Genomic DNA, 54,590 nt, shown 5'->3' with positions numbered 1-54,590 from the left:
GCCGCAGCACCGGCACCCAGTGCGTCGGGGAAGTCGGCTCCCGATGCGATGTACAGCGTGTGCGCTTCGGTGAAGGACGCTGCGACGAGCTGATTGGCCGTCTCGAACCGGTCGCCTCCCGACCGGCGCTGGACCACGACACCGGGGAGCAGGCTCTTCACCTCGCGCTCGACCGCGGGGGCGATGGAGGCCGGACCACCCACCAGCACCACCCGCGTCGGCTTCAGGGCCGAGAGCTCCTCCGCGGTGGCGCTCGGCAGTTCGCCGGGTGTCGTGAGCAGCAGTGCCGCCCCGTCGGCCGCCGCGGCCGGCCCCGCGGCAAGCGCGTCCGGGAAGTTCATGCCCGAGGCGAGGTAGACCACATCCGCGCCGTCGGGGAACGCCTTCTTCGTCACTTCGACGGCGGTCTGGAACCGGTCGCCGCCCGCCAGCCGTGTCGAGGTGGCCGGTCGCACGAACGATAGGGCACGATCGCCGTCCGGCACGATGAACTGCACCCAGGTGCGATCGCCGACGACACCCCACGCGTAGATACCGATCAGGCGATCACTGAACGTCAGGCGCGACAGCAGCGTCCCGTCCGCGGCGACATGCACGTTGGCCCCCAGCCACACCGAGCCGTCCGCAGCGAGCTTGGGCGGCCGGGTACCGGACGGGAGCTCCGTCACCGTGCCGTCCTCGGCCACAGCGACCGCCACTGCCGGGCTGGTCTTCGTCCGTCCACCCAGCCAGAGCGAACGCGTGGAGGGCACCCAGACCCCCTGAATCGCCGTCAGTCGCGGGATGACGGCCTTCCAATCCGGCGCTCCGACACGGCGCAGGACATACTCGCCCGCCACCATGGCGGCGTAATACGCCTGCCCGTCGGCGAGAACGAATTCCGGGGCGCCGGCGACGACGGTCGTGAGCGACCCGTCCGGCCCGATCTCCCGGATGGAGCCGCCCGCCAGCTTGATGTACGTCGCACCGTCGACCTGGAAGACCGCGTGCCGGCGCCCCGCGTCCTTCGCGTCCAGCGAGACGGGGACGGACCGGCCGTCCGGGTACAGCCCGAGGAGGATCCTGCCGTTCTCTCCGGCGGAGAACCAGACGCTCCCCTCCGGTCCGGCGATCGGCGTCCCGCTGCTCGTGTCCCCGTCGGCGGGCACGGTGACGCCGGCCTGAGGGAACGTCGTCACGGTGCCGTCGACCGCACGCCGAAGCGCGTTCCAGGTCCCAGCTCCCGGCTCGCCGACCTGCTGGACGAACCAGGTGCTCCCATCCTCGGCCGGGGCGGCGCCGCCGATCAGGCCGGGGCCGTCGAACCGGAAGCGGTCGATCGAACCGTCGGCCAGGACGTGGTTGACGTCGCGTCCATCCGCGCCGCCGCCGGAGATCCAGAGCGAGCGGTCGGGCGCGACGACCGGTGCGACGGAGGTCCAGTCGGTCCCCGGCTGCAGGTGGTGGGAGAGCACAGTGCCCTCCCCGGACAGGGACTTCAGGCCGCCTTCATACTGCCACCACGGCAGGCCGTCCGGCCCCTCGATCACCGGCGTCCGCGCATCCTCGTCGGTCCCCGGGATCTCAGAGAGGAAGCCGATCTCCCCGGGCCGCTCCGGTTCGGCGGCGACCGCCTGCGGTGCCGGCGTCGGCGCAAGCACCGCGGCTGCCCCGAGGGACACGGTCAGAAGGACGGACGTCAGGCATCGACGCAACATCGCACACGCTCTTTCTCTTCACGGCTCACGTCGTGAACCCCCTGAGAGAACATACAGGAAAGGGCCCGGCGGACCGAAGTCCGCCGGGCCCTTCCCGGTGCGCGTGGAGGCTAGGCGCCCATGCGCGTCTTGAGGTTCTCGCTGATGGACTCGAGGAACTCCTCGGTGGTCTGGAACGCCTGCTCCGGGCCGACGAGGAGCGCGAGGTCCTTGGTCATCTTGCCCTCTTCGACCGTCTTCACGACCACGTCCTCGAGGGTGTGGGTGAAGTCGATGAGCTCCTGGTTGCCGTCGAGCTTGCCGCGGTGCGCGAGGCCGCGCGTCCAGGCGAAGATCGAGGCGATCGGGTTGGTCGAGGTCGCCTTGCCCTGTTGGTACTGGCGGTAGTGGCGCGTGACGGTGCCGTGCGCGGCCTCCGCCTCGACGACCTTGCCGTCCGGCGTGGTCAGGACCGACGTCATCAGGCCGAGCGAGCCGAAGCCCTGCGCGACGGTGTCGGACTGCACGTCGCCGTCGTAGTTCTTGCAGGCCCAGACGTAGCCGCCCTCCCACTTGAGGCTGGAGGCGACCATGTCGTCGATCAGGCGGTGCTCGTAGGTGAGGCCGGCCGCGTCGAACTTCTCCTTGTACTCGGTGTCGAAGACCTCCTGGAACAGGTCCTTGAACCGGCCGTCGTAGGCCTTGAGGATCGTGTTCTTGGTGGAGAGGTACACCGGGTAGTTGCGGTCGAGGCCGTAGTTGAACGACGCGCGGGCGAAGTCGCGGATCGACTCGTCCTGGTTGTACATCGCGAGCGCGACGCCGGCGCCGGGGGCCTGGTAGACCTCGAAGCTCTTGGCCTCGCCGCCGTCGGTCGGCTGGAAGCTGAGGGTCAGCGTGCCGGGGCCGTCGAAGGTGAAGTCGGTGGCGCGGTACTGGTCGCCGAACGCGTGGCGGCCGATGATGATCGGCTTGTTCCAGCCCGGGACCAGGCGGGGGATGTTCGAGATGATGATCGGCTCGCGGAAGACCACGCCGCCGAGGATGTTGCGGATGGTCCCGTTCGGGCTCCGCCACATCTTCTTGAGGCCGAACTCCTCGACACGGGCCTCGTCGGGGGTGATCGTGGCGCACTTGACGCCGACGCCGTGCTTCTGGATGGCGTGGGCCGCGTCGATCGTGATCTGGTCGTCGGTCTCGTCGCGCTTCTGGATGCCGAGGTCGTAGTACTCGAGGTCCACGTCGAGGTACGGGTGGATGAGCGAGTCCTTGATCGCCTGCCAGATGATGCGGGTCATCTCGTCGCCGTCGAGTTCGACGACCGTTCCTTCAACCTTGATCTTGTCCACTGGTTCTCCTGCTTCTCTGCCGTTTTCAGCCGGATACAGCTTACCTGAGCCGGATAACTATCTTGACATCGAGACACTTTGCCTCCGCCGACGCCCCGGGAGGAGGCGACTATGCCAGTGTCCCCCGCGCAGGTTACCCTTTCGTCATGGCTGAGTTGAGACTGGAAGAGTTGAGCGCGCGGACCGTCGTCGCGGCGAACGCGCTCACGTTGAAGCCGGGGCAGGAGCAGTTCATCGCTCCGGTCTCCTACTCGGCCGCGGCCGCCGTCGCCGACCCCACCACCTCGTGGCAGCGCGTCGTGCTCGACGGCGACGAGGTCGTCGGCTTCATCATGGGCGACTTCAATCCCGAGGCCGAGCACGACGAGTTCAAGGCGATCCTCTGGCGCATCAACGTCGACGCCGACGACCAGGGCCGCGGCATCGGCACGTTCGCCGTGCGCAGCCTGGCCGACGAGGCGCGCCGGCGCGGCCACGAGCAGCTCTTCGTGATCTGGGAGTCGGGCGAGCTCGGTCCCGAGCAGTTCTTCCTGCGCAGCGGCTTCCAGCCCGTCGGCGAGACGCAGTACGGCGAGACGATCGGTGCCCTCGCGCTCTGAGCCCGGTCCGGCGCGGCACGACGCGGCGAACGGGGCCGACTCGTTCGTCGAGCGGGTGCTCGCCGTCGTCGACGACATCCCGCCCGGCCGGGTGATGACCTACGGAGACGTCGCAGCCGTGCTCGGCTCGCGCGCGGCCAGGATGGTCGGGCAGATCATGGCGTACTACGGCTCGACGGTGCCGTGGTGGCGCGTCGTGCGCGCCAGCGGGCATCCTCCCGTTGACCACGAGCAGATCGCGCTGGAGCACTATCGCACGGAGGGCACTCCCCTGCTCGGCGGTCCGCGCGCGGACGGCGCCACGACGACGTACCGCGTCGACCTGCGCGCCGCACGCCACGAGCCGCGCTAACATCATCCTTCCGGCCGATGAAGCGCCCAGCTTGATGGTGTTGACTGGCCAGGATCGCATTCGCCACATCCACAGGAGCTACCCGTGCCTCGTCCCCGAACCGTCGGTCTGATCGCTGCGGCATCCGTCGCGGCCCTCGCCCTGTCCGGATGCTCGGTCGTCGAAGCCTTCACCCCCCACGTCGACGCGCAGATCTTCGACTCGGCGAAAGAGTTCAAGGCCGCGAAGGTCTCCACGTTCGGGTCGCCCACGTTCGTCCCCGACGACGCGACCGTCATCCGCGTCGACTACGACACGCAGACCGGCGCCGCGATCCTGACCTACACGTCCCCCACGCTCCTCGCGAAGGACGTCTGCACCGCGCAGACCACGGCTCCCAAGCCGGCCATCCAGGACAGCTGGTGGCCGATCGACGGCGTGCCCGCGACCGCCTCCAAGTGCCCCGGCGGCTGGTCGGCGTTCGCGATCGGCCAGCAGGTCTACGCCGCGCTCCCCGCGAAGACCAAGTAGCCGGGCACTCAGGCCGGTTCGGCCTCCGCCGCCACCGCTTCGGCGCGCGGCACCGGGATGGTCAGCTCCAGGATCGTCCCCAGCCCCTCCACCGACCGGAGTTCGGCGCGCCCGTTGACGGCCTCGACGCGGTCGCGGATGCCCTCCAGCCCGCCGCCGGGCTCGAAGCGCGCGCCGCCCTTGCCGTCGTCCTTGACCACGACCGAGACGGTGTCGTCGCGGCGGGTCACCAGGACGGCGCAGTTGCGCGCCCCGGCGTGCTTGGCCGCGTTGGCGAGGCACTCGGAGACGCAATAGTAGATCGTCTCCTCGATGACGTTGGCGAACCGGTCCTCGGTCTCGACGCGGACCTCCACCGGCAGGTGACTGCGCTGGCCCAGCTCCTCCAGCGCCGACGTCAGGTCGCCGTCGGTGAGGACGGTCGGGTGGATGCCGCGCGCCAGCTCCCGCAGCTCGCGCAGCGCGTCCGCCAGCTGCGCCGATGCCCGCTCGAGGTCGCCGGCGACCTCCGCGTTTCCCGCCGTCTCCGCCTTGGCCGTGGCGATGCGCAGGCTGATCGCGAGCGAGACGAGCTGCTGCTGCGAGCCGTCGTGCAGGTCACGCTCCAGGCGCCGCCGCGCGAGGTACCCCTCCTCGACGATGCGCAGACGCGACTGCCGGAGCTCCTGGATGGTGCGCTCCAGCCGGCCGCGCAGGCGATCGTTGTCGACCGAGAGCAGCAACGCCGAGGAGACGGCGTCGAGCAGCCGGTCGTCCTGACTGAGGGCGATGTCGTGCTCGATGAGCGCGATGGGGCCCTGATCGGAGTCGATCGCGAGCGTCGAACGGCCCGGACGCTCGCTCTCCCCGTCGGGGACGCGTTCACCGTCGCTGGTGAGGAACGCCCTGCCCTGCTCGTCCCACCAATAGACGCGGACCGAGCTGTCGTGCAGGGTCCGGGCCAGGCTCGTCTCCCACAGCGCCCGGTCGACCTTGTCGCGCGCGACGATCACCAGGTCGGCGACGCGAGAGCGCAGGCCGCGCGCATAGAAGACGCCGCCGATGAACGCCGGCGGGATGAGGGCGATCGCGAACGGCGGGATGAACTGCAGCCAGCCGCCGTCCCAGCCGAGCGTGAAGCTCAGCGAGTCCTGCACGGTGCCGTAGCACCACAGCACGATCGCCAGCGGCATGACGAAGGAGACGCGGCGGGCGGGGAGGGAGCTGGTGAACCAGCGCACGGCCAGCCGCACAGCGATCGTGAGCATCAGCGCGAGCCCCACCGCGCGCCAGGCGACGCCGAACCAGAAGTCGGCGTCGTCGCTCGGGAGCACGGCGTAGGCGTTCTGCACGCAGCCGCACGCGGCAGGCGCGGGCGACGTGAACAGCAGCGTGCTGATGAAGCGGACCGCGATCGCGCCGGTGCCGACCAGCAGCACGACCCGGTCGAACCGCGAGAACCTCCCGGTCGGGTAGCACAGCACGACCGCGCCGACGAAGATCGCCCAGAGGTCGGTGACCCCCATCAGCACCGGCCAGAGCCAGCCGATCCCGCGCGCCAGCGGGTACCACGCGCCGGCCGACCAGAAGAGGGCTGCGCCGACCATCAGCCAGCCGGGCACGGGGCTGCGCACCACGCGCCAGGCGACGACGGCGCAGACCACGTACACCACGGCCACCGCGACGAACACGATCGCCCAGCCCAGACCCTCCGGGCGCGGCCCGTAGTTGCCGGTCAGGCCGCTGACGACCTGGGCCAGCACGTTCGACGCGATCGTGGCGGTCACCGCGAGCGCGCGGAGCCACGTGCGCGCGGCCGTCATCGGGCTCAGCCGTCCTTGCCGAGGAAGCGCAGCACGGCGAGCACCCGGCGGTGCCCCTCTGCGGAGTCCTCGACGCCGAGCTTCGCCATGATGTGCCCGATGTGCGACTCGACCGTGCGCAGGCTGAGGTGCAGCTCGGCGGCGATGCCGGCGTTCGACTTGCCCTCCGCCATGCGGCTGAGCACGTCGAGCTCCCGGGTCGAGAGCGTCTCCACCGTGCGCTCGGAGGAGCGGGCCGACACCAGCAGCTGCACGACCTCCGGGTCGACGACGGACCCGCCGGCGGCCACGGTGCGGACGGCGTTGACGAGCGATTCGCCGTCGGCGACGCGCTCCTTGAGGAGGTAGCCCGTGCCGCTGCCCGCCGTCATCGCGCGGATGGCATAGGCGGCGGTGGTGTACATCGACAGCAGCAGGACACCGACCGTCGATCCGTCGGCGCGGAGGGTCTCCAGCGCGCGCAGACCCTCGTCGGTGTGGGTGGGCGGCATCTTGATGTCGAGAACGATGGCGTCGATCGCGTCGCCCGCCACCACGTCGAGCACTTCCTCGGCCGTGTCGACGGAGGCGACCACATCCACCCCGCCCGCGCGCAGGATCTGACCGATGCCTTCGCGGAGCAGAACCGCGTCGTCGGCGATCGCGACCCGAAGCGGGCGGGATCCAGAACTCTCTCCCGCTGCCACGGGGATTACCGTAGCAGACTGCGGATCGCCGGGCCGGTCAGGTCGCCTTTCGTGATGAATCCCTCTGCGCCGCTGTCGGCCACCCGGCGGCCGTAATCGCGGAAGGAGCGGCTGGAGGTGAGGACCACCGCGGCGCCGGTCGCGTGCATGTCCGCGACGAGGTCGAAGCCGCTGGCGTCGGGGAGGCCGACGTCGAGCAGCACGACGTCGGGAGCGAGGCGGCGGCTGAGCTCCACCCCGCGGGCCCCGGTATCGGCGTCGCCGACGACGGCGAAGTGCTCCAGCTGCAGCAGCTCGGCCGCCTGGGCACGGAAGCGCGCGTGGTCGTCGACGATCACAACGCGCAGGTACATGCATCAATCCTCGCCGGTCGCCGACCGATCATCATCCGTGGACGCACGCAATCGGTTCGGGTGGCCCCCCGGATGCGGGGCAATCCGGCGCACGAGGATGATCTGAGGCAAGCTCAACAATCCCGAGGAGAACCCGATGCCCGCCGTCACCCGAACCGCCGACCCGACCGGTGCCCCTGTGGCGCCGGCGGCGGGGACGGCGGGCGACTCCGGCGATCTCCCCCTCGTCGTGATCGACGTGGAGCGGGCGGCCGAGCGCTACCTCGACCTCCGCGCCGCCTTCCCGTGGGTGGATGTGCACTACGACGTGAGCGCCCTCTCGCATCCCGCACTGCTCGACGCCATCGCGGCCGCGCAGGGCGCGTTCGAAGTGGCGCAGCCGGCCGCGCTCGACACGCTCATGCTCTGCGAGGCTCGCCCCCGGCTGCTCCACACGGCGCCGATCACGAGCCCGCGCGACGTCGCGGCGGCCTATCGGGCGGGTGTGCGGCGCTTCGTCGTGGACGACGCGGCCGAGTTGGCCGCGTTCGCCGGAGCTCCCGACGACATCCGCCTACTGCTCCGGCTCCGGCCGTGCGCAGACTCCTCCTCCGCGCACCGTGCAGGGCGCGGCTTCCGGCCCGACGAGATCGTCCGCGCCGTGCGCGCGGCGGCCGGACAGGGGGTGTGCGTCGGCGGCTTGTCCCTCCAGCCGCCGACGCACTCCTCCCCCGCCGACTACGTCGCCGAGATCGTCCATGCCGCGGCCGTCACCGCCGACGTGCGCGTCGCCACCGGAGCGCGTTTCGACGTGCTGGACCTCGGCGCCGGGTTCCCCGGACGCGCGGCATCCCGCCCCGTCGAGCAGGCCGAACTCGCACGGGCGATCCGCGCCATCGTGGCTCCGGCCACGTCGCACGTCACGATCATCGCGTCGGCCTCCCGCGCGGTGACCGCCGGATGCCTCAGCGTCGTCACCGGAGGCGACGAGCGCGACGCCGACCCGGCCTCCGCCAGCGCGTGCATCGACGCCGGCGCCGACGTGCTCGTGCTGGCGCACGACCCGCGCTCCGGGATCCTCGGGCGCTTCTCCTTCTTCCGCGGCGGCGCGGAGCGGGGACATCGCGTCCTCCGTCCGCGCCGGTCGCGCACGACCTGGTCGCCCGCGGGCTGACAACCCCTACCGCGGGTGATCATGGCGGAGGGGCGACGCGTACCGATTACGCGCCGCCCCTCCGGAACCACGGCAGAACCTAGACCAGCGAGTCCCGCCAGGCTGCATGCAGCTGGGCGAACCGGCCGGTCCCGGCGATCAGATCGTCCGGTGTGCCGTCCTCGACCACCCGACCGTGCTCCATCACGAGCACGCGGTCCGCGATGGCGACCGTCGAGAGCCGGTGGGCGATGATCACCGCGGTGCGGTCGGCGAGCAGCGTCTGCAGCGCCTCCTGCACCAGGCGCTCGCTCGGGATGTCGAGCGAGCTGGTGGCCTCGTCCAGGATCAGCACCGCCGGGTCGGCGAGGAACGCCCGGGCGAACGAGATCAGCTGGCGCTGACCCGCGGACACCCGGCCGCCGCGCTTGTTCACGTCGGTGTCGTACCCGTTGGGCAGCCCCTCGATGAACTCGTGCGCCCCCACGGCCTTCGCCGCCCGGACGATCTCGTCGCGCGACGCGTCGGGCTTACCGAGCGCGATGTTGTCGGCGACGGAACCGCTGAACAGGTACGCCTCCTGCGTGACCATCACGATGGCGCGGCGCAGGTCCTTCGGGTGCAGATCGCGCAGGTCGACGCCGTCGATCGAGACCTCGCCGTCACTCGGGTCGTAGAACCGCGAGATCAGCTTGGCCAGGGTCGACTTGCCCGCTCCGGTCGAGCCCACGAGGGCGATCGTCTGCCCCGCCGGGATGTCCAGGCTGAACTCCGGCAGGATGACACGGTCCTCCTTGTAGGCGAAGGTGACGTCGTCGAACCGCACGTGCCCCTCCGCCGTCCACAGGTCGACCGGCTTCACCGGGTCGGGGACGCTCGGCTCCTCCTCCAGGACGCCCGAGATCTTCTCGAGCGCGGCCGCGGCCGACTGGTAGGAGTTGTAGAACATCGCCATCTCCTCCATCGGGTCGAAGAAGCGCCGCGTGTAGAGCAGAGCCGCCAGCAGCACACCGATGGCGAGCTGCCCCTCCGCGACGCGGAACCCGCCGACCAGGAGGACGACGCCGACCGTGAGGTTGCCGATCATCACGAGGCCCGGGTCGAAGATCCCGAACAGCTGGATGACCCGCGCGTTGACGTCGCGGTAGTCCTCGACGAGGCCGCCGAACTCCTTCTCGTTGCGCTTCTCCTTGCGGAACGCCTTGACCGCGCGGATGCCGGTCATCGTCTCCACGAACTGCACGATCAGCTTCGCCGACGCCACCCGCGAGATGCGGAACAGCACCTGCGAGCGCTTCTGGAACCAGCGCGTAAGCAGGTAGAGCGGCACCAGCGAGACCAGCAGGACGACGCCGCTCACCCAGTCCAGCGCGAACAGGGCGATCGCGATGAACAGCATGTACAGGAAGCCCTGCACGAGCTGGTTGATGCCGGAGTCCAGGAGCTCGCGGATCGAGTCCAGGTCGCTCGTCTGGCGCGAGATGATGCGTCCGGACGTGTACGACTCGTGGAACTCGAGCGAGAGCTTCTGCGTGTGCAGGAACACCCGCTTGCGCAGGTCGATCAGGATCGCCTGGCTGATCCGCGCGCTCAGGATGGTGTACCAGGCGATCAGGACCGCGCCGATGATGCCGGTCACGAGGTACGCGACGCCCGCGGCGGCGACGGGCAGCCAGTTCTGCGACTGCAGGGCCGAGATGCCGTTGTCGATGCCGAAGGCGATGATCGCGGGGCCTGCGACCTGCCCGGCCGTGCTGATCACGACGACGACCGCCGTCAGGATCAGCCGGAGCCGGAGGGGTCGCATGAGCGAGCCCAGCAGACGCAGCGAGCGTCTGCGGACCTGCCTGCTCTCCTCCTTGGTGAGGTCGTTGCGCTCTTCGCCTTCGACGCCCAGGACGGTTGCGGTGCTCACAGGTTCACCTCCTGCAGGATCTCTTCGTTCTCGTCGTCCTCCAGGCTGGAGATGACGAATCGGTAGTGCTCGCTCGTGGCGAGCAGGTCGTGGTGCGTTCCGACGGCCGTGATGCGGCCGTCCTCCAGAAGCGCCACCCGGTCGGCGAGCGTCACCGTGGAGGGGCGATGCGCGACGATCAGGGCGGTGGTGGAGGCGAGGACGCGCCGCAGCGCGGCCTCGACGAGCGCCTCGGTGTCGACGTCGAGCGCCGACAGCGGGTCGTCCAGCACGAGCACGCTGGGTGCGGCGGCGACCGCACGCGCGAGCGCGAGTCGCTGACGCTGTCCGCCGGAGAGGCTGAGCCCCTCCTCGCCGACCTTCGTCTCGACCCCCTCGGGGAGGTCGTACACGAAGCCCGCCTGCGCGATCTCGAGCGCCTCGGTGAGCACGCGCTCGGCCTCCGGGGAGGCCGGGTCGAGTTCGTCGCGGCCCAGCAGCACGTTGTCCCGCACGGATGCCGAGAACAGTGTCGCGTCCTCGAAGGCCATCGCGATGGCCTTGCGCAGGTCGTACCGGGTCAGGTCGCGCACGTCCACGCCGTCGATGCGCACGGCACCGCCGGTCACGTCGTACAGGCGGGTGGTGAGCGCGGTCAGGGTCGACTTGCCGCAGCCGGTCAGGCCGACCAGCGCCATCGTCTCCCCCGGCTCCACCGTCAGGCGGATGCCGTCCAGCAGGTCGGGGAACCGCTCGGGCGAGTCCTGGTAGCGGAAGTGCACGTCGTCGAAGACGAGCTCGCCCTTCGGGTCGACGATCCGCTTCGGCTCGGCCGGGTCGGTGATCGTGTTGACCTCGTCCAGGACCTCGAAGAAGCGGTCGGCCGCGGTGCGCGTGTCGAACGTCATCGAGAGCAGGAAGCCGATCGACTCGATCGGGAACCGCAGCACCGTCGCGGTCGCGAAGAACGCGACGAGCTCGCCGACCGACAGCTGCCCCTGCGCCGAGAGCCACACGCCCACGACGAGGCTGATGCCGAACGCCACGTCCGGGATGAGCAGGAGCCACAGCCAGATGCCGGCGATGGCCTTCGCCTTCTCGATCTCCGTGCCGCGCAGCTGCTCGGCCTGCGACGCGAAGTTCTTGAGGGCGTGCTTGCCCCGGCCGAACGCCTTGAGGACGCGGATGCCGTGCACCGACTCCTCCACCGCGGTGGCGAGGTCGCCGGCCTGGTCCTGGCTGCGGCGGGCGATGATCGAGTACTTGGCCTCGAACACGAACCCGTAGATCCACAGCGGGATGGAGCAGACCAGGAAGATCAGCCCGAGGATCCAGTTCCAGCTGATCAGGATCGCGAATCCGACGATGATCGTGACGACGTTGACGACGAGCAGCACGATGCCGAACGACAGCCAGCGGCGGATCAGCCCGAGGTCGCTCACCGCGCGCGAGAGCAACTGCCCACTGGGCCACCGGTCGTGGAAGGCGACCGGGAGGTCCTGCAGCTTGGCGTACAGACCGTTGCGCATCCGCGCCTCGACGTGCGTGCCCGGGGTGAGCACGAACCAGCGTCGCAGCGAGATGAACACGGCCTCCGCCGCGCCCAGCCCGACCACGAGCAGTGCCGCCGGCCAGACCGCGGAGGCGTCGCCAGTGGACAGCGGACCGTCGACCAGCCAGCCCAGCACCTGGGGGATGCTGAGCGCGACGAGGCTCGCCAGCAGCGCGGCGACCATGCCGAGCACGATGCGCGGCGCGGCCGACTTCGCGAACGGCAGGATGCGCAGCAGCGTGCGGATGGTGCCCGCGCGCTTGATGTTCTGTTCTCTTTGAGGTGGATGCTGATGTGTTTCAGCCATGAGACTTCCGTTTTCTTGTGATTTTCCGACTTCTGCGGCGGGTCACCGAGGACCCGCGGGAACAGTGCTGAGAGGTCGCCGCCGAGGGTCGCCGAAGGCACACCGAAGTATGCTCGACCCTCGAGAACAGTGCTGTCAGAGCGGCGACAGTCAGCCGGAGACGCAGACCTTCCTGGGACCTACCAGGTGGGGGCCGGCTCCGAGGACGCGCGCGCGACAAGTCCGAACACCGTCACGATTCGTGCGTATCCAGTCTTTTTCATTGCGTCCTCCCGGCCTCGATGCGTTCACGTAGTGCCGCGACAAGGCAGCCCTACAGCTTATTGCCAGGTTCGTCTGGATCGCAAGGACTTTTTCGGACGCGATCAGCCGGAGTGCGCGTTCGGCCGCCACAGGGTCGCCGACGGGCGGCGGCGTACCCTGGCGGCCATGCGTCGCGGATCCGTGCCCGTCCTGTGCCTCGTCCAGTTCGTCGATGTGCTCGGGGTGACCAGCGCGACGACCGCGATTCCCTCGATCCTGCGAGGCGTGCACGCCGACGCCGCGTTCGCCGGTCCCCTCGCCACCGTCTACGCGATGTTCTTCGGCGGCCTGCTCGTCCTGGGCGCCCGCCTCGGGGACCGCTTCGGCCACCGGCGCATCCTGCTGACGGGGATCGCGCTGTTCGGCGCCGTCTCCGTGCTCGGTGCGGCAGCGGGTGCGCTCGGCGACGCGGCGATCGGCGCCGTGCTGCTGTCGCGCGCTCTGCAGGGAGCCGCCGCCGCGATCTCGGTCCCGTCCGCGCTGCGGCTGCTGCTCGAGGCCGCGCCTGCCGGCGACGCCCGCCGTCGCGCCGTCGCGGCCTGGAGCGCGACGGGAGCGGCCGCCGGCGCCTCCGGGTTCCTGGTCGGCGGCCTGCTGGTGCAGGCGCTCGGCTGGCCGGCCGTCTTCTGGATCAACCTCCCGCTCGCGGCAGCGCTGTTCGCCGGTGTCCTCCTCGCCGTGGCTCGCTCGTCGCACCCCCGCGACGAATCGCCGCTGGACGTGGCCGGCGCTGTCCTGCTGATCGCCGCCGTGATGGCGGTCATCGCCGGCGCCGCGCTGATGGAGTCGCCGCCGACGCTGCCCGCCGGCATTCTGCTCGTCGCCGTCGGAGCGGGACTCGCCGCCCTACTCGTGGTGCGGCTGCGCACCGCACGCTACCCGCTCATCCCTCGCGCAGCGTTCGCGTCACGGCCGCTGCGCCAAGGCACGGCGATCTCGTTCGTGAACACGGCCACGACCAGTTCCTCCGCCGTGCTCGCCACCCTCTTCCTGCAGCAGACGCTGAAGATCGGCCCCGTCGCCGCCGGACTGACCCTCATGGCGTTCAGCGTCGCGGTCATCCTCACGTCGTCGACCACCGGCACGATCTTCCGCAACTGGGGAGCGCACGCCCTCGCGGCCACCGGTCTGGCGACGATCGCGATCGGACAGCTGGTGCTCGCCACGACGACGGGACCCTGGTGGGGAGTGCTGGTCGGCGTCGCGCTCGCGGGCGCGGGCCTCGGGCTCTCGTCCGTCGCGGGAACCTCCATCGGCACCTCCGTGCCCGGCTCGCTGGAGGGCAGCGCCAGCGGAATCCTGAACACCGGCGCCCAGCTCGGAACGGCGCTGGGGACCTCCGTGATCGTGTTGATCGCGGCGTTCGGCGGCGTGACGGCCGGCTGGCTGACGGCTGCGGTGGCTGCCGCCGTCACGGCGGCGTGGTGCGCGCTTCCCCGGACGCGTGCGCATGGATCCGGATCCACAAGCACGTGAAACCCGCGAGAACTACCGCACGCTACCTGGTAGCGTACCGACCGTGTTGGGGGATGCGGACGAGGCGATCGCCGGGGTCCAGGCCTGTCCAAGTTCCTTCGGCCGAAGAGATAGCTCGGACGGACGAGATTACGGCCGACTATCTGAGGGCGTACCTCGATGGAAGAATCGACGCCCCTCCCCGACACGCAAGCTGAGCGCCTGATCTCAGCCTGGCGCGGTCCGGCCCGTCTCGCCTGGAGCACGTCCGCGGGATTTCGATCGGCGTCGCCAACAGGGGTTGGCTGTCTCGTCAGCCACGGCTGCCACTACGACCCGGCGACGATGATCGCTTCCCTGCTCCGTCAGTTATCTGATCAAGATGGGTTTGATTCGTGAACTATAGAAGGGCGACAACGTAGTGACGCGACAAGAAGCCTTGGACATCATGCAGAACGAAGATCTCGAGCAATTCGCCTTCTTCGGCCTTCCGTATCACCCCAACCGTGTGCTGATTTACAAACGCGGCGCACAGTGGATCGTCGAGAACACCGATGAGCGCGCGGCACCCGGCGCCACCCGCACTTTCGTCAGCGAGGAAGGCGCTCTCGACCTCTTCGTCGAACGGCTTCGACTCTCAGCGGTCGAATAGATCGAACCGGAGCAGACGATGACGCGGACCGAAGCACTAGCCACGATCGAGGCCGAATCGCTCGGCACCCACGCCTGGTTCGGTTTCCCCGAGAACGTCACCGATCGAGTGGCGATCTATCAGACGCCCGACGGATGGGTCGTCGTGAACACCGACGAGCGCGCGGTTCAGGGAGCAATTCAAACGTTCACCGACGAGGACTCTGCGCTCGACCTTTTCGTCCGTCGGCTCCGGCTCTACAAATGACCTTCAGCGTTGCCGTCATCCTCGCGTCCTCGACCACCGGCACGGTTTTCGGGAGGTGGGGAGTGCACGCCCTCGCAGCCACCGGCCTGGCGACGCGTCGGGATGGGGAGGACGCGAGCCGGGGCCCAGCGCGATCCCACGCTGGCCAGACGGCAGACCGACCGAAGGAGGTCTCCTCATGGCACGGCTGATCTACGGGAAACTCGTGGAGCTCACTGACCAGGCAGTGAGGTACCGCTTCGCCGAGAATCAGGACGAGCAGTGGGATGGCACCCTGGTGATCCCGCGCGCCGATCCCGAGGCTTGGTATGTCGACGGCGCAGAGGAGCGCTCAAGCTCCGCTGCGGCGATCGTGGCCAAAGCGCGCCGCGCATTTGACCGGACGGGCGAATGGCCCGAGGGAGTCGCATTCCAGTCGTAGGTCACGGCACCAGAAAGCACCGAGGGGCACGTCGTGGCGCTCATTCCCTGCGGAATGGCGACCACGACGTGCCCCTCGGCAACGGTCAGGTCGGGCGGATGCGGCTCAGCGGATCCGGATGGACAGGCAGGTGACGCAGCCCTCGAGCTTCTCGAACTCGGAGATGTCGACGGCGATGGTCGTGTAGCCGAGGTCTTCGAGGAGCGCCGCGGTCTGGGGCGCGGCGGACGAGATGAGGAGCGTCTCGTCGTCGAGCACGACGACCGCGGTGCCGTGGGCCTCGGGGACGGGCAGGAAGCGCTCGAAGATGCGCGGCTCGTCGACGAGGGGCTCGTAGCCGATGACGGTGCCGTCGGGCAGGGCGGTGACGGCGGTCTTGAGGTGGAGCGCCTTGGTGACCGGGACGCCGACGACCGTGTAGCCGAGCGGTGCCACGAGGGCGCGCAGCTGACGGATGCCCTCGCCATTGGTGCGGCCGCCGCGGCCGACGTAGACGGTCGAGCCGACCTTGAGGACGTCGCCGCCCTCCAGGGTTCCCGGCTCCTCGATGCGCTCGAGGCGGAGGCCCTGCGCGCGCAGGGCGGCCTCGGTGCCGGCGACCTCGGGCTTGCGGGAGTCCGCGCCCGGGCGGGTGATGACGGCGGTGTCGCCGAAGACGACGGCGGTGTCCTCGACGAAGACCGAGTCGGCCAGGGAGTCGGCGGAGGCGACCTCGACCGTCTGCCAGCCCGCCTGCGAGAGGGCGCTCACGTAGCCGTCCCACTGGGTGTCGGCGAGCTCGGCGTCGACGGCGGTGCGGTCGATGTGGGTGACGAGGCCGTCCTGCAGGTTCTTGGCCGGGATGCGGACGAGTGCGACCTTGCGCTCCGTCTCGAAACGGCTGCGCACGCCCTCGATGATGCGGAACAGCCAGCGTCCGAAGGTCGGGGTGAGCACGGCGACGCTGACGCCGTAGAGCAGGTTGATGCCCAGGAGGGTGCCGAGCACGGCGACGACGAGCTGGCCGCTGAACGGCGAGCCGCCCGAGGTCGCCGTGACGAGCGTGCCGATCGCGGGCGAGAGGAAGCCGACCAGGAGGCCGGCGATCAGCGCCGTCCACCAGCGGTCGAACGCTCCGACCACGCCCGCGACGAAGAGCAGCACGAACGCGAGCACGCTCGTCAGCGAGAAGTAGTTGCTGACGGCGACGATCAACGCCCCCGATGGAGCCGACGACCCGGCGAGGCTCCCCACGTAGAACGCGGCGATCATCGCCGCGTGCACGACGAAGGCCACCACGAAGGCAACGACAAGGGATGCGATGAGCCGGCGGCCCCACGAAGACGTCATGGGAACCAACCCTATCGGAGCGTTTCTATGCGTTGGCTGGTTCGCGCAGCCGGGCGAGCGCGAGCTCGTCGGCGGCCTCGAGCGTGGTGATCCCGCGCTGCTCCGCGACGGCGAACACCTCGGCGACGATGTCGCCGATCCGCTCCACCCGCTCGGCCGTCGCCTCAGCGGACGGCTGCTCCTCGTTCATCATGGCCAGGAAGATCACGCCGCCCGCGTTGACGACGAAATCGGGGGCCCAGAGGATGCCGCGCGCCGCGAGCCTCCCGGCGCCCGAACGGCTGGCGAGCTGGTTGTTCGCCGGACCGACGACCGCCTTCACGCGCAGCTCGTCGATCACGGTGTCGGTGAGCACCCCGCCGACGCCGGCGGGAACGAAGAGATCGCCCTCGACGCGGTGCGCCTCGCCCGGCTCGACCCAGGTCGCACCGATCGCGTCCGCGAGCGCGCGCTTGGCCGGGTTGACGTCGGTGACGGTGAGCACGGCGCCCTCGCTCGCGAGCCGCATCGCCAGCAGCGAACCGACGTGGCCGAGGCCGAGCACGGTGATGCGGCGGCCGGCGACCGACCGGGTTCCGACCGCGCGCTCCAGCGTCGCGAGCAGGCCGGCGTAGACGCCGGCGGCGGTCGCGTCGCTCGGCTCTCCGACGCCGCCGTCGGCGGAGGGGAGCCCGCAGACATGCGCGGTTCGGGTGGCGACGACGGCCATGTCCTCGGCACTCGTGCCGACATCCTCCGCCGTCATGTAGCTGCCGCCGAGGCTCTCGATCGCGTCGCCGAGGTCGAGCATCGCCTGGTAGCGGAGCGTCGGCGTCAGCTCGACGTCACGCGGCACGTAGACGACGGTCTTGCCCCCGCCGCGGTTGAGCCCCGCAGCGGCGTTCTTCAGCGTCATCCCCTCGGCGAGGCGCAGCGAGTCGACGACCGCCTCGAGCCAGGAGTCGTACGTCCACACCCGGCAGCCGCCGAGGGCGGGGCCGAGCACGGTGGAGTGGACCGCGATGCTGATCGTGAGACCGCTCCGCCTCCCCTTGACCACGTGCAGTGTTTCGTGCGGCAGGTCGGTTCCGGTGGATTCGACCAGGGTTGCGGGCAGGACGGACATCGGTGTCTCCTCGTGGGATCGCGGTGGTGGCTGAGCGGTCTTGTGGACCGCCCTCCATTCTCCCGTGACCCCACGAGGGACGCAATGTCAGTGGAAGAAGTGGCGCTCGCCCGTGAAGTACATCGTGACGCCGGCGGCCTTCGCCGCCGCGATCACGTCCTCGTCGCGGATCGAGCCGCCGGGCTGCACGATCGCGCGCACGCCCGCGGCGATCAGGATCTCGGGACCGTCGGCGAACGGGAAGAACGCGTCGGACGCGGCGACCGAACCGGACGCCCGCTCCCCCGCCCGGCTGACGGCGAGGTGGCAGGAGTCCACGCGGTTGACCTGTCCCATGCCGACGCCGACGGAGGCGCCGTCGTGCGCGAGCAGAATGGCGTTGGACTTCACCGCGCGGCAGGCCTTCCAGGCGAACTCGAGGTCGGCGCGGGTCGCCGCGTCGGCCTCCTCGCCCGAGACCAGGGTCCAGCTCGAGGAGTCGAACTCGTCGAAACGGTCCGCGTCCTGCACGAGCACGCCGCCCGAGATCTGACGGAACTCGGTCGTCGCGCGGGCGTAGCCCTCCGGCAGCTGGAGGATGCGGAGGTTCTTCTTGGTCTGCAGCAGCTCCAGCGCCTCCGGCTCGTACCCGGGCGCGATCAGGACCTCGGTGAAGATGCCCTTGACCGTCTCCGCCATCGCGAGGGTGACGGTGCGGTTGGCCGCGATCACGCCGCCGTAGGCCGACACGGGGTCGCACTCGTGCGCCTTGCGGTGGGCGTCCGCGATGTCGTCTGCGACCGCGATGCCGCACGGGTTGGCGTGCTTGATGATCGCGACGGCGGGCTCGGTGAAGTCGTACGCGCTGCGCAGCGCCGCGTCGGCGTCCACGTAGTTGTTGTACGACATCTCCTTGCCGCCGAGCTGGGTCGCCTGCGCGATGCCGCGCCCGGTGGGGTCGGTGTAGATCGCGGCGGCCTGGTGCGAGTTCTCGCCGTAGCGCAGCGTGTGCGCGAGTTCGGCGCGCACCTCGAAGCGCTCCGGGAAGTCATCGGTGCTCGGAGCCTCACCGGCGAACCAGGCGGCCACGGCGCCGTCGTACGAGGCCGTGTGCGCGAAGGCGCGGGCCGCGAGCTCTCGACGCTGGTCGAAGGTCGTGCCGCCCGCGGCGACGGCGTCGGCGATCGCCGCGTAGTCGGACGGCGAGACGACGATGGCGACGTTAGCGTGGTTCTTCGCCGAGGCGCGGACCATCGCCGGGCCGCCGATGTCGATCTGCTCGACGACGTCGTTGCCGACGGCTCCCGACGCCACGGTCTCCACGAACGGGTAGAGGTTGACGACGACCAGCTCGAACGGCTCGATGCCGAGGTCCTTCAGCTGCTCCTCGTGCGAGGCGAGGCGGAGGTCCGCGAGCAGACCCGAGTGGATGGCGGGGTGCAGCGTCTTCACCCGGCCGTCGAGCGACTCCGGGAACCCGGTGACGGTCGCGACATCGGTGACGGCGTGGCCGGCGTCGCGGATGGTCTGGGCGGTCGAACCCGTCGAGACGATCTCCACGCCCGCCTCGGCGAGCGTCTGCGCGAGGTCGAGGAGGCCGGTCTTGTCGCTGACCGAGATCAGCGCACGGCGGATCGGGACGACATCCCGTTCGCGGTAGAGGCTGGAGTCGTGACGGGGTCCGCTCATGCTCGGGAAAGCTCCTTGAGGTCGATGTGTCCGTTGGCGATGTCGAGGACGGCGTCGATCAGAAGCCGTCGCTCCACGGGTTTGATGCGCTCGTGCAGGGCGGCCTCGGTGTCGCCCGGCAGGATCGGCACGCGCTCCTGGCTGATGATGGGGCCGGCGTCCACGCCGTCGTCCACCACGATGAGGCTCGCGCCGGTCTGGGTGGCGCCCGCGGCGAGCGCGTCGCGCACCCCGTGCGCCCCGGGGAACTCCGGGAGGTACGCGGGGTGGGTGTTGATGAGGTTCGGCGAGAAGGCCTCGACCACGCGCGGCGGCACGAGGCGCATGAACCCGGAGAGGACGACCAGGTCGGGCTCCCACTGGCGGATCTGGGCGAGCAGCTCGTCGCCCCACTGCTCCCGGTCGTCGAACGACGAGAACGGCACCGTGAAGGACGGGATGCCGAACTCCTCCGCGTGCGCGAGTCCGTCGGCGTCGCGGTCGGCCCCCACGGCGACGACCCGGGCGGGGAACTCCGCGTCCTGGGACGCCTCGAGCAGTGCGCGGAGGTTCGAGCCTCCACCGGAGATCAGCACGACAATCGAGAGCACGCGACCAGCCTACCGGCGCTCGGATGAGCAGGCCGACCAGCCGGAGGGGTCAGACCAGGCGGAGCTTCCAGCGGGCGGGGGCGATCGTGTAGATCTGCCGGAACAGCGCCGTCCCGACCAGCACGCCGAGGGCGATCGAGACGATGGAGCCGAGGAGGTTCGGGACGCTGCTGGCGTCGAAGTCGACCCCGGTGGCGCTCTGCGTGAGGCGGATGAGCCCGGTGGCGCCCGGGACGAGCAGCCAGAACGCCGGCAGGAAGCAGACGACGGCCGGAGGGGCGCCGGGGACCGACTGCACGAGGTAGGCGACGACGGTCAGCGCGAACGCGCCGAAGAACCCGCTGAAGACGTTGCCCATGAGCAGGGCGCCCACCACCTGCCCGCCGTAGGCGACCAGCAGCACGAAGGTCAGGAAGTACAGGGACCGGCGCGGGCCGCAGTAGTAGAAGAAGATGCCGACCGAGAAGAGCAGGACGCCCACCCACGGCTGGAAGGCGCCGAGCGGCGGCTGCGTGCTCAGCAGGGCGGCCGAGGCGGGGACGCCGGTGATGGTCAGTGCCGCGAGGATCCCGATGGCCAGGAAGCCGAGCTGCGCGATCCCGGAGACGAGACGGCTCGCCCCGGCGACCATGTCGCCCGCGGCGAGCTCCTGGATGCCCGTCGTCAGCAGCGCGCCCGGCAGCAGCGTCACCAGCGGCGGGATGAGCACCTGCAGCGGCTCGCCGATCACGACGGTCTTGCCGAGGGCGAAGACGAGGAGGGCGAGGAGGAAGGCCGTGGCGACGGGCAGCAGGATGGCGGCGTACGTCCCCGGCCGGACCAGCAGCTTCGCTGCGCCCACCAGCATCCCGAGCACCAGCGCGTACAGCATGCTCGTCGTCTCGGCCCCGAGCAGCACCAGGGCGACGCCGGCTGCCGCGACACCGTGGCCGATGACGCGCACCACTCGGTTGAAACGCGGTTTCGTCGCGATGACCTCCCGTACGGCCGCTGAGCCGTCGGCCGCCGTGATCTTTCCGGCGAGCGCGAGGTCCACGATGCTGTAGATGCGCGCGGCCCGGTCGAACCGCACCTCCCCGCCGGTGGGCATCGCGACTTCGAACCGGGTCTGCGACTCCCCCGGCATGCCGACGAAGATCAGCGTCGGGAACACGATCAGGCTCGCCTTGCGCGAGCCGAGCGCGATGGCGACGCGCGTGAGGGTCTGCTGGATGTCCGTCGCGGCGGTGCCGATGGCGAGCAGCGCGCTGCCGAGCAGCACCAGGAACTCCTGCAGCTGGGCGGACGGCGTCTCGACGATCTGCTCCGCCTCGATCGACCGCCGGCGGAGCGTGACCCTCGGGAGGTGGAACCGCGGCAGCCAGGAGCTCATCTGCGCGCCCGTCCTCCCGCCATGAGCCCGATGACCGCCGCGACGGCGACCTCCACCGTCACGATCGCACCGACCAGCCACGGGTTCGGTCCCACATCGTGCAGCCGGCCGGGGCCGAGCGCACCGGAGGACCACCAGGCCAGCAGTCCGAGCTCGATGCCCGTAACGATACCGATCGCGAGGGCGGTCAGGAAGAGCGGGAGCGGTCCCTCCGGGAGCCGCATCCAGGGCCGCGAGCGCAGCAGGGCGGCGGCGAGGAAGCCCGCGATCAGCGGGACCAGCACGCCGACGAGGCCGAAGGCGAAGCCGCCGGGCGGGATCACGCCGAAGAGCGGGAGCGCCGGCAGGGGGCCGAGCTCGGTCCCGATCGGGCTCACCGACGAGCCCGTCCCGATGGCGAAGCCGGGGCCGACGAGCCAGGAGGCCATCCAGATCACCAGGTTCGGGAGGAACGCCAGCTGACCGAGGGTGAGGGCGACGCCTCCGAGCGCCCCCGCCTGGAGCTGCTCGTACATGGTGATGATCGTGCCGTAGTTGCCGAAGATGAGCAGGGCCACGATGAGCGCGGCCGCGCCGATGACGATCGCGGTGGCGGCCGACCCGGCGCGCATCGCGGCGAGCACCCCCGACCGGACGCTTTCCGGTATGGCGGCCAGCCGGTCCCGCACGACCGCGACCAGTGGAGGCGCGGCGACGGCCTCCCCGTCCTCGTCCGTGGTGGCGCGAGCCGACCGCAGGGCGGCGAACCCGAAACCGGCCGCGATCCCCACCGCGTAGACGAAGGGCGGGAGCACGATCCCCTGCCATACCGACGGACGCACCACGTCGCTCCCTGCCGTCAGCGTGACGAGTGTCGCGACCGCGGCGAACGCGGCGAGCGCGCTCAGCGCCCCCGCGAAGCGGAAGGGCGTCTCCGCCGCGCGCGATCCCGTGCGCACGCCGAGCCCGGCGGTGAGCACGGCGAACCCGAGCAGCGCGATGGTCACCTGGAAGGGTGTGGCTGCGCCAGGCAGCCCCAGCGTCGCAACGGTCTGCGCGTCGAGCGTCACCGTCAGGTTGGTGCCGTGACCGACCAACCAGACGTCCGCGGCCGCGCGCCAGACCACGATCCAGTCGGCGCCGAGCTGGTACTGCACCGCCCAGAGGATCGTCAGCGGGACCAGGGCGATCGCGAGCCCGATCGCGGCCACGATGACCGCCTCCAGTGCGGCGAGCAGGGCGACGGTTGTGCGAGTCATGACCGGATGGAGCCTACCGGCCGCGGGTCGCCGCCCGCCCGCGACACTTCGGCGGTCAGGAGACGGTCATGACCGGGGTGTCCTCGCCCGCGTTCTCGGGCACCGTGATGACCGGCCGCTGCACGAGTTCGAGGATCGCGATGACGAGCGCCGCGAGCACCAGCGTCCAGATGATCAGCGGCGGCGTGAGCGGACGGACGAACAGCACCAGCGCGGCGGCGACGAGGGCGACGACCGCCCGCAGCAGCGCCCGCTGGGCGTAGATCCACTCGCCGGTCCGTCCCGTGGTGATGCCGTGCCGTTCGGCCGCCTCCCGCACCCAGGCGATGCCCGAGCCGAAGAAGCCCCGCAGCTTGCGCGGCACGGCGAACGGCCCCGAGTACCAGCCGACCACCGCGACGACGATCGCCAGCACGAGGACGGCTACCCCCGTGTCTTGCATCGCCGTGGTCAGCGTGCGGTAGACGGTGTTCGCGACGCCGGCGGGCAGGAGCGAGGGCGAGACGGAGCCGACGAAGACCAGCCGGCCGATGCCGATGCCGGCCACCACCACGACCATCGACAGCGCGAGCGCGACGGCGGCCCACACGAGCGCGAGGGCTCGGCGGCGCGCCACGACCACGCCCAGCACGAGGAACGCCAGCGCGATCCACTGCAGCCACGCCCCGGCCGCCACGGCCACGCCGTAGAACAGTTGGATGGTCGGGATGGACGAGTTCTGGGCGACCGTGATGGTCCGGTCGATCGTCGGGATCTGCGACGCGAACGTGAGGCCCTGATCAACCAGCAGCTGCTTGACCCGGTCGATGATCGGGCCGAGCTGGATGCCGACCGAGCCGTCGGCTCCGACCGCCACCGCCGCCTTCGGGTCGTTCTGCATCGTGGCGACGAGCTGCGTGTGCGTGGTGCGCAAGGCCTCCTGCCACACCTGCGCGAACGCGTCCGACGAGACGAAGTTGCCGACGGTCGTGTGGATGAGCGAGACGATCCCCTGCGCCAGCGGCCCCTTCAGCGCGTCGAGCGCCTTGGTGGCGACCGGCCCCGTGCCGAGCTCGGTGATGCCGTCGACGACCTGGGAGGTGACCTGCGGGATGTCGACGTTCTCCTGGATGACCTTCACGGCCTCGTCGGTCACGTACGCCTGCACGGCCGGGTCGTGGGCGAGCGGGGCGTAGGTGTCGACGAAGCTCTGCGTGTCGGTCAGCTGCACCTTGGCCCAGGAGGCGACGACGGCCACGGGCGCGAGGATCGCGCCGATCACGATCAGCACCGTGGCGAGGAGGGTCCACGCCCAGCTGCGCGTGTGCGTGCGCGCGGGGACGGCGGCCGCGTCGGCCGGGAGAGGCACGGTCGGGTTCTCGCCCAGACCGTCGCGGAGGGACGCGTTCTCGGCCTCGAGCGCCGCGATGCGCTGCAGCAGCTCGGCGTTGGTCGTTCGTGGCATGACGGCCCCTTCGTCCCGGACGGATACGGCTCCGATCGTGCTCACTGTATCGCCGGGCCTGCGCGAGGCGTCAGGGGGCGTTTTCGCAGCGGGACGGCCCCGGAGACGCCGACGAGGCCGGACCCCGATCGGGATCCGGCCTCGTCGTCGCTCGTGGTGCGACCCGCGACTAGAGCGCGGCGTACACCTCGCGCAGGAGGTCGGCGGTCTCGGACGGGGTCTTGCCGACCTTCACGCCCGCGGCCTCCAGGGCCTCCTTCTTGGCCTGAGCCGTTCCGGCCGAGCCGGAGACGATCGCGCCGGCGTGGCCCATCGTCTTGCCCTCGGGCGCGGTGAAGCCCGCTACGTAGCCGACGACCGGCTTGGTGACGTTCGCCTTGATGAAGTCGGCCGCGCGCTCCTCGGCGTCGCCGCCGATCTCGCCGATCATGACGATCGCCTTCGTCTCCGGGTCGGCCTCGAACGCGGCGAGCGCATCGATGTGCGTGGTGCCGATGATCGGGTCGCCGCCGATGCCGATGGCGGTCGAGAAGCCCAGGTCGCGCAGCTCGTACATCATCTGGTAGGTCAGCGTGCCGGACTTGGAGACCAGGCCGATCGGGCCCTTGCCGGTGATCGTCGCCGGGGTGATGCCGACGAGCGACTCGCCTGGGGTGATGATGCCGGGGCAGTTCGGGCCGATGATCCGGGTCTTGTTGCCCTTCTCCTTGGCGTAGGCCCACGCCTCGGCGGCGTCCTGCACCGGGATGCCCTCGGTGATGACGACCAGCAGCGGGATCTCGGCGTCGACCGCCTCGACCATCGCGTCCTTCGCGAACGCCGGCGGCACGAAGATGATCGACACGTCCGCGCCGGTCTTCTCGATCGCCTCGACGACGGTGCCGAAGACCGGCAGCTCGACGTCGCCGTGGGTGACGGTGGTGCCCGCCTTGCGCGCGTTCACGCCGCCGACCACGTTGGTGCCCGCCTTCAGCATCAGGGCGGTGTGCTTGGTGCCCTCGCCGCCGGTGATGCCCTGGACGATGACCTTGGAGTCCTTGTTGAGGAAGATAGACATTCTGATTCGCGCCCTTACTTCGCAGCCAGCTCGGCGGCCTTGTCGGCGCCTTCGTCCATGGTGAGTGCGAGGGTGACCAGCGGGTGGTTCGCCTCGGTGAGGATGCGGCGGCCCTCGTCGACGTTGTTGCCGTCGAGACGCACGACCAGCGGCTTGTTGGCCTCGTCGCCCAGGATCTCCAGGGCCTTGACGATGCCGTTCGCGACCGCGTCGCAGGCGGTGATGCCGCCGAAGACGTTCACGAACACGCTCTTGACCTGCGGGTCGTTCAGGATGACGTCCAGACCGGCCGCCATGACCTCGGCCGACGCGCCGCCGCCGATGTCGAGGAAGTTGGCGGGCTTGACGCCCTTGTGCTTCTCGCCGGCGTACGCGACGACGTCGAGGGTCGACATGACCAGTCCGGCGCCGTTGCCGATGATGCCGACCTCGCCGTCGAGCTTGACGTAGTTGAGGTCGGACGCCTTGGCCTTCGCCTCGAGCGGGTCGGCGGCGTCCTTGTCCTCGAGCGCCTCGTGCTCGGGGTGACGGAACGCGGCGTTCTCGTCGAGCGAGACCTTGCCGTCGAGGGCGATGATGTCGCCCTCCTCGGTCAGGACGAGCGGGTTCACCTCGACGAGGGTGGCGTCCTCGCCGGTGTAGACCGCGTAGAGCTTCACGAACACGTCGGCGACCTTCGCGACGAGCTCGTCCGGGAACCCGGCGGCCTTCGCGATCTCGGTGGCCTTCGCGATGTCGAGGCCGCCGCGCGGGTCGACCTCGATGCGGGCGAGCGCCTCCGGCTTCTCGACGGCGAGCTGCTCGATCTCCATGCCGCCCTCGACGCTGGTGAGCGACAGGTAGGAGCGGTTGGCCCGGTCGAGGAGCACCGAGAAGTAGAACTCGCGTGCGATGCGGGCGCCGCCGGCGACCATCACGCGACGGACCACGTGGCCCTTGATGTCCAGGCCGAGGATGGCCTTCGCAGCGGCTTCGGCCTCGTCAGGGGTCTTGGCGACCTTGACGCCGCCGGCCTTGCCACGACCGCCGACCTTCACCTGCGCCTTCACGACGGTCACCCCGCCGAGCTTCTCCGAGGCCGCGCGCACCTCCTCCGGCGTGTCCGCGACGATGCCCGGAAGGACCGGGACCCCGTACTTCTCAAACAGGTCTCTGGCCTGGTACTCGTATAGATCCACGGTTATCCAATCCGCTGCTGGTCCGGGTTCGCTGTAGCGATTCCGGTTGTCATCTGCCGGGCGGTCGGCGCGAGAGAATAGCTCGACGCCGAGATAAATTCGCCAGTGAGAACCTTAGCGCGTCCGACTGTGCGTCCCGTAAACGGGAGGCGTCGCGTTCTCCCCAACTCGAGCGCGGGACGCGCATTCCACTGGTTTCACGGATCCCCGATCCTGGCCCCGGCTCCCGGCGAGGGTGGGGGCATGACACACCGGATATCGCATCTCCTGACCGCCACCGCCCTCGCCGGGCTCGCCGTCTTCCTCGGCGTCCTGCAGGCACTCGTCCCCGCCTCGAGCGCCCATTCGCTCAGCGGCGTCGGGCATGGGCCTGGCTACCTGTCGTCGGACGGCTGGTGGCTCGGCACCTACCGTCTCGACGACGGAGCCCAGGGCTTCTGCCTCAATGCCGGCAAGAAGAGCCCGACCGGCCACTCCCTCGAATACGCCGACGGCGACGCGCTCGGCTGGTTCTCCCCCGAGCAGGCGGCGCGGCTGGCGTACATCTCCCGCACCTGGGCCGGCACCGACGACCGTCTGACGGCCGCCGCCGGCCAGATCGCCACGTGGATGGTCTCGGGCCTGAACGGCCACTCGGCCGAGAGCTACGCGGCACGCGCCGGAGCCGACGCCGGGGCCGTCCTGGCGCTGGCGAACGCGATGGCCGAGGAGTCGGCACGCCTCGCCTCGACGGCCGTCCGGGCCGAGGCGGTCGTCGAACTCGCCGAGACCGGGCCCGGCCGCGTGCGGGTCGAGCTCACGGCCGACCGGCTCTCCGGGAGCGAGCTGCTCCCCGCCGCGGCGCACTCGGCCGTGGTGGCCCTCGACGGCGCCCGCTTCGCCGACGGAAGCAGCACGGCGACGGTCGAGACCGGCCGTGACGTCCCGATCGTCCCCGATGGCCGGGAGGCCAGTGTCGCCGTGATGGCGACGGCCTCCCTCGACCGCCTCCCCTACGGCACGGGGCTGCGCGTCGCCGTTCCGCAGGGGGACGTGCAGTCCCTCCTGATGGCCGTCCCCGCGAGCACGACGGCGAGCGCGGGTGCGAGCGTGTCCGGGCCGTCGCCCCTCCCGTTCCAGCCGACCGTGGAGACGACCACGAGCGCGTCCGTCGTCACGGTCGGCGACCGGATCACCGATCAGCTGCGGGTCTCGGTGGCGAGCGCCGACGGGCTCCTCCCGACGTGGGGCGTCCACGCGTCGGAGGAGGGCTTCCTGCCGGTGGAGGCGGTGGTCGAGAGCAGCCTCCTCGGACCGTTCCCCGAGCCGATCCGCGCCGCGGATACCATCCCGGACGGCGCACCGGTGGTGTGCACGGTCGAAACCGTCGTCGACGGTGTCGGCGAGTACGAGACCCCGTCCTGCCTCCTGTCCGAGCCCGGCTACTACGTCTGGACCGAGCGGATCGACCCGGAGCGCGTCGCCCCGGAGCTCGGCGGGATGCGGATGCTGCCCTGGCGCTCGGCGTTCGGTGTCGCGTCGGAGATCACCCACGCCGTGCCGCTCCCTGCGCCGGTGTCCGTGCCGGCCACCGCCCTTGCCGAGACCGGAGCCGACCCCGACGTCGCCCTCGGGTGGGGCGCCGCCGGGATCGCCGCCGTCGGACTCGGGGTCGTGACCCTCATCGGCGCCCGACGCGTGCAGCGCGCTGCGCGCTCGCACCGCGCCGTTCGCGGGACGCACGGCGCATGACCGGCGGCTCTTGCGCTCTCTCGCAGGCGCGGCAGGCAGGATGGCCGGGTGGCCAGACGAACGCGAGATCGACGCACGACGCGCCAGCCGGTCGACCTGCGGACGGTCGCCGCCGAGGCGCTGCCGCTGGTCGGCGGCGGCCGGGCACTCCTGCTGCAGGTGGCACAGCCCGCCGTGGGGCGGGGTGTCGCCGACCACAGCGACTTCGCCGAGCGGGCGATGGATCGCCTGCACGCCACCATGACGTTCATGTGCGCAGCGGTGTTCGCGACGCCCGAGGAGTTCACGGTCGTGCGGCGCCGGGTCAACCGGGCGCACGCTCCGGTGCGGGCGGACGCGGCCGGGAGCGCGCCGGCTTACAACGCCTACGACCCACGGCTCCAGCTCTGGGTGGCGGCCACGCTCTACCGCACGATGATGGACCTCCACGAACGCGTCTTCGGCCCGCTCTCCGCCGCGGAGCAGGAGGGTGTCTATCAGGAGTACACCCGGCTCGGCGCCAACCTGCAGGTGCCTCCGTCGAGCTGGCCGGCCACGCGCGACGCGTTCGAGGTGTACTGGGCGGAGATGCTCGACCAGACCGCGGTGAACGACAGCACACGCGCGCTGGCGGCGCAGATCCTCTACCCGAGGAACGTCCCGCTGTGGATCCGCATCCTGCTGCCCGACGTGCGGCTGGTGACGGCCGGGCTGCTGCCGGAGGCGGTGCGCGAGCAGTACCGACTCCCGTGGAGCGAGCAGCACCGGCGGCGGTACGAGCGCTGGATGCGCCGCCTGGCGCGGTGGTACCCGCGCATGCCGCGCCGACTCCGGTACGCGCCGCGCGACGCCTATCTGCGACGGGTGAGGCGGATGGTGCGGGAGGAGCAGGCCGCGCGCCGCTAGGCCGCGAGACCGCGCGCCCGCTCGATCCCGCGCGCCAGCAGCACGAGGACGATGCCGATCCCCGCTCCGAGCACCGTCTCGAGCACCCGGTCGCCGACGAGGGCGCCGAGCGGCGCCGGACTCGCGAGATGCGAGACCGCCAGCGCCATCGGCGTGATGAAGACCAGTGCCGAGCCGTAGTGGCGGCCGACGAGCATCTCGGCGCAGAACTGGCACACGACGATCACCAGGATCACGACCAGAGCGGGCGGCGACCAGAACAGCAGCCCCGCGGTGACGACCACACCGGCGATCGTCCCGAAGATCCGGTGCAGCGAGCGCGAGATCGAGTGCGCGGCACGCGCCGGTGGGATGACCGCCACCACGCTGACGACGGCCCAGTACGCGTGCCCGAATCCGAACGACAACGCGATGCCGCCGGCGACGACGACACCGACGACGTTCTGCGCGACCGTCAACCAGACGCGGGGGTCACGCAGCACGGTCCGGTCGACCGCCGGGCGCCTGCGCAATTCCTTGAGCAGCACGGAGTGCCGATCTCCCGCCAGGCGGCGCACGAGCCAGCCCGACATCGTCAGCAGCCAGGAGAAGACGGCCACGACCGCTGCGAGCCCGATCCTCGGCCACGCCTCGGCCGCCGTGGTCGGGATGTTCGCGCACACCAGGAGGGAGAACACGAAGAACAGGGGCTGCGAGGGCAGCAGCTGCAGCGCGGTGACGAAGAGCGTGCCGCCGGCCACGATCACGACGAGTGCGACGGAGAGGAAAGCGAGCGGCTCCCCCAGCACCGCCAGCCACACGCCCAGGGCGATGCTGGCGAGCAGGGCGACGCCGGCCACCGACACGCTCCGGATGCGCAGCCGGTACGGCTCATTGCGTCCGTACAGGGCGGTGAACGCGCCGAAGGTCGCGTACGCGGCGAGGTCCAGGCGCCCCATCGACCACAGGATCAGCAGAGGGACCGCGACCGCGGCCGCCGCCCGGAAACCGACCTCGACGCTCACCGAGGCGAGCCCGGTGGGCTTCACAGCTTGTCGATCGGCGCGATCTTGATGAGGAGCTTCTTCGCGCCCACCTTCTCGAACTGGACGTGCGCGACGCGCTTGGCGCCCTCTCCGGTGACGGCCGTGACCCGTCCCTCGCCGAAGTCGGCATGGTTGATCCGGTCGCCGGGAGCGAGCTCCAGGTCGCCGTTGTCGCGGACCTTTCCGGTCACGCGGTTGGGCCATTCGGTCTTCGGCCGTTCGGGGGCCGAGAACCCGCCGGAGGTGAAGCTCTCGTTCCACCGGCCGCCGCCCGAGCCGGAGCCCAGACCCGGCTTGCGCGCGTTGAGCGCCCGCGACTGGCTGCCGCCGCGTCCGTTCGCCGATCCGGGCGACTGGCGCCACTCGACGAGATCGGAGGGGATCTCTTGCAGATAACGGCTCGGCATGGCGACCGCGGTCTCGCCGAACTGGGCGCGCGTCATCGCCAGCGACAGGAACAGGCGCTTCTTCGCCCGCGTGATGCCCACGTAGAACAGACGACGCTCCTCCGCCGGCCCACCGGGCTCGTTGGCCGACATGCGGTGCGGGAGGAGGTCCTCCTCGACCCCGGTCAGGAAGACGGCGTCGTACTCGAGTCCCTTCGCCGTGTGGAGGGTCATGAGCGAGACGGATCCGCTCGAGTCGTCGATGTCGTCCGCCGCCGCGACCAGGGAGACCTCGGTGAGGAAGTCGACGAGGGTGCCATCCGGATTGTTGCGCGCGAACTCACGGGTGACCGCGACGAGCTCCTCGACGTTCTCGGCCCTGGCCTCGTCCTGCGGGTCGCGGCTGTTGCGCAGCACGTCGAGCAGGCCGCTGCCGTCGAGGAGGAACGTCAGCACGTCCGCGACCGCGGACACCCCGGCAGGGTTCTCCGGGTCGGTCTTCGCGGCCGCCTCGTCGAGCAGCGTCGAGAGCTGCAGGATGGCGGCCGTCACCTTGGGGCCGAGGCCGAGGGAGCCGGCGTCGCGCATCGCGTCGCGGAACGTCATCCCGTTGTCCTCGGCGTAGCTCGCGAGCTGCGTCTCGGTCGCCGGGCCGATCCCCCGCTTGGGCGTGTTCAGGATGCGGCGCAGGGCGAGCGTGTCCTGCGGGTTCGCCACCGTCACGAGGTACGCCATCGCGTCCTTGATCTCGGCGCGCTCGTAGAACTTCGTGCCGCCCATCACCTTGTACGGCAGCGCCGACCGGATGAAGATCTCCTCCAGCGCACGCGTCTGCGCGTTGGTCCGGTAGAAGACGGCGATGTCCTTGTAGTCCATGCCGGCGCCGTGCAGCTTCTCGATCTCGTCCGCGACGAACTGCGCCTCGTCGTGCCCGGAGTAGCCCGTGTAGCCGACGATCTTCTCGCCGTCGCCGACGGCGGTCCAGAGGTTCTTGTCCTTGCGGTCGAAGTTGTTCGCGATCACGGCGTTCGCCGCGCTCAGGATGTTCTGGGTCGACCGGTAGTTCTGCTCGAGCAGCACCACCTTCGCCCCCGGGAAGTCGCGCTCGAATTCGACGATGTTGCGGATGTCCGCACCACGGAACGCGTAGATCGACTGGTCGGAGTCGCCGACGACCGTCAGCGAGGCGCCGGGGATCACGCCGACCGCGTCGCGCATCCGCTCCACGTGGTGCCCCTGCGCCTCCAGCTCGTCCGCGATGTCCGGCGCGATCGGCATCGTCAGTTCGCGGATGAGCGAGTACTGGGCGTGGTTGGTGTCCTGGTACTCGTCGACCAGGATGTGGCGGAAGCGTCGCTGATACAGCGCGGCGACCTTCGGGAACGCGCGGAACAGGAACACCGTCTCGGCGATGAGGTCGTCGAAGTCGAAGGCGTTGGCCGTGCGCAGCGCTCGCGTGTACTGCCGGAAGATCTCGAGGAACATCACCTCCTGCGGGTCGCTGAGGTTGGCCGAGCGGGCGAAGGCCTCGATGTCGGTGAGCTCGTTCTTGAGCTTCGAGATGCGGCCGGCCGCGCCCGCCACCGTGAAGCCGAGCGTGTCGGCCGACAGCTCCTTGATGATCCGCTTCAACAGGGCCCGGGAGTCGCCGGAGTCGTAGATGGTGAAGCTCTGGGTCTTGCCGATGGTCTCGGCCTCGCGGCGCAGGATGCGCACGCACGCGGAGTGGAACGTCGAGATCCACATCCCCTGCGCCTTGCCGCCGAGCAGCCCCTCGACCCGCTCGCGCATCTCGTTCGCCGCCTTATTGGTGAACGTGATGGCGAGGATCTGGCTCGGCCACGCCTCGCGGCTCTCGATCAAGCCGGCGATGCGACGCGTGAGCACGCTCGTCTTGCCCGAGCCGGCGCCCGCCAGGATGAGCAGGGCGGACCCCCGGTACTCGGCGGCCTCCCGCTGCTGCGGGTTCAGGCCGGCGAACAGCCGCTCGTTCGGATTCGAGGCGCCACCGCCCGCTGCGCCGGAGCCGCCGCGGGCGCCGCCGGAGCGGTCGTCGCCCTCCCAGCCGTCGAGGATGATCGGCACGGAGGAGGAGGTACCGGTGGGGGCGTCGGGAAGGCTCGTCATGTCTCCATCGATTTTAGCCGCCCCCACCGTCATCCGGGTCCGACCGTCGGACGGGAGCGGGAGGTCAGCGCCCGTCTCGCACGGCGACGGCCAGATCGGGCTGGTCCGCGAAGACTCCGTCCACCCCCGAGTGCAGCAGGATCGAGAACAGCCGGCGCCAGTCGCCCCACTCGTCGTCCCTGCCCTGCGTGCGGAACTCGGGCTGCAGCATCGCGTTCTCGGGCCGGAGGGTCCAGGTGTAGACCGAGAGCCCCGCCGAATGCGCGAGGTCGACGAGATCGGAGGTCACCGCGCCGATGTCGATGCCGCCGTCGTCGTCGTCGAAGAGCGAGACGGCGACCGACCCCGACGCGAGCACGAGGGAGCTCTCCACGCTGATGCCGTCGACGCGCGCACTCGTCGACGGGGCCCCGAAGCCGAGCGCGTAGAGACCGCGCAGGGTGAGGTCGGTGTCGTATCCCGCTGCCGCCGAGCCGTCGGACGCGACGCGGTCTGCGGGCGCCCCGGTGTCCTCCAGCAGATACACCCGCTTGCCCGGGAACCCCCGGTCGTGCAACTGCCGGAGCACCGTCGGCTCGAAGCTCTCCACGACCAGGCCGGCCCGGTCCGTCCAGCCGGCGTCGGCGAGGTCGCGCACCACGAGCTCGTCGAGCGGCAGACCGGCCGCCGCGAAGTGCGTCGCGTGCTTGACCTCCGCGACGACCCCGAGCGCGCGCCCGCTGTCGTCGGAGACGCGATCGACGAGGTCGAGCAGATCGCGGAAGCGGAGGATCGGGTAGCGGTCGTCGAAGGTGGCGCTCGCCTGCCGCAATCGGGGCAGGCGCTCGCGCGCATGGAGGGTCGAGAGCTCGGCCCAGGTGAAGTCCTCCGTGAACCACCCGGTGAGCGGCTCCCCATCAACCTCGCGCGTCGTGCGACGGGCGGCGAACTCCGGGCGGTCGCCCACGTCCGTCGTCCCCGAGATCTCGTTCTCGTGACGCACCACGAGGACGCCGTCCTTCGTGGCGACCAGATCGGGCTCCACCGCATCGGCCCCGAGGGCGAAGGCGAGCGCGTACGCCGCCTCCGTGTGCTCCGGGCGGTAGCCGGGCGCGCCCCGGTGACCGATCACGAGAGGGGCGGGACGAGCACGCATGGAGCGATCCTAGCCCGCGCTCGGGGGCTGCCCGCGACCCCACGTCGGATGGCAGAATCGACGGGTGCCCGCCGCCGAGAGCGCTCCCCGAACCGCCCCGTGGCGCGAGCCCGCCTCCCTGCTCCCGCTGCGCTGGGGCTCCTACCGGGCGCGGCTCGTCACCGGCCTCGCCCTGCTCGTCGTCGGCACCGGCTGCATCCTCGTCACCACCGCGTACAGCCTCCCGTTCCTGCTCGTCGGCTCCCTGATGCAGCCCGCCGCCTGGGCGGTCATCCCCTCGACGATCGGCCGTCGCGTCGCCGTCGCCGTCCCCGTGCTCGGCTTCACCTGGCTGATGCTCGGCGGGTCCGGGTTCGCCTGGTGCTACGCGGTGACGCTGGCCGCCTGGCTGCTCATCCGTCTGCGCCCGCTCATCGCCTTCACCGCGCTCCTGCTCCCGATCGCGTCGAGCATCGTGCTGCCGAACGTCGTCACCACCTACGAGCAGGGCTGGATCACGGTGCTCGTGAGCACCCTCGCCGTCGTCGCGGGAGCTTGGGCCGCTCGAGCCATCGCCGTGAGATGGGATTCATGGCAATCTGTCAGAACTCTCAGAAAATCGACCGGCTAGATTGGAGGGACGGCGATCTTCGCCGCAGTCCCCGATCAAGCGAGGAACCCATGGCAACGTCCAACCCGGCCTTCTCTCAGAGCCCCGCCTTCCAGAACGGAAGCAAGGCGAACCTGAGCGCCGAGAGCCTGCAGGAGATGTACGAGTCTCCGTCCGCGACCTCGGTCGACACCGACCGCATGACCGTCGAGGACACCATCCGCAAGACCGCGATCGGCTTCGGCGTCCTCGTCGCCTTCGCCGTGGTGGGATGGGTCGTCCCGTTCCTCTGGATCGTCGGCGGCATCGCGGGCCTGGTGCTCGCGTTCGTCAACATCTTCCGCAACCGCAAGAAGCTCCCGTCCGCAGGACTCACGCTGGCCTACGCGGCCGCCGAGGGCGTCTTCATCGGCGGGATCTCCGCGTTCTACGAGGCGTTCGCCGACGGTGTCGTCATCCAGGCGGTCATCGGAACGATCGTCGTCGTCGGAGTCACGCTCGCGCTCTTCGCCAGCGGCAAGATCCGCGCGTCGGCCAAGGCCACCAAGGTCTTCCTGATCGCGATGGTCGGCTACCTGCTCTTCTCGGTCGTCAACCTCGTCCTGATGATGACCGGCGCGGTCGACGACCCGTGGGGTCTGCGCGGCTCCTTCCAGATCTTCGGCATTCCGCTCGGTCTCGTGATCGGCGTCCTGGTCGTCATCATGTGCGCCTACTCGCTCGTGCTCGACTTCGACGCGATCCAGCAGGGCGTGAAGAACCGCGCACCGCGGGCCTACGGCTGGGCGGGCACCTTCGGCATCATGGTCACCGTCGTGTGGCTGTACCTGGAGCTGCTGCGCATCTTCGCGCTGTCGTCGCGCAACTAGCGCCACCCCGACCAACGGGAAGAGCCCGGGATGCGTTCGCATCCCGGGCTCTTCTCACGTGGTGGGGATCACTCCCACTCGATGGTTCCCGGCGGCTTCGACGTGACGTCGAGCACGACGCGGTTGACGCCGTCCACCTCGTTGGTGATCCGGTTCGAGATCTTGGAGAGCAGGTCGTACGGCAGGCGGGTCCAGTCGGCCGTCATGGCGTCCTCGCTGGAGACCGGGCGCAGCACGATCGGGTGGCCGTAGGTGCGGCCGTCGCCCTGCACGCCCACCGAGCGCACGTCGGCCAGCAGCACGACAGGGCACTGCCAGATCTCGCCGTCGAGGCCCGCTGCCGTGAGCTCGGCGCGCACGATGGCGTCCGCGTCGCGGAGCAGGTCGAGCCGCTCCTGGGTGACCTCGCCGACGATGCGGATGCCGAGACCGGGGCCGGGGAACGGCTGGCGGCCGACGATGACCTCCGGGAGGCCGAGCTCGCGACCGATGGCGCGCACCTCGTCCTTGAAGAGGGTCCGCAGCGGCTCGACGAGCTCGAACTGCAGGTCCTCCGGGAGGCCGCCGACGTTGTGGTGGCTCTTGATGTTCGCGGTGCCCGAGCCGCCGCCCGACTCCACCACGTCTGGGTAGAGGGTGCCCTGCACGAGGAAGCGGATGGGGTCGCCCTCGCCCGCGGCCTCGGCGATCAGGTCGGCCTGCGCCTGCTCGAACACGCGGATGAACTCGCGGCCGATGATCTTGCGCTTGGTCTCCGGGTCGCTGACGCCGGAGAGTGCGTCGAGGAACTGCTTCTGGGCGTTCACGGTGACGAGACGCACCCCGGTGGAGGCGACGTAGTCGACCTCGACCTGCTTGGCCTCGTCCTTGCGGAGCAGGCCGTGGTCGACGAAGACGCAGACGAGCTGGTCACCGACGGCCTTGTGGACGAGCGCCGCGGCGACCGCGGAGTCCACGCCGCCGGACAGGGCGCACAGCACGCGGCCGGTGCCGACCTGGGCACGGATCGCTGCGACCTGGTCGGCGATCACGTTGCCGCTGTTCCAATCGGCGGGGATGCCCGCGGCGCGATGCAGGAAGTTCTCGAGCACGGCCTGGCCGTACTGGGAGTGCTTGACCTCCGGGTGCCACTGCACGCCGTAGAGCTTGCGCTCCTCATTGGCGAAGGCGGCCACCGGGGTGTCCTCGGTGGAGGCGAGGACCTCGAAGCCCTCGGGAGCGCGGGCGACCGAGTCGCCGTGGCTCATCCACGCCGTCTGCTCGTCGGGCTGACCGGAGAGCAGGCCGTTCTCATCCCCGGAGGCGGCGTCGACGACGCGGACCGCGGTGGAGCCGTACTCGCGGCGGCCGGTCTTCGCGACCTCGCCCCCGAGCGCGGTCGCCATCACCTGGAAGCCGTAGCAGATGCCGAGCACGGGCACGCCGAGGTCGAAGATCTCCTCGTCGAGGCGCGGGGCGCCCTCCTCGTACACGCTCGACGGGCCGCCCGAGAGGACGATGCCGGCGGGACGCTTCGCGGCGATCTCGGCGGCCGTCACCGTGTGCGGCACGATCTCCGAGTAGACGTTCGCCTCGCGCACGCGGCGCGCGATCAGCTGCGCGTATTGCGCGCCGAAGTCGACGACGAGGACGGGACCGGTCGGGTTCGCGGCATCGGCCGCCCCCAGCAGATCGGAGAAAGTTGCGTCGGTGCTAATTTGTCGCCTCCACGAGGTTCGCGGCCTCGGCCTCGCGGCCGGCCAGATAGGTCTTGACCTGCTTGGTGATGCGGGCCTCCACGAAGAACGAGAGGAACGGCACGACGCCACCGAGGGCGATCATGACGAACTTCGTGAAGGACCAGCGCATCAGACTCCACAGGCGGAAGTCGGAGAAGAGATACACCACGTACAGCCAGCCGTGCGCGATGAGGATGCCGGTGCTCAGGTCGACGCCGGTCGGCGCGACGGCCGTCTTCACCGGGACGAAGGTGAGCACGCCGTAGTTGCTGAAGGCGAAGAGCTCGTAGCCCATGCCGTACTTGACGATCATCTCGGCGCAGAGCAGCAGCAGCATGATGCCCGTGACGTACGCGAACACCTGGTAGAACCGCAGGGCCCCCCGGATCTTCGGGAAGTCTTCGAGTTTGGGAGCGAGGGGCATGGGGCTATTCTACTTTGCCCGCGACGGCCGACGACCCGGCCTCCGGGGAGGCGGCGGCCTCCTCCTCGGCGAGCGCGCGGAGCTCGTCCTCGCGCTCCTTGGCGTCCTTCACGAGCCGGTACCAGAGGAAGATCGCGAAGCCCGCGAAGACGACCCATTCGGCGGCGTAGAAGATGTTGAGCCAGTTGAGCTCGGTCTGCGCGATCGGCGGTGGCGAGTAGATGGCGTCGAGGCCGTCGACCCCGCCGCGCTGCACGACGTACGCCGAGTAGACGTCCATCCCGTCGACGCCGGTCCACAGGTTGTAGAGGGCGCCGATGCCGACGGTCTGCATCTGCGTCGGGTCGCTCTTGTCCTGCGGGACCTCGGGCTGCTCGTCCGGGAGGATGCGGCCGACGATCCGCACGGGGGCCTCGGGCTCGGCGGCCAGACGCGCCCGGGCGGACTCGGCGGTGGCCTTGTCGGGCGCCCAGCCGCGCGCGACGGCCATCGCCACCTCGGTGCCGTCCTGCTCCGTGAGGTTGACGTGGCCGATGACCCACCAGCCGCTCTTGCCCTCGTTGAGCCGGCCGTCGAGGAGCTGGTAGTCGCCGGGGACGTACGTGCCGGTGAACTCCACGAGCTGTCCCACCGCCTTGTCCGTGATGGGTCCGCCCGGCTTGGCGATCTGAGCGAGCGGGAGCACCGTCTCGCTCGGCGCCTCGACCGCCTTGCCCGATTCGAGCGCGCGCTCCAGCTGCCACTGACCGAGCGCGGCGAAGGCCGCCGCCAGGGCGAGCGCGAAGATGAGCGCTCCGATCCAGCGCGGTCGGAGCATCATCTGGAACAGCGTGGTCTCGCCCGTCGTCGACGGGCGGCCGGGGGTCGTGTCTATGGGTCAGTCCCGCTTTCGGTCGCCGCTGATGTCTTCTTGTCCCATGGCCTGCTGCTGCATGGCCTGCTCGACGACCCGGTCGATCGACGTGCGCGTGCGGTCGGCGCTCGTGTCGTCGCGGCGGGAGTCGGAGTCGAGGTCGGCCGTGGCCGCCTCCACGAGTGCGATCTCCTCGTCGAGCATGGGATCGCGCTTCTTCTTCCGGTCGCGTCGCTTCGACTTCTTCCCGGTCCGTAGGATCATCGCACCGATCCGCTCGGAGTTCGCTGCGAGGATCGGGCCGAGGATGGCCATGATCAGCACGTAGAGCCCGGCGAAGGGCTGGATGCGCTCGTCGAGCCCCGCACTGAGGGAGAGGGTCGCGAGGATCAGGGCGAACTCGCCGCGGTTCTGGAGGATGACCGTCGTGTTGATGCCCGCCTGGGCGCCCATCCCGTTGATGCGGGCGACGAACTGGCCCGCGAGGATGTTGAGCACGATGGTCATCGCGACCGCGATCAGCACGGGGCCGAGTACGGACGGGAACTTGGCCGGATCGAGTTCGAGGCCGAAGTTCAGGAAGAAGAAGGCGGCGAAGACGTCCCGCAGCGGGATCGCGATGTGCTCGATCTTGTTGCGGTACTTCGTGGCGCCGAGCACCAGACCGATCAGGAACGCGCCGATCGCGTCGGTCACGCCGAGAATCTCGCCGACGCCCGCGAAGAGGACCGCGAGGCCGAAGAACAGGATGGTGAAGAGCTCGTCGTCCTTGGTCCGGAACAGCCGGGAGACGAACTTCCCGCCCCAGCGGGCGAGCGTGAACATCACCACGAGGAACGTGAAGGCGATCGCGAGCTTGGCGACCACCGGCCAGAAGTCCGTCTCGCCGCTCAGCACCACGGAGACGATCGCGAGGTAGATCGCGATGAAGATGTCCTCGACGACGGTCACGCCGAGGATCATCGGAGTCTCGGTGTTGGGCAGTCGCCGCAGCTCGATCAGCAGCTTGGTCACGATCGCCGACGACGACGTGGCCGTGATGCCGGCGATGATCAGGGCCTCGCGGGTGCCCCAGCCGACCCAGAAGCCGAACGCGAGCCCGACGCCCATGTTGATGAGGATGTACGAGCCGCCGGAGATGATGAGCTTGCCGAAGTTGCCGAAGAACTCGTCCTGGTCGAACTCCAGCCCCAGATTGAACAGCAGCAGGATGAGCCCGAAGACGGCGATGAGCTCGATGTAATGGCTCTCGAAGTCGAGGGGGAACCATCCGGTATGCGGGCTGGCCAGCAGCCCGACGATCATGTAGATGGGTATCGCGGGGAGACCCACCAGCTTGCCGAGTCGGCCCAGCACGTACGCGACGAGCAGGAGGAGGCCGAGAACGATCAGGTCTTCGCCGAGATGCATCGGATCAGCCTCCCGGCGGAGCGTCGGCGGTCACACGGACGGGCATCTCCCCGGCGCGGAAGAACGCGAACGCCTTCGCCACCTTCTCGGGAGTCCCCGCGACGACGAGGGTGTCGCCGGGGAAGACCTTGAAGTCGGGCGCGGGAGCCGGGTTGGCGGAGTCCCCGCGCACGACGGCGACGACGGTGAGGCCGGCGAAGCCGCGGTCGGCGGGCGCCCCGAGCTGCTGGCCCGCGATGTGGTCGTCGTAGTCGACCGTGAACCAGTCGATGCTGAGGCCCGGGATCTGGTCGAGCGCGGTCAGCGACTCGGTGATCTGGGTGCCGCCGAGGAGCTCGGCGAGCGTGTGCGCCTCGTCCTCGTTGAGGCGGAGGGACACCTTGGTGACGTCCGCGCCGTCCTCGTCGTCGGAGAACGTGATCAGGTCGCTGTGGCCCGAGCGGTGTGCGATGACGCCGACCTTGCCGCCGTCGTCCGTCACGAAGGTGTGGAGCACCCCGACCCCGGGTAGTTTGACCCGTCGAACGTCTACCATCGTCCGTCTCCATCCGCTTGAGGCGATGCTTCAAGCCTACCCGAGGCCGTCCGGCCGCCGGCCCGCGGTCGCGGAGAGCGAACGCCCGATCAGCGGGTGACGAGGGCCTCCAGGTTGTCCAGTTCGTTGGCGCGCCCGGCGAGCAGCCGCTCCGTCCAGACGGCGTCGTGCATCGGCTCCACCCGCATGATCACGCGGGTGCCTCCGTCGACCGGTTCGAGGTCGACGACCGTGAGCTGCTCGTACGGACCGTGGTCGGGCACGAAGTCGACGAGCGACCGGTAGGCGATGCGCCGCGGCCCGTCAAGCTCGGTGAACACCTTGCGGGACTCGGTCGACAGCGGCATCCCGTACTGCTGCATGAAGGCGATCTGGTCGGGAGCGACGGCGGTCATCGTGTAGACGAGGTCGCCACCGGGGCGGAGGTCGAGCTGCGTGACGTCCGTCCGGAAACCCTCGGGGGCCCACCAGGAGGAGATCCCCTCGGCGGTGGTCCAGAGTTCCCAGACCCGGGTCGGATCGGCGCTGATGGTCCGTTCGATGGTCTCCACGATCGTCTCCTCCTCGATGGCGCACCTGGCGGTGCAGATGACCACACGATATATTCGTCTAGACGAATGTGTCAACCACTAGTCTGGAGGCATGACGATGGACGCGCAGCAGGCCCTCGCGGCCATCGGCGAGCCCACGCGCTATCGCATCGTCCTGCTGCTCGCGGAGGCGCCGCGGACGGTCGGAGAGGTCGCGGAGAGTCTGGGCGCCCTCCAGCCCCAGACGACCAAGCACCTCCAGGCGCTCGAGGCCGCCGGAATCGTGCGCATCCACCGGCTCGGCCGCCGCCGCGTCGCGAGCCTCGACCGGGCTGCGCTCGCCCGGCTCGCCGACCGGCTGCAGACGCTCGCCGCGGAGACGGCGGACACCGCGACCGACGACGACACCCTCGCCGCCTACGAGCAGGCGATCACGGAGGAGGCGGGACGCGGCGACGCGAGCGGAAGCCGTGCGGTCCGGCTGGAGCGCCTCCTCCCCGCCGCGCCCGCGGATGTCTGGGCGGCGTGGACCGACCCCGCCCTCGCCGCGCAGTGGTGGGCGCCCCGCCACTTCACGGTCGCGGCGTGCGAGATCGCACCGACCGCGGACGCACCGGTGCGGCTCGTGCTGCGGGAGGGCGACGGGGCGGAGTACACGTCGATCGGACGCGTCGTCGAGGCCTCCCCCGCCACCCGGCTCGTCTACGAGCTCGCACCCGTCGGCGCCGCGGGCGCGCCGCTGTTCCGGGCCGTGCACACGGTGGAATTCACGTCGGTTCCGGGCGACAGCGCGGCCACGCGGGTCACGCTCGACATCGACGTCTCCGCCGTCGAAGAAGGAGCCGCTTCCGCCGTCGCCGGGCTCGAGCCGGGCTGGGCCCAACTGCTCGAGGGGTTGGCCGCTGTGCTCGCCCGGCCGTAGGTCGCGCCCGTGGGGGATCCGATGCGGTCAGCGGGTGTCATACTGGTCGGCTATGTCCGAAGCCGCTGAACGTGCCGCCGCGCAGGTGCTGAACGCTGCGCAGTCGGCTTCCGGCTACATCCGGGAGGCGGCGGTGCGGCAGCTGACCGCGATGCCGGACGACATCGCGGTGCCTGCGCTCGCGGTCCGGGCGGCGGACTGGGTGCCCGGGGTCAGGCGTCTCGCCCGGGAGGACCTCCGACGCCGCTTCGATCGCGATCCCGAGGCCGTGCTGCTCGCCGCCCCCGCCGCCCTGGCCTTGTCCCGGCGGGAACAGGGCGCCTGGCTCGTCGATCGCACGATGATCCTGCTGGCGCAGCTCGACGACACCGCCCTGCGTCGCGCCTTGGCGAGCGAGCAGGTCTCCGTCCGCCGAGTGGCCCTCGACCTCGTCGCCGCGAGCGGACGGGTGAGCACGGATACCCTCGTCGCCCTGGCCGAGCGCGATCCGGACACTCGCATCCGGGACCGTGCCGCCGTCACCGTCTTCGGCCGCCCGGCCGCGGAGGGCGATGTCCGGCGGTTCCTCCGCAGCCGCGCGGCCGGGCTGCGCGCACACGCGATCGCCGTTCTCGCGGACGCCTGCGATCTCGACCCCGCCCGGGTCGGGCTGCTGGACAAGACGAGCCGGGTACGGAGCGCGGCACGGGCAGCGCTGCAGAAGGCGGGAGAGTCGCCGGCGCCGCACTATCGCCGGGCACTCACGACGGGAGTGGCGCTCCCGGTGGCGCTCATAGGCCTCGGCGAGACCGGCTCGCCCGACGACGCGTCCTTCGCCCGCCCTCTTCTCGAACACCCGACTCCGCGCGTCCGATCCGCCGCCCTCCGCTGCCTCAGCGCCCTGGGCGCCGCCGGCACCGGCACGCTGATGCCCTTCCTGACCGACCCCGCGCCGGGCGTCGTATCGTGCGCCGCGCGGCTGCTCCTGCCGTCGGCGCGAGACCTCGCACTCCACGATCTGCAGGCCCTTCTCGACGCAGCCCAGCCCGCCCCCACACGCCGCGCTGCCCTTCGGCTGCTGGTCGCGCGGGATCGGGAGACGCGACTCCTCGCCGACCTCGCGCTGACAGCCGACCCGCTCCTCGGCGAACGGGCGCGCGACGACCTGCGCACGTTCGTCGATCAGGACCTCCCGCGCTCCTATCTGCGGCTCGACCCCGACCAGCTCGACGCAGCGCGCGCGTACCTCGCCCAGGACACGCACGGGCTCACCAAGCGGGGAGAATCCGCACTGCGATCCGCCATCGGACTCCCGCCCGTCCACGAGCCGGAGCCGGAGCCGAAGCCGAATATCCTGCTCATGACCCGCATCGGAGGAGTGCTCCACCGGTTCGACGGGAGGTCGAACCGGCGGTGACTCAGTTCTTCCCCGCCCGCGGCGCCGCCTTCGTGGTCGGCGCCGCCGCGTTCGCCGCGGCTGCGGCCTTGTCGACGTCGACGATGTCCGGCGCCTCCAGGCGCACACGGTCGGCCGACTGGTCGTCGGGCTGCAGCTGGCTCTCGCGCTCGGCGATGACGCGCTTGAGGTAGGTCTGCACCTCGCGCTCCTCGCGCGCCGCATCCCAGCCGAGCACGCCGGCCATGAGGGAGGCGGCGACCGGCGCGGCCGAGACCCCGCGGTCCCACGCCTCGATCGAGATGCGCGTGCGGCGGGCGAGCACGTCCTCCAGGTGCAGGGCGCCCTCGTGACTGGCCGCGTAGACGACCTCGGCGCCGACGTAGTCGTCCGCGCCCGGGAGCGGCTCGGCGAGGGAGCGGTCCTGCCGGACGAGCGCCAGGATGTCCTCGGTCATCGTGCCGTAGCGGTTGAGGAAGTGCTCGACGCGGGCGATGTGGAGGTCGTTGTCGGCGGCGATCCGCGCGCGGCGGTTCCACGCGGCCTGATACCCCTCGGCGCCGACCAGGGCGATCTCGTCGGTCGTGCTCTCGGGGATCTTGCCGTCGAGGGCGTCCACCGCGGCGTCGATGGCGTCCTTGGCCATGATGCGGTAGGTCGTCCACTTGCCGCCGGCGATGACGACGAGGCCGGGCACGGAGTGCGCGACCAGGTGCTCGCGCGAGAGCTTCGACGTCTGCTCCGACTCGCCCGCGAGCAGGGGGCGCAGACCGGCGTAGACGCCTTCCACGTCCTCCCGCGACAACGGCACGTTGAGCACTTCGTTGACGTGCGCGAGCAGGTAGTCGATGTCGGCGGCCGTCGCGGCGGGGTGCGCCTTGTCGAGGTGCCAATCGGTGTCGGTCGTGCCGATCAGCCAGTGCCGGCCCCACGGGATGACGAAGAGCACGCTCTTCTCCGTGCGCAGCAGCAGGCCCATCTTCGACTGGAAGCGGTCGCGCGGCACGACGAGGTGGATGCCCTTGGACGCGCGCACCTTGAACTGGCCGCGCTCCCCCACCATCGACTGCGTGTCGTCGGTCCAGACGCCCGTGGCGTTGACGACCTGCTTGGCGTGGATCTCGAACCGCTCGTCGGTCTCCAGATCGCGCGCCTGCACGCCGACGACCCGCTCGCCGACCTTGAGGAAGCCCTCGACGCGGACGCGCGGCGCCACGTGCGCGCCGTAGTGCGCGGCCGTGCGGGCGAGATTCGCCACGTACCGGGCGTCGTCGACCTGCGCGTCGTAGTAGGTGATGCCACCGACCAGGGCGTTCGGGGCGATGCTCGGGATGGCCTTCAGCACCTGCCGCCGGCTGAGGTGGCGGTGGTGCGGGACCCCCGGCGGGCGCAGGCCCGTGTAGGAGAAGATGTCGTACAGCATCATCCCGGCGCCGATGTAGAGACGCTCGAAGACGCGCTTGTGCAGCGGGTAGAGGAAGCGGACGGGCTTCACCAGGTGCGGGGCGACGCGCTGCAGCAGCAGGCCGCGCTCGATGAGCGCCTCCCGCACCAGCCGGAAGTCGAGCTGCTCGAGGTACCGGATGCCGCCGTGCACCAGCTTGGAGGAACGGCTGGAGGTCCCGGCGGCGAAGTCGCGCGCCTCCACCAGCCCGACCGAGAGGCCTCGCGTGACCGCGTCGACCGCGCTGCCCGTGCCGACGATGCCGCCGCCGACCACGAGGATGTCGAGCTCGGTCTCCTTCAGCGCCGCGATCGCGGCTGCTCGCTCGGCCGGTCCGAGCCGTGACGGGTATGTCACAGCCGGGTCGGACGTGGATCGTGATTCAACCATCGTTGCCTCCCTCTCCTCGGCCGCCTTCGGCCGCGGGTCTAGTGCGCTTGGTACGGTGCGACGACCACCTCGACGCGCTGGAACTCCTTCAGGTCCGAGTATCCCGTGGTCGCCATGCTGCGGCGCAAGGCTCCCACCAGATTCGCAGTCCCTTCGGCCACGGGTGCCGGGCCGTACAGGATCTCCTCCAGGGGCGCGACCTGCCCGACCTGCACGCGGTTGCCGCGCGGGAGGTGCGGGTGGTGCGCCTCGGCGCCCCAGTGCCAGCCGCCGCCGGGCGCGTCGGTCGCGCGGGCGAGCGTCGAGCCGAGCATGACGGCGTCGGCGCCGCAGGCGATCGCCTTGACGATGTCGCCCGAGCTGCCGAGGCCGCCGTCGGCGATCACGTGCACGTAGCGGCCCCCCGACTCGTCCATGTAGTCGCGGCGCGCGCCGGCGACATCGGCCACCGCGGTCGCCATCGGGGCGTGGATGCCGAGCGTCGAGCGCGTCGTGGAGGCCGCGCCTCCGCCGAACCCGACGAGCACGCCCGCCGCGCCGGTGCGCATGAGGTGCAGGGCCGCGGTGTACGTGGCGGCGCCGCCGACGATGACGGGCACATCCAGCTCGTAGATGAACTTCTTGAGGTTCAGGGGCTCCACCGTCTTCGAGACGTGCTCGGCCGAGACCGTGGTGCCGCGGATGACGAAGAGGTCGACGCCGGCGGCGACGACGGTCTCGTAGAGGTCCTGGGTGCGCTGCGGCGACAGGGCGCCCGCGACGGTGACGCCCGCCTCGCGGATCTCGGCGAGGCGGCGGGTGACGAGCTCCGGCTTGATCGGCTCGGCGTAGATCTCCTGCATGCGCGCGGTCGCCTTCGCGGCCGGGAGCTCGCGGATCTCGGCGAGCAGCGGCTCCGGGTCCTCGTAGCGGGTCCACAGGCCCTCGAGGTCGAGGACGCCCAGACCGCCGAGCTGGCCCATCATGATCGCCGTGGTGGGCGAGACGACCGAGTCCATCGGGGCGGCGAGGAACGGGATGGAGAACTGGTAGGCGTCGATGCCCCAGGACACCGAGACGTCCTCGGGGTCGCGGGTGCGCCGGCTGGGCACCACCGCGATGTCGTCGAAGGCGTACACGCGGCGAGCGCGCTTGGCGCGCCCGATCTCAATCTCCATGCTCACCAGCCCAGTCTATGGCCCGCCCTCCACCCGGCCCACCTGCCGCTTGTCGGACGGGCCTGGCAGAGTGGAGGGATGACCGTCGACGCCGAGCCTCTTGACCGTCTCCGCGAGCGCACCAGCGAGAAGTGGCGCGCCTACCCGTCCGACGTCCTTCCGCTGTTCGTGGCCGAGATGGACTATCCCCTCGCCGCGCCGATCGCGGCCGCCCTGCACGCGGCGATCGACCGCTCCGACACGGGCTACGTCGGCCCCGACCGCGGGATGGAGACGGCGTTCGCCGACCATGCCCGCGACTCCTGGGGGTGGGAGGTCGATCAGGCCCGGGTGCGCACCTCGACCGACATCGGCGTCGTGGTGGTGGAGGCGCTGCGCCGGCTCATCGCGCCCGGCGACCGGGTCGTCATCACGCCTCCCGTCTACCCGCCGTTCTTCGCGTACGTGCCGGAGGCCGGCGGCGTGGTCGAGGAGGTCCCGCTCGTCGACGACGGCACCACGTGGTCGCTCGACCTGCCGGGGCTGGAGCGGGCGTTCGCGGAGGGGGCGCGTGCACTCCTCCTGTGCAACCCGCACAACCCGCTCGGCCTGGTGCACCCGCGGGAGGACCTCGTCGCCGTCGCCGAGCTCGCGGAGCGTTACGGCGTCCGTGTCGTCAGCGACGAGGTGCACGCCTCCCTCACGCACCGGGACGCGGCCTTCACCCCGTTCCTGAGCGTGTCGGACGCCGCGCGCCGGGTCGGCATCGCGGCGCACTCGGCGAGCAAGGCGTGGAACCTCGCCGGACTCAAGTGCGCCTTCTTCGTCGCGGCCGGCGACGACATGGCGGCGCTCGTCCAGGGCCTCCCCGTCGAGGTCGAGGAGCGCACGAGCCTGTTCGGCCGCATCGCGACCGAGACCGCCTATCGCGAGGGGATGCCGTGGCTCGACGGCGCGCTCGACGCGATCGAGGGCAACCGCCGGCTGCTCGCGGAGCTGCTCGCCGAGCACGTCCCCGCGGCGCGCTACCGCGAGCCGCGCGCGAGCTATCTGGCGTGGGTCGACCTGAGCGCGCTCGGCTGGGGCGACGACCCGGCGCAGCGCATCCTCACCGAGACGAAGGTGGCGCTCGGCAACGGCCCCGCGTTCGGCCGGCCGGGCATCGGGCACGCGCGGATCAACCTGGCGTGCTCCCCCGAGGTGCTGACCGAGGCCGTGACCCGGATCGGGCGGATGCGCGACTAGCGCGCCCGCGCGACCCGGGTCTCGTCCCAGACGGGCTCGTCCGCCTCGTAGACCTCTCCGTCGGAACCGAACACCAGGAACCGGTCGAAGCCGCGCGCGAACCAGCGGTCGTGCGTCACGGCGATGACGGTGCCCTCGTAGCCGGCGAGACCCTCCTCGAGCGCCTCCGCCGACACCAGGTCGAGGTTGTCGGTCGGCTCGTCGAGCAGCAGCAGGGTCGCACCCGACAGCTCCAGCAGGAGGATCTGCAGGCGCGCCTGCTGGCCGCCCGAGAGCGACTCGAAGTTCTGCTCGGCCGACGCGGCGAGCCCGTAGCGGTCGAGCACGCGGCTCGCCGCCTCCCTCGGCATCCCGTCCCGCCGGTCGTCGCCGCGGTGCAGGATGTCGAGGAGGGTGCGCCCGACCAGCTCGGGATGCTCGTGGGCCTGGGCGAAGAGCCCGGGGGCCACACGGGCGCCGAGCTTCGCCGCCCCGGTGTGCGGCACCGGCGCGCCCGCGTGCTCAGCAGAGGCGAGGTGGCCGGCGCCGGGATCCGGATCGGTGCCGCCCGCGGCGAGGAGGCGGAGGAAGTGCGACTTGCCGGAGCCGTTCGACCCGAGCACCGCGACCCGCTCGCCGAACCAGATCTCGCCGTCGAACGGCCGCATGAGTCCGGTCAGCTCCAGGCGGTGCAGCTCGGCGACCCGGCGGCCGGTGCGCGCGCCGGTGAGGCGCATCCGCACATTCTGCTCGCGCGGGCGCGCCTGGGGCGGACCGGCGGCCTCGAACTTCGCGAGCCGGGTCTGCGCCGCCTGGTACGCGTTCGCGAGGTCGGAGTTGTACTTGGCCTTCTCTTTGAAGCGCAGCACCAGCGCCTTCAGCTTGACGTGCTCCTCGTCCCAGCGCCGGCGCAGCTCTTCGAGCCGGGCCATCCGCTCCTCCCGGGCCTGGTGGTAGCCGCCGAAGCCGCCGCCGTGCGTCCAGGTGCTGTTGCCCGCTCCCCCGAGCTCCAGGGTCACGATGCGGTCGGCCGCGTTCGCGAGCAGCTCGCGATCGTGCGAGACGAGCAGCACGGTCTTGGGCGTGGCCCGCAGCTGCTCCTCCAGCCAGCGCTTGGCCGGCACGTCGAGGTAGTTGTCCGGCTCGTCGAGCAGGAGCACCTGCTCCGGGCCGCGCAGCAGCGCCTCCAGCACCAGGCGCTTCTGCTCGCCGCCGGAGAGCGTGCGGACGGACCGGTACTGGGCGCGCTCGAACGGGAGCCCGAGCGCGGTGACCGTGCAGTTGTCCCAGACGACCTCCTGGTCGTAGCCGCCGGCGTCGGCGTACTCGGCCAGGGCGTTCGCATAGCGCAGCTGGGTGTCGGTCTCGTCGCGCTCGATGATGGCCTCCTCGGCCGCCGCGAGCGCCTCGGCCGCCCGGCGGACCGCGACCGGCGCGACGCCGACCAGCAGATCGCGCACGGTGCGGTCGTCCCGCACGTGGCCGACGAACTGGTCCATCACGCCCAGACCGCCGTCGATCACGACGCCGCCCGACTCGGGACGCAGCTCCCCGCGGATGATGCGCAGGAGGGTGGACTTGCCGGCGCCGTTCGCGCCGATCAGCGCGGAGACGGTGCCGTCGCCGACGCGGAACGAGACGTCGTCGAGCAGCGGACGCCCGTCGGCGAGCGTGTACGAGACGCCGGAGACGTCGATGTGACCCACGGTGATGCTCCTGGAGACTGGTGATGGTGCGCCTCGCCGGTGGGCAAAGCCTTCCAGGATAGACGAAGCCGCCGCCCGCGTCGAGCGCGGGCGGCGGCTTCCGGAGGTGTGTCTAGCGGCGGTAGTTCGGCGCCTCGGAGACCATCTGGATGTCGTGGGGGTGCGACTCCTTCAGCCCGGCCGGGGTGATGCGGACGAACTTGCCCTTCTCCTTGAGCTCCGGGATGGTGCGCGCGCCGACGTAGAACATCGACTGGCGCAGCCCGCCGAGCAGCTGGTACGCGACCGCGGAGAGCGGTCCGCGATAGGGCACCTGGCCCTCGATGCCCTCGGCGATCAGCTGCTCGTCGCTCGGCACGTCCGCCTGGAAGTAGCGGTCGCGCGAGTACGAGGTCTTCTTGCCGCGGGTCTGCATCGCGCCGAGCGAGCCCATGCCGCGGTAGTTCTTGTACTGCTTGCCGTTGACGAAGACGAGGTCGCCGGGCGACTCCGTGGTGCCGGCGAGCAGCGAGCCGAGCATGACGCTGTCCGCACCGGCCACGAGGGCCTTGGCGATGTCGCCCGAGTACTGCAGGCCGCCGTCCGCGATGAGCGGGACGCCCGCGGGACGCGCGGCCAGCGAGGACTCGTACACCGCGGTCACCTGCGGCACGCCGACACCGGCGACCACGCGGGTGGTGCAGATGGAGCCGGGGCCGACGCCGACCTTGATGGCGTCCGCACCGGCGTCGATCAGGGCCTGGGCGCCGGAGCGCGTGGCGGCCTGGCCGCCGATCACGTCGACGTGCGAGGCGCGGGGCTCGTGCTTGAGCCGGCTGATGATGTCGAGCACGCCGCGGCTGTCGCCGTTGGCGGTGTCGACGACGATGACGTCGACCCCCGCGTCGATGAGCGTCATCGCGCGGTCCCAGCCGTCGCCGAAGAAGCCGATGGCCGCGCCGACGCGCAGGCGGCCCTCGTCGTCCTTGGTGGCGAACGGGTACTTCTCGCTCTTGTCGAAGTCCTTCACCGTGATGAGGCCGCGGAGCTTGCCGTCGGCGTCCACCAGCGGGAGCTTCTCGATCTTGTGCTCGGCGAAGATCGCGACCGCGGAGTCCGGGTCGATGCCGACCGGCGCCGTGATGAGCGGCTGCCGCGTCATGACGTCGCGCACGAGGGTCGTGGAGCGCTCGAACGGCGAGACGAACCGCATGTCGCGGTTCGTGATGATGCCGACGAGCGACCCGTCGCTCTCGACGACCGGGAGGCCGCTGACGCGGAACTGGCCGCAGAGCAGGTCGACCTCTTCGACGGTCGCGTCCGGCGTGGTCGTCACCGGATTGGTGATCATGCCCGACTCGGAGCGCTTCACCTTGTCGACGTGCGCCGCCTGGTCCTCGATGGAGAGGTTGCGGTGGATGATGCCGATGCCGCCCTGACGTGCCATCGCGACCGCCATGCGGGACTCGGTGACGGTGTCCATCGCGCTCGAGAGCAGCGGGGCGGCCAGTGAGATGCGCTTGGTCAGGCGCGTCGAGGTATCAGCCTCGCTCGGGATGACGTCGGTGTGCCCGGGGAGCAGCATGACGTCGTCGTAGGTCAAACCGATGAATCCGAACGGATCCGCCTGGTCCATTTCACCCCTATCAAGATGCGCGTATGTGGATGTCCCATGGTAACGGCTGCGCCTGGTCCTCTATTCCGAATCCGCTGAGCGACGGCTCAGAGCACCCGGGAGAGGAAGTTGCGCGTGCGCGGGCTGGTCGCTCCGTCGACCGTGAGCCGGTCGGAGGCGCCCGTCTCGACGATGCGGCCGTCCTCCATGAAGACGAACCGGTCGCACACCTCGCGGGCGAAGCCGATCTCGTGGGTGACGATCACCAGGGTCATGCCGGTGGTCGCCAGACCCTTGATCACGTCGAGGACCTCGCTGACGAGCTCGGGGTCGAGCGCGCTGGTCGGCTCGTCGAAGAGCATGAGCTTCGGGTGCATCGCGAGGGCGCGGGCGATCGCCACCCGCTGCTGCTGACCGCCGGAGAGCTGAGCAGGGTACGCGTCCGCCTTGTGGTCGAGCCCGACCTGCCGGAGGAGGTCGTGCGCCTCCGCGATCGCCTCGGCCTTCGGCCGCTTCAGCACGCCCACCGGCGCCTCGATCACGTTCTGCAGCACCGTCAGATGGGAGAACAGGTTGAAGCTCTGGAACACCATCCCGATGTCCTGGCGCTGGCGCGCCTCGGCCCGGCCGGAGAGCTCGCGCATGACGCCCTTGCGGGGCTTCCAGCCGAGCTCCTCGCCGTCGAGCACGATACGGCCGCGGTCGATGCGCTCGAGCATGTTCATGCAGCGCAGGAGGGTGCTCTTGCCGGCGCCGGAGGGACCGAGCAGCACGACGGTCTCGCCGCGCTCGACCTCCAGGCTCACGTCGTCGATGACGGTCACGTCGTCGTAGCGCTTGGTGACGTCGGTCACCTGCAGGAAGGGGCTCATGCGCGGTTCTCCTTCGGCGTCGTGCCTGCGTCCGCCGTGCGCTCGGCGGCGATGTCGTCCGGGGTGGCGGAGTCCGGGAGGACCGGATCCGCCTCGATGGTGCGCCGGCCGACCCGCGACGGCGACGACCGGAGCGCGCGCTCGATGAAGTACTGCCCGACCGACAGGATCGAGACGACGATCATGTACCAGAGCGTCGCCACGATCAGCAGCGGCACGATGCGGAAGTTGGACGAGTAGATCTGCTGCACCGAGTACATCAGGTCCGGCACGGCGATGAAGGCGACCAGGGAGGTCGACTTCAGCAGGTTGATCGTGTCGTTCGCGATCGGCGGGAGCGCCACCCGGAACGCCTGCGGGAAGACGATCTTCATCATCGTGCGGGTGCGCGTCATCCCGAGCGCCACCGCGGCCTCGCGCTGACCGGCCGGCACCGACTGGATGGACGCGCGCAGCACCTCGGACGTGTAGGCGGCCTGCTGCAGCGAGAACGTCACGATGGCGGCGACCATCGGATTGATGAGCTCCTGCGTGTTGACCGAGACGAACACCGGGCCGTACGGGATGCCGATGTCGATCGTCGGCCAGAGCAGCGACAGGTTGAAGGTCAGGACCAGCAGCACCAGCAGCGGGATCGACCGGAAGAACCAGACGTAGAGCCAGGCGAGCCCGCGCAGCACCGGGTTGTCGGAGAGCCGCATCGTCGCGAGCAGGGCGCCCAGGACGACGGCGACGACGATCGAGACCGCGGTGATGAGCAGCGTGCGGCCGAGCCCGGCCAGCACGTCGTAGTTCAGGAAGTACTGCCCGATGGTCGGCCAGTCCAGGGCCTGGTTGAACGCCAGGCCCTGAAGCCAGCCGAGCAGGAGGAGCACGAGCAGGGCGGCGACCACCCAGCGCATGATGTGGCGGTTGGGGATGTGCGGCGCGAGGGCCGCCGATCCCTGTTCGTGTTCGGGCATGAGGGTGCTGCTACTCTCCGACGTTCGGGTCCGGGTTGACTTCTGCCTTGTCGATGGCGTCGCCCTCGACCCCGTACTTCTTGAGGATCTTGGCGTATTCGCCGTTCGCGATGAGCTCGTTGATGGAGTCGGCGAGCGCCTGCGCCATCCCGTTGCCCTTCTTGGTGGCGATGCCGATGAGGACGAACTGGTACTTCGGGCCGCCGATCGCGAACTGACCGGTGGACTGCTTGGAAATGTACCCGAGGTTGGTCAGCGTCGCGGTCGTCGCGTCGACCTGCTTGCTGCTGACCGCGAGGGTCGCGGCGCCCTGGTCGGCGAAGGTCTGGACGCTGATCTCCTTCTTGCCGGCGGCGGTGCACTTCGCCGACTGCGCCTGCAGCACCGGGATGGCGCTGTCGGCCGCGACGACGGAGATCTTCAGCCCGCACAGGTCGTCCATGCTCGTGCCGAGGTCGGCGCCCTTGAGGCCCATGAACTGGTAGTGGTCCTCGAGGAAGGAGACCTGGTCGAACGTCTTCTCGCGCTCGGCGGTGACGTCGGCGCCGAACGCGCCGAAGTAGTTGCCGCTGTTGACGCCGAGGAGCGCGTTCTCGAAGGAGTCCTGCTTGAGGGTCACCTTGGTGCCCCACGGGCCGCCGACGGCGGTGGCGAGGTCGGTGCTGATGCCGACGATCTTGCCGCCGTCGAGGTAGGCGTAGGGCGGGTAGCCGGTGACGGCCGGAGCCACCAGATCCTTGCCCGCGAACGAGGACGGCAGTTTCACCGTCGCTGTCGAGGGCGTGGAGGAGGCGGAGCCGGACGAGGCGGCGGGGGTGCTGCTGCAGCCGGTGAGCAGCGCGGCCGCTGCCGCCGCGATGCCGATGCCCGCCGCGAGGGGGCCGCGGCGGAGGGAACGTGTGATCGTCATTCGATTCTCCCGATGGTGAGTTTCTTCAGTCCGATGGTGCGGGTCTCCTGGCACGCCGCGGCGAACTCCTCGAGTCCGCTGGTGATCGACGCCCAGATGGTGCAGGGGGTCCAGCCGAGGGGGCCGAAGATCCGGCCGCCCTTGCCGTAGAAGATGCCGACCTCCCACAGCTCGAAGTCCAGCCCAGCCATGAGCTCCTTGGGCTGGAAGAACCAGACCAGGTCGCCCGCGGCGGGGATGACCTGCTGGTTCTCCGCCGGGAGGGCGGTCGGGTCGAACGTCTGCGCGCTCTGCGGCAGCCCGAACATGATCTCGGGTCCGGCGTACATCGCGTGCATGACATCGTCGCTCACGGGCGACGCGAGTGCGCTCCAGATCGCTTCGGCGGTCTTCGGCGCGGCGTCGAGCAGCAGGGTCGCTTCGGCGCGCGGGCCGCCCTCGAACTCGAGGAAGATGCGCTTGGGGGTCGTGCTCACACGAACTCCTTGTCTGTAGAGGTGGATGGAACTCTCGGTGTGGAGGCGGCGCGACGGCGGTAGTCGTCGGCGGCCGCGATGAAGGGCGCGAGCAGGCGCGTCGCGTGGGCGCGCCCCTCCACGCCCGGCATCTTCTCCGGGTGCCACTGCACCGCCCGGAGAAAACGCGAGGTGTCGGTCCCGGCCACCGCTTCGACCGTGCCGTCCTCGGCGCGGGCGGCGATGGCCAGCCCGGCGCCGAGGCGGTCGATCGCCTGGTGGTGGATCGAGTTCACGACGCCGTCGTCGGGGAGGGAATCCGCGACCCAGCCGGCACCGTCCACGATCCGGTGCCGGCTGAGCCGCTCCTCCCCGCTCCCGACAGCGGGGTGGTCGGGGGTGTGCGGCAGGTCGGCGACGAGCGTGCCGCCGCGGTGGACGTTGAGGAGCTGGAGGCCGCGGCAGATGCCGAAGACGGGCATCCCGATCCGCTGGGCCTCGGCGAGGATCGCGTGCTCCGTGGAGTCGCGTGCGCCGGAGGCGACGTCCTGACCGCCGGAGAGGAGCACGCCGTCGACGCGCGCGAGGAGCGCCGGCACGTCCGGGTCGACGACGTCGGGGACGAGCAGCGGGATGCCGCCGGCCGCCTGGACGCTGTCGGCGTACTCGCCGCCGAGCGTGTAGAGGTCCGTCTGCGCGCCGAGTCCCGTGGCGAGCGCCCGGCGCCAGGCCGTGACGGCGATGATCGGGCCGGTCATGCGCCCAGCTCGATCCAGGTGCTCTTCACGTCGGTGTACTTGTCCACCGCGTGCGCGCCCTTGTCGCGGCCGAAACCGCTCGCGCCCACGCCGCCGAACGGCATCGACATGTCGCCCTCCTCGTAGCAGTTGACCCAGACGGTCCCGGCCCGCAGGCGCCGGGACACGCGATGGGCGGCCGAGAGGTCGCGGGTCCAGAGGCCGGCTCCGAGGCCGAACGGCGTGCCGTTCGCCACCGCGACCGCCTCGTCGACGCTGTCGACCGCGAGCACAGAGAGCACGGGGCCGAACACCTCAACCTGGGCGATCTCCATGTCGGGCCGCACGTCGGTGAGCACGATGGGGGCGACGTAGC

The 54,590-nt window shown here is 70.6% G+C and carries 50 protein-coding genes; 15 read left to right on the top strand and 35 right to left on the bottom strand.

The features are described 5' to 3' along the window. Positions 1 to 1,661: cell wall-binding repeat-containing protein (locus BGO91_RS05830; protein ID WP_290471912.1), on the bottom strand; the 1,661-nt coding region annotated here is incomplete at its 3' end. 146 nt (positions 1,662 to 1,807) lie between these two features. Then, positions 1,808 to 3,025, bottom strand: a complete 1,218-nt coding sequence (locus BGO91_RS05825) for an NADP-dependent isocitrate dehydrogenase (protein ID WP_290471911.1) — start codon at positions 3,023 to 3,025, stop codon at positions 1,808 to 1,810. A gap of 146 nt (positions 3,026 to 3,171) precedes the next feature. On the opposite strand from BGO91_RS05825, the gene BGO91_RS05820 reads away from it, so the two are divergent. The 3 genes from BGO91_RS05820 (at position 3,172) to BGO91_RS05810 (ending at position 4,486) form a co-directional block, all read left to right on the top strand. Continuing rightward, entirely contained in the window at positions 3,172 to 3,624 is a 453-nt protein-coding gene (locus tag BGO91_RS05820; RefSeq protein ID WP_021765661.1) for a GNAT family N-acetyltransferase, read from the top strand. Continuing rightward, positions 3,608 to 3,976, top strand: a complete 369-nt coding sequence (locus BGO91_RS05815; protein WP_290471910.1) for an MGMT family protein — start codon at positions 3,608 to 3,610, stop codon at positions 3,974 to 3,976. The genes BGO91_RS05820 and BGO91_RS05815 overlap by 17 nt, the downstream gene beginning before the upstream one ends. An 84-nt stretch (positions 3,977 to 4,060) precedes the next feature. Further along, positions 4,061 to 4,486 carry a hypothetical protein gene (locus tag BGO91_RS05810; protein ID WP_290471909.1) on the top strand — a complete coding sequence of 142 codons (426 nt, stop codon included), beginning with the start codon at positions 4,061 to 4,063 and terminating at the stop codon, positions 4,484 to 4,486. An 8-nt stretch (positions 4,487 to 4,494) separates the two neighbouring features. Here the strand turns inward: BGO91_RS05810 and BGO91_RS05805 are convergent, their stop codons facing one another. Genes BGO91_RS05805 through BGO91_RS05795 form a run of 3 tightly spaced genes read right to left on the bottom strand, consistent with a single transcriptional unit; the run spans position 4,495 to position 7,327 of the window. Continuing rightward, on the bottom strand, positions 4,495 to 6,288 hold the full coding sequence (locus BGO91_RS05805) for a histidine kinase (RefSeq protein ID WP_290471908.1): 1,794 nt from the start codon (positions 6,286 to 6,288) through the stop codon (positions 4,495 to 4,497). 5 nt (positions 6,289 to 6,293) lie between these two features. Beyond that, the gene (locus BGO91_RS05800) at positions 6,294 to 6,974 is read right to left on the bottom strand and encodes a response regulator transcription factor (RefSeq protein ID WP_290471907.1); all 681 of its coding nucleotides are present in this window, start codon (positions 6,972 to 6,974) and stop codon (positions 6,294 to 6,296) included. Between the two features lie 5 nt (positions 6,975 to 6,979). Then, a complete protein-coding gene (locus tag BGO91_RS05795; protein ID WP_290471906.1) occupies positions 6,980 to 7,327 on the bottom strand; it encodes a response regulator transcription factor in 348 nt (115 codons plus the stop codon). A gap of 136 nt (positions 7,328 to 7,463) precedes the next feature. Between BGO91_RS05795 and BGO91_RS05790 the strand changes: the two genes are divergently transcribed. Then, positions 7,464 to 8,480, top strand: coding sequence for a hypothetical protein (locus BGO91_RS05790; protein WP_290471905.1), 1,017 nt, complete (start codon positions 7,464 to 7,466; stop codon positions 8,478 to 8,480). 79 nt (positions 8,481 to 8,559) lie between these two features. Here BGO91_RS05790 and BGO91_RS05785 read toward each other — a convergent pair whose 3' ends face one another. After that, positions 8,560 to 10,374 carry an ABC transporter ATP-binding protein gene (locus BGO91_RS05785; protein ID WP_290471904.1) on the bottom strand — a complete coding sequence of 605 codons (1,815 nt, stop codon included), beginning with the start codon at positions 10,372 to 10,374 and terminating at the stop codon, positions 8,560 to 8,562. Next, positions 10,371 to 12,212 carry an ABC transporter ATP-binding protein gene (locus BGO91_RS05780; RefSeq protein ID WP_290471903.1) on the bottom strand — a complete coding sequence of 614 codons (1,842 nt, stop codon included), beginning with the start codon at positions 12,210 to 12,212 and terminating at the stop codon, positions 10,371 to 10,373. Before BGO91_RS05780 ends, BGO91_RS05785 begins: the two co-directional genes overlap by 4 nt. Positions 12,213 to 12,641: 429 nt before the next feature. Here BGO91_RS05780 and BGO91_RS05775 point away from each other — a divergent pair, with 429 nt between their 5' ends. The 4 genes from BGO91_RS05775 to BGO91_RS05760 all read left to right on the top strand — a co-directional run bounded on the left by BGO91_RS05775 (position 12,642) and on the right by BGO91_RS05760 (position 15,289). Beyond that, complete coding sequence (locus tag BGO91_RS05775) at positions 12,642 to 13,991, top strand: MFS transporter (protein ID WP_290471902.1); 1,350 nt, start codon at positions 12,642 to 12,644, stop codon at positions 13,989 to 13,991. 427 nt (positions 13,992 to 14,418) lie between these two features. Then, positions 14,419 to 14,622, top strand: coding sequence for a hypothetical protein (locus BGO91_RS05770; protein WP_290471901.1), 204 nt, complete (start codon positions 14,419 to 14,421; stop codon positions 14,620 to 14,622). An 18-nt stretch (positions 14,623 to 14,640) separates the two neighbouring features. Further along, a complete protein-coding gene (locus tag BGO91_RS05765; protein WP_290471900.1) occupies positions 14,641 to 14,868 on the top strand; it encodes a hypothetical protein in 228 nt (75 codons plus the stop codon). A gap of 178 nt (positions 14,869 to 15,046) precedes the next feature. Then, positions 15,047 to 15,289: a hypothetical protein gene (locus tag BGO91_RS05760; protein ID WP_290471899.1), complete on the top strand. Its 243-nt coding sequence runs from the start codon at positions 15,047 to 15,049 to the stop codon at positions 15,287 to 15,289. 105 nt (positions 15,290 to 15,394) lie between these two features. Here BGO91_RS05760 and ddaH read toward each other — a convergent pair whose 3' ends face one another. The 9 genes from ddaH to sucC all read right to left on the bottom strand — a co-directional run bounded on the left by ddaH (position 15,395) and on the right by sucC (position 26,270). After that, the gene (ddaH, locus tag BGO91_RS05755; protein WP_290471898.1) at positions 15,395 to 16,618 is read right to left on the bottom strand and encodes a dimethylargininase; all 1,224 of its coding nucleotides are present in this window, start codon (positions 16,616 to 16,618) and stop codon (positions 15,395 to 15,397) included. Positions 16,619 to 16,643: 25 nt separating this feature from the next. Beyond that, on the bottom strand, positions 16,644 to 17,723 hold the full coding sequence (locus BGO91_RS05750) for a Glu/Leu/Phe/Val dehydrogenase family protein (RefSeq protein ID WP_290471897.1): 1,080 nt from the start codon (positions 17,721 to 17,723) through the stop codon (positions 16,644 to 16,646). An 87-nt stretch (positions 17,724 to 17,810) separates the two neighbouring features. Then, a complete protein-coding gene (purH, locus tag BGO91_RS05745) occupies positions 17,811 to 19,391 on the bottom strand; it encodes a bifunctional phosphoribosylaminoimidazolecarboxamide formyltransferase/IMP cyclohydrolase (protein WP_290471896.1) in 1,581 nt (526 codons plus the stop codon). Then, positions 19,388 to 19,981 (bottom strand): phosphoribosylglycinamide formyltransferase, encoded by a 594-nt coding sequence (gene purN, locus BGO91_RS05740; protein WP_290471895.1) that lies wholly within the window; start codon positions 19,979 to 19,981, stop codon positions 19,388 to 19,390. Before purN ends, purH begins: the two co-directional genes overlap by 4 nt. Before the next feature lie 49 nt (positions 19,982 to 20,030). Continuing rightward, the gene (locus tag BGO91_RS05735) at positions 20,031 to 21,353 is read right to left on the bottom strand and encodes a threonine/serine exporter ThrE family protein (RefSeq protein WP_290471894.1); all 1,323 of its coding nucleotides are present in this window, start codon (positions 21,351 to 21,353) and stop codon (positions 20,031 to 20,033) included. Then, positions 21,350 to 22,591 carry a DUF6350 family protein gene (locus BGO91_RS05730; protein ID WP_290471893.1) on the bottom strand — a complete coding sequence of 414 codons (1,242 nt, stop codon included), beginning with the start codon at positions 22,589 to 22,591 and terminating at the stop codon, positions 21,350 to 21,352. Before BGO91_RS05730 ends, BGO91_RS05735 begins: the two co-directional genes overlap by 4 nt. A 55-nt stretch (positions 22,592 to 22,646) precedes the next feature. After that, positions 22,647 to 24,035 carry a hypothetical protein gene (locus BGO91_RS05725; RefSeq protein ID WP_290471892.1) on the bottom strand — a complete coding sequence of 463 codons (1,389 nt, stop codon included), beginning with the start codon at positions 24,033 to 24,035 and terminating at the stop codon, positions 22,647 to 22,649. 169 nt (positions 24,036 to 24,204) lie between these two features. Beyond that, a complete protein-coding gene (sucD, locus tag BGO91_RS05720) occupies positions 24,205 to 25,092 on the bottom strand; it encodes a succinate--CoA ligase subunit alpha (RefSeq protein ID WP_290471891.1) in 888 nt (295 codons plus the stop codon). A 14-nt stretch (positions 25,093 to 25,106) separates the two neighbouring features. Continuing rightward, positions 25,107 to 26,270 (bottom strand): ADP-forming succinate--CoA ligase subunit beta, encoded by a 1,164-nt coding sequence (gene sucC / locus BGO91_RS05715; RefSeq protein ID WP_290471890.1) that lies wholly within the window; start codon positions 26,268 to 26,270, stop codon positions 25,107 to 25,109. 243 nt (positions 26,271 to 26,513) lie between these two features. Between sucC and BGO91_RS05710 the strand changes: the two genes are divergently transcribed. Next, positions 26,514 to 28,001, top strand: coding sequence for a hypothetical protein (locus tag BGO91_RS05710; RefSeq protein WP_290471889.1), 1,488 nt, complete (start codon positions 26,514 to 26,516; stop codon positions 27,999 to 28,001). Between the two features lie 48 nt (positions 28,002 to 28,049). Next, positions 28,050 to 28,886, top strand: coding sequence for an oxygenase MpaB family protein (locus BGO91_RS05705; protein ID WP_290471888.1), 837 nt, complete (start codon positions 28,050 to 28,052; stop codon positions 28,884 to 28,886). Here BGO91_RS05705 and BGO91_RS05700 read toward each other — a convergent pair. The 3 genes from BGO91_RS05700 to BGO91_RS05690 form a co-directional block, all read right to left on the bottom strand. Next, positions 28,883 to 29,914 carry an FUSC family protein gene (locus BGO91_RS05700; RefSeq protein ID WP_290471887.1) on the bottom strand — a complete coding sequence of 344 codons (1,032 nt, stop codon included), beginning with the start codon at positions 29,912 to 29,914 and terminating at the stop codon, positions 28,883 to 28,885. The genes BGO91_RS05705 and BGO91_RS05700 overlap by 4 nt on opposite strands. Next, entirely contained in the window at positions 29,911 to 32,424 is a 2,514-nt protein-coding gene (locus BGO91_RS05695) for an ATP-dependent helicase (RefSeq protein WP_290471886.1), read from the bottom strand. Before BGO91_RS05695 ends, BGO91_RS05700 begins: the two co-directional genes overlap by 4 nt. 64 nt (positions 32,425 to 32,488) lie before the next feature. After that, the gene (locus BGO91_RS05690; protein WP_290471885.1) at positions 32,489 to 33,559 is read right to left on the bottom strand and encodes a glycerophosphodiester phosphodiesterase family protein; all 1,071 of its coding nucleotides are present in this window, start codon (positions 33,557 to 33,559) and stop codon (positions 32,489 to 32,491) included. Between the two features lie 64 nt (positions 33,560 to 33,623). Between BGO91_RS05690 and BGO91_RS05685 the strand changes: the two genes are divergently transcribed. Both BGO91_RS05685 and BGO91_RS05680 read left to right on the top strand, forming a co-directional pair. Further along, the gene (locus tag BGO91_RS05685; protein ID WP_290471884.1) at positions 33,624 to 34,169 is read left to right on the top strand and encodes a hypothetical protein; all 546 of its coding nucleotides are present in this window, start codon (positions 33,624 to 33,626) and stop codon (positions 34,167 to 34,169) included. 50 nt (positions 34,170 to 34,219) lie between these two features. Further along, positions 34,220 to 35,017, top strand: coding sequence for a Bax inhibitor-1/YccA family protein (locus BGO91_RS05680; RefSeq protein WP_290471883.1), 798 nt, complete (start codon positions 34,220 to 34,222; stop codon positions 35,015 to 35,017). Positions 35,018 to 35,085: 68 nt separating this feature from the next. Here the strand turns inward: BGO91_RS05680 and guaA are convergent, their stop codons facing one another. From guaA to BGO91_RS05650, 6 genes are all read right to left on the bottom strand, one after another. Then, positions 35,086 to 36,684, bottom strand: a complete 1,599-nt coding sequence (gene guaA, locus BGO91_RS05675; RefSeq protein WP_290471959.1) for a glutamine-hydrolyzing GMP synthase — start codon at positions 36,682 to 36,684, stop codon at positions 35,086 to 35,088. Positions 36,685 to 36,709: 25 nt separating this feature from the next. Further along, positions 36,710 to 37,159: a DUF3817 domain-containing protein gene (locus BGO91_RS05670; protein ID WP_290471882.1), complete on the bottom strand. Its 450-nt coding sequence runs from the start codon at positions 37,157 to 37,159 to the stop codon at positions 36,710 to 36,712. 4 nt (positions 37,160 to 37,163) lie between these two features. Continuing rightward, positions 37,164 to 37,979 carry an SURF1 family protein gene (locus BGO91_RS05665; protein ID WP_290471881.1) on the bottom strand — a complete coding sequence of 272 codons (816 nt, stop codon included), beginning with the start codon at positions 37,977 to 37,979 and terminating at the stop codon, positions 37,164 to 37,166. Between the two features lie 57 nt (positions 37,980 to 38,036). Then, positions 38,037 to 39,422 (bottom strand): cation:proton antiporter, encoded by a 1,386-nt coding sequence (locus BGO91_RS05660; RefSeq protein ID WP_290471880.1) that lies wholly within the window; start codon positions 39,420 to 39,422, stop codon positions 38,037 to 38,039. Between the two features lie 4 nt (positions 39,423 to 39,426). Further along, on the bottom strand, positions 39,427 to 39,957 hold the full coding sequence (locus tag BGO91_RS05655; protein WP_290471879.1) for a TrkA C-terminal domain-containing protein: 531 nt from the start codon (positions 39,955 to 39,957) through the stop codon (positions 39,427 to 39,429). A gap of 89 nt (positions 39,958 to 40,046) precedes the next feature. Continuing rightward, the gene (locus tag BGO91_RS05650) at positions 40,047 to 40,508 is read right to left on the bottom strand and encodes an SRPBCC domain-containing protein (RefSeq protein ID WP_290471878.1); all 462 of its coding nucleotides are present in this window, start codon (positions 40,506 to 40,508) and stop codon (positions 40,047 to 40,049) included. Positions 40,509 to 40,599: 91 nt separating this feature from the next. Between BGO91_RS05650 and BGO91_RS05645 the strand changes: the two genes are divergently transcribed. Next, the gene (locus tag BGO91_RS05645; RefSeq protein WP_290471877.1) at positions 40,600 to 41,409 is read left to right on the top strand and encodes a metalloregulator ArsR/SmtB family transcription factor; all 810 of its coding nucleotides are present in this window, start codon (positions 40,600 to 40,602) and stop codon (positions 41,407 to 41,409) included. 52 nt (positions 41,410 to 41,461) lie between these two features. Next, complete coding sequence (locus BGO91_RS05640; RefSeq protein WP_290471876.1) at positions 41,462 to 42,805, top strand: hypothetical protein; 1,344 nt, start codon at positions 41,462 to 41,464, stop codon at positions 42,803 to 42,805. Between the two features lies 1 nt (position 42,806). Here BGO91_RS05640 and BGO91_RS05635 read toward each other — a convergent pair whose 3' ends face one another. Next, a complete protein-coding gene (locus tag BGO91_RS05635; protein WP_290471875.1) occupies positions 42,807 to 44,618 on the bottom strand; it encodes a glycerol-3-phosphate dehydrogenase/oxidase in 1,812 nt (603 codons plus the stop codon). A gap of 38 nt (positions 44,619 to 44,656) precedes the next feature. Continuing rightward, complete coding sequence (locus tag BGO91_RS05630; protein ID WP_290471958.1) at positions 44,657 to 45,775, bottom strand: GuaB3 family IMP dehydrogenase-related protein; 1,119 nt, start codon at positions 45,773 to 45,775, stop codon at positions 44,657 to 44,659. 78 nt (positions 45,776 to 45,853) lie between these two features. On the opposite strand from BGO91_RS05630, the gene BGO91_RS05625 reads away from it, so the two are divergent. Beyond that, positions 45,854 to 46,999 (top strand): aminotransferase class I/II-fold pyridoxal phosphate-dependent enzyme, encoded by a 1,146-nt coding sequence (locus tag BGO91_RS05625; RefSeq protein ID WP_290471874.1) that lies wholly within the window; start codon positions 45,854 to 45,856, stop codon positions 46,997 to 46,999. On the opposite strand, the gene BGO91_RS05620 is transcribed toward BGO91_RS05625, so the two are convergent. The 8 genes from BGO91_RS05620 to BGO91_RS05585 form a co-directional block, all read right to left on the bottom strand. Beyond that, positions 46,996 to 48,684, bottom strand: a complete 1,689-nt coding sequence (locus BGO91_RS05620) for an ATP-binding cassette domain-containing protein (protein WP_290471873.1) — start codon at positions 48,682 to 48,684, stop codon at positions 46,996 to 46,998. The two genes, BGO91_RS05625 and BGO91_RS05620, sit on opposite strands and share 4 nt — an antisense overlap. Positions 48,685 to 48,796: 112 nt before the next feature. After that, a complete protein-coding gene (gene guaB, locus BGO91_RS05615; RefSeq protein WP_290471872.1) occupies positions 48,797 to 50,299 on the bottom strand; it encodes an IMP dehydrogenase in 1,503 nt (500 codons plus the stop codon). 86 nt (positions 50,300 to 50,385) lie between these two features. After that, positions 50,386 to 51,150, bottom strand: coding sequence for an amino acid ABC transporter ATP-binding protein (locus BGO91_RS05610; protein ID WP_290471871.1), 765 nt, complete (start codon positions 51,148 to 51,150; stop codon positions 50,386 to 50,388). Further along, on the bottom strand, positions 51,147 to 52,112 hold the full coding sequence (locus BGO91_RS05605; protein WP_290471870.1) for an amino acid ABC transporter permease: 966 nt from the start codon (positions 52,110 to 52,112) through the stop codon (positions 51,147 to 51,149). Before BGO91_RS05605 ends, BGO91_RS05610 begins: the two co-directional genes overlap by 4 nt. A gap of 10 nt (positions 52,113 to 52,122) precedes the next feature. Then, a complete protein-coding gene (locus tag BGO91_RS05600) occupies positions 52,123 to 53,022 on the bottom strand; it encodes a transporter substrate-binding domain-containing protein (protein WP_290471869.1) in 900 nt (299 codons plus the stop codon). After that, the gene (locus tag BGO91_RS05595) at positions 53,019 to 53,498 is read right to left on the bottom strand and encodes a DUF3830 family protein (protein ID WP_290471868.1); all 480 of its coding nucleotides are present in this window, start codon (positions 53,496 to 53,498) and stop codon (positions 53,019 to 53,021) included. Before BGO91_RS05595 ends, BGO91_RS05600 begins: the two co-directional genes overlap by 4 nt. Then, the gene (locus tag BGO91_RS05590; protein WP_290471867.1) at positions 53,495 to 54,235 is read right to left on the bottom strand and encodes a gamma-glutamyl-gamma-aminobutyrate hydrolase family protein; all 741 of its coding nucleotides are present in this window, start codon (positions 54,233 to 54,235) and stop codon (positions 53,495 to 53,497) included. Before BGO91_RS05590 ends, BGO91_RS05595 begins: the two co-directional genes overlap by 4 nt. After that, the coding region (locus BGO91_RS05585; RefSeq protein ID WP_290471866.1) for an aldehyde dehydrogenase family protein at positions 54,232 to 54,590 on the bottom strand (359 nt) is incomplete at its 5' end. The genes BGO91_RS05590 and BGO91_RS05585, both read right to left, overlap by 4 nt.

The organism is Leifsonia sp. 71-9 (assembly GCF_001898805.1).
Taxonomy (GTDB): Bacteria; Actinomycetota; Actinomycetes; order Actinomycetales; family Microbacteriaceae; genus Leifsonia.
Note: the sequence above shows the minus strand (reverse complement) of the source record. Positions and strands in the feature narration are given on the sequence as shown.

Excerpts from the sequence above, each read along its gene's own strand:
- BGO91_RS05730 (WP_290471893.1), bottom strand. The coding sequence starts at position 22,591 with ATGACTCGCACAACCGTCGCCCTGCTCGCCGCACTGGAGGCGGTCATC.
- BGO91_RS05760 (WP_290471899.1), top strand. The coding sequence starts at position 15,047 with ATGGCACGGCTGATCTACGGGAAACTCGTGGAGCTCACTGACCAGGCA.
- BGO91_RS05600 (WP_290471869.1), bottom strand. The coding sequence starts at position 53,022 with ATGACGATCACACGTTCCCTCCGCCGCGGCCCCCTCGCGGCGGGCATC.
- BGO91_RS05605 (WP_290471870.1), bottom strand. The coding sequence starts at position 52,112 with ATGCCCGAACACGAACAGGGATCGGCGGCCCTCGCGCCGCACATCCCC.
- BGO91_RS05790 (WP_290471905.1), top strand. The coding sequence starts at position 7,464 with ATGCCCGCCGTCACCCGAACCGCCGACCCGACCGGTGCCCCTGTGGCG.
- BGO91_RS05775 (WP_290471902.1), top strand. The coding sequence starts at position 12,642 with ATGCGTCGCGGATCCGTGCCCGTCCTGTGCCTCGTCCAGTTCGTCGAT.
- BGO91_RS05610 (WP_290471871.1), bottom strand. The coding sequence starts at position 51,150 with ATGAGCCCCTTCCTGCAGGTGACCGACGTCACCAAGCGCTACGACGAC.
- guaB (WP_290471872.1), bottom strand. The coding sequence starts at position 50,299 with ATGGACCAGGCGGATCCGTTCGGATTCATCGGTTTGACCTACGACGAC.
- BGO91_RS05590 (WP_290471867.1), bottom strand. The coding sequence starts at position 54,235 with ATGACCGGCCCGATCATCGCCGTCACGGCCTGGCGCCGGGCGCTCGCC.
- BGO91_RS05630 (WP_290471958.1), bottom strand. The coding sequence starts at position 45,775 with ATGGAGATTGAGATCGGGCGCGCCAAGCGCGCTCGCCGCGTGTACGCC.
- BGO91_RS05640 (WP_290471876.1), top strand. The coding sequence starts at position 41,462 with ATGTCCGAAGCCGCTGAACGTGCCGCCGCGCAGGTGCTGAACGCTGCG.
- BGO91_RS05660 (WP_290471880.1), bottom strand. The coding sequence starts at position 39,422 with ATGCATCTCGGCGAAGACCTGATCGTTCTCGGCCTCCTCCTGCTCGTC.
- BGO91_RS05765 (WP_290471900.1), top strand. The coding sequence starts at position 14,641 with ATGACGCGGACCGAAGCACTAGCCACGATCGAGGCCGAATCGCTCGGC.
- BGO91_RS05690 (WP_290471885.1), bottom strand. The coding sequence starts at position 33,559 with ATGCGTGCTCGTCCCGCCCCTCTCGTGATCGGTCACCGGGGCGCGCCC.
- BGO91_RS05750 (WP_290471897.1), bottom strand. The coding sequence starts at position 17,723 with ATGTCCGTCCTGCCCGCAACCCTGGTCGAATCCACCGGAACCGACCTG.
- sucD (WP_290471891.1), bottom strand. The coding sequence starts at position 25,092 with ATGTCTATCTTCCTCAACAAGGACTCCAAGGTCATCGTCCAGGGCATC.
- BGO91_RS05710 (WP_290471889.1), top strand. The coding sequence starts at position 26,514 with ATGACACACCGGATATCGCATCTCCTGACCGCCACCGCCCTCGCCGGG.
- BGO91_RS05770 (WP_290471901.1), top strand. The coding sequence starts at position 14,419 with ATGCAGAACGAAGATCTCGAGCAATTCGCCTTCTTCGGCCTTCCGTAT.
- purH (WP_290471896.1), bottom strand. The coding sequence starts at position 19,391 with ATGAGCGGACCCCGTCACGACTCCAGCCTCTACCGCGAACGGGATGTC.
- BGO91_RS05670 (WP_290471882.1), bottom strand. The coding sequence starts at position 37,159 with ATGCCCCTCGCTCCCAAACTCGAAGACTTCCCGAAGATCCGGGGGGCC.
- BGO91_RS05625 (WP_290471874.1), top strand. The coding sequence starts at position 45,854 with ATGACCGTCGACGCCGAGCCTCTTGACCGTCTCCGCGAGCGCACCAGC.
- BGO91_RS05655 (WP_290471879.1), bottom strand. The coding sequence starts at position 39,957 with ATGGTAGACGTTCGACGGGTCAAACTACCCGGGGTCGGGGTGCTCCAC.
- BGO91_RS05805 (WP_290471908.1), bottom strand. The coding sequence starts at position 6,288 with ATGACGGCCGCGCGCACGTGGCTCCGCGCGCTCGCGGTGACCGCCACG.
- BGO91_RS05680 (WP_290471883.1), top strand. The coding sequence starts at position 34,220 with ATGGCAACGTCCAACCCGGCCTTCTCTCAGAGCCCCGCCTTCCAGAAC.
- BGO91_RS05665 (WP_290471881.1), bottom strand. The coding sequence starts at position 37,979 with ATGATGCTCCGACCGCGCTGGATCGGAGCGCTCATCTTCGCGCTCGCC.
- BGO91_RS05695 (WP_290471886.1), bottom strand. The coding sequence starts at position 32,424 with ATGACGAGCCTTCCCGACGCCCCCACCGGTACCTCCTCCTCCGTGCCG.
- BGO91_RS05635 (WP_290471875.1), bottom strand. The coding sequence starts at position 44,618 with ATGGTTGAATCACGATCCACGTCCGACCCGGCTGTGACATACCCGTCA.
- BGO91_RS05735 (WP_290471894.1), bottom strand. The coding sequence starts at position 21,353 with ATGAGCTCCTGGCTGCCGCGGTTCCACCTCCCGAGGGTCACGCTCCGC.
- BGO91_RS05645 (WP_290471877.1), top strand. The coding sequence starts at position 40,600 with ATGACGATGGACGCGCAGCAGGCCCTCGCGGCCATCGGCGAGCCCACG.
- ddaH (WP_290471898.1), bottom strand. The coding sequence starts at position 16,618 with ATGACGTCTTCGTGGGGCCGCCGGCTCATCGCATCCCTTGTCGTTGCC.
- BGO91_RS05820 (WP_021765661.1), top strand. The coding sequence starts at position 3,172 with ATGGCTGAGTTGAGACTGGAAGAGTTGAGCGCGCGGACCGTCGTCGCG.
- BGO91_RS05795 (WP_290471906.1), bottom strand. The coding sequence starts at position 7,327 with ATGTACCTGCGCGTTGTGATCGTCGACGACCACGCGCGCTTCCGTGCC.
- BGO91_RS05725 (WP_290471892.1), bottom strand. The coding sequence starts at position 24,035 with ATGCCACGAACGACCAACGCCGAGCTGCTGCAGCGCATCGCGGCGCTC.
- BGO91_RS05780 (WP_290471903.1), bottom strand. The coding sequence starts at position 12,212 with ATGGCTGAAACACATCAGCATCCACCTCAAAGAGAACAGAACATCAAG.